We start from the raw sequence: 56,665 nt of genomic DNA, 5'->3' as shown, positions 1-56,665 counted from the left end.
TCTCTGGGACTGGGCCTTTGCCGGCGGCTCGTGGCTTGCCGCCTTCGCGCAGGGCGTGGCCCTTGGCGCGCTTGTGCAGGGCATTCCCGTCGCCAACCGCGCCTATGCCGGCGGCTGGTGGGACTGGCTGACGCCCTTCAGCCTGACAACCGGCCTCGCGCTCGTGATCGGCTATGCGCTGCTGGGCGCAACGTGGATGATCTGGAAAACGGAAGGCTACGTTCAGAGGCGCGCCTATCAGATCGCTTATGTGTCTGCGCCGCTCACGCTGGCCTTCATCGGCGTGGTCAGTCTCTGGACACCCTTTCTCAATAACATCTACAAAAGCCGTTGGCTGGTCTGGCCGCAGTTTGCATTGGTGGTGCCGGTGCCGCTGTTCGTGCTGCTTGCTGCCTACAGCCTGTTCCGCGGCCTGAAAAAACGGCGGGAGCTCAGCCCGTTCCTGGCCTCGCTGTCTTTGTTCGTGCTCAGCTATATCGGTCTGGGCATCAGCTTCTATCCGCATATCGTGCCCAATTCCGTCACCATCTGGCAGGCGGCGGGTCCCGACAACAGCCTCAGGTTCCTGCTCGTCGGCGCAGTGGTGCTAGTGCCGATGGTGCTGGCCTACACCGCCTATGCCTATTGGGTTTTCCGCGGCAAGGTCAATACGGCGGGGGGCTATCATTGACCGACAAAACCGCGCCGCTGCGCAGCCGTCTTGGCTGGTTCGTACTGATCTGGCTCGCCAGCGTCGCGGCTCTGGCCTCGGTCGCCATGCTGTTGCGGCTGCTGCTGAAATAACGCAGGACAGCCCGCTTCACCCCTGCCGCCGGAACCGGAGTTCGGGCACCCGCTTGTCCAGAAAAGCGTCAATGCCCTCGCATGTATCCGCTTCCATCATGTTGCGGGCCATGACATCGCCCGCAAATTCATAGGCTTCTGCCAGCGGCATCTGCCGCTGCTGCCAGAACATGGCCTTGCCATAGCGCACGGCGACCGGATCCTTGCTCAGAATGGTTTCCACCTTGGCGGCCAGCGCTTCGTCGAGCCGCTCGTCGGACACTGCGGCATTGATCAGGCCGCGCGCCGCCGCCGTCTCGGCATCGATGAAATCGCCGGTCACCAGCATGTCGAAAGCGTGCTTCGGCAGCACATTGCGCGAAAGAGCAACTGCGGGCGTTGAGCAAAAAAGTCCCAGATTGATGCCCGAGACCGCAAAACGCGCCGAACGCGCCGCAATGGCCAGATCGCAGGTGGCGACAAGCTGGCAGCCCGCCGCAGTGGCGAGCCCCTGCACGCGCGCAATCACCGGCACAGGCAGCCGCGCTATGCTCTGCATCACCTGTCCGCAACGCGAGAACAGCGCGCGATAATAGCCGACATCGGCGTGGGCGCGCATTTCCCTCAAATCATGCCCCGCACAGAAGGCCTTGCCATTGGCCGACAAGACAACGCAGCGCACCGCATCATCTGCGGCAATCCGGTCGAGCGCCGCCTGCATGGCCTCCAGCACGGCCTCCGACAGCGTATTGAATTTTTCGGGCCTGTTAAGCCTGATCTCAACCACGCCGTCCGCGCCCCAATCGACGAGGACGGGCATAGGCTCTGCCGCTGGTATCATGGTTCTGCCCCGCCTGCTTCTCACAGTCTCATGCTAGTGCATGAACGGTCCACAAGGCAATGCGGCAGCTGAGGCGGGAAGCGCGCCTTCAATCTTCCAATGGACTCTGCCCGCTTTCATACAGCAGGCGGTGCACAAGAGGCTCAGTTGCCGCGCAGCCAGTTCTGCCAGACCAGCAAAGCGAACAGCGCCGTCCCCGCGAATACGCCGATGGAGCCAATCGCCACCACCGCATGATTGATGCCGCTGATGGTCAGATAGACGCCGAGCATGAGGATCGGCGCGAAAATCGCATAGATCCAGAACTGATATTTCGCCAGCCGGCTCTCACCCAGCGACGGGATGACCCGATAGGCAAGCCCGAAAACCGTATGCAGCACGAACCCAACCAGATTGATATGGGCATGCAGCGGCGCGTAGGTAAAATCCTGCGTTATGCCCATGCCGATGCCCACTGCCATGCCGATGAGAATATAAATGGATCCGAGCAATAAATAGGTGGATGAAATCAAACGCATAAAAACCCCCACGACGAAAAGGCCATCCGGGTGAACAGCTCTGCATATCATTGGCAAGATTCCGATTCTGCGTCAAACCGCCGCGGCGCAGACCAGCAGGCACTGTACAAGCCGGCGGCCAATCCCTTGGCCCTAAACGGCAATTCGCACCACGCTCTCATCTGCTCATATGATGACAACATGATTCAAAGCCGGTTCTGGCGCGCGCTTGCTGCGAATCAAGCCGCTCCGCTGCGAACAGAACCCGATATGCCGAACAATCGCCCGGAGTGAAAGCGTCCGATTTTTGCGCCGCGGGCGCCATTCACCGCGTGACATTGCGCCCTGTGCCGGGCTAGTTTGCGCCAAATCACAGGGGAGATTGCGATCATGACACGGCAAGTGAACTGGGGCGTCATTTCAACGGCAAATATCGGCTGGGCCAAGGTCATTCCCGCCATGCAGAAGGCGGCGCATGTGAAAATTCTCGGCGTCGGCTCGCGCGATGTCGCCAAGGCCAATGAAATGGCGCAGGATCTTGGCATCGAGCGCACCTATGGCTCCTACGAGGCGCTGCTGGCCGATCCCGATATAGAAGCAGTCTATAATCCGCTGCCCAATCATCTGCATGTGCCGCTGTCCATTGCGGCGCTGGAGGCCGGCAAGCACGTGCTGTGCGAAAAGCCGGTTGCCCTCACCGCCGAGGAAGCCGGCCGCCTCGCCGCCGCCGCAAAAAAGGCCGGCAAGCTTGTTGCCGAGGCCTTCATGGTACGCCACCATCCGCAATGGCAGCGGGCGCGCGGACTGGTGCAAGGCGGAGCCATCGGCGATGTCAAGGCCATCCAGACCTTCTTTTCCTATTTCAACGACGATCCAGCCAATGTGCGCAATCAGGCGGATATCGGCGGCGGCGGGCTTTACGATATCGGCTGCTATGCGCTCACCACCGCGCGCTATATTTTCGGCGCGGACCCTGAGCGCGTGATCGGCGTTGCCGAAAACGACCCGCAATTTGCCACTGACCGGCTCACAAGCGGCCTTGCCGACTTCGGCCATGGGCGCCATCTCACCTTCACGATCTCGACCCAGCTTGTGCCTTACCAGCGTGTGCAGATCTGCGGCACCAAGGGCCGCATCGAGGTGCAGATTCCTTTCAATGCGCCTGCCGGCGGCGAAACGCGCATATTCATCGACGACGGCAACGATCTCGCCGGCTCCGGCATCCGTGCCGAAGTGATCCCTGCCTGCGACCAGTATACCCTGCAGGGCGAAGCCTTTTCCCGCGCTGTGCTGGGCGAGACGCATCTTGAATATGGCATGGAGGACGCTGTGCAGAACATGCGCATCATCGATGCCCTGTTCCGTTCGATGCGGTCTAACCACTGGGAAAAGCCTTGATGCAAAGCCATCGCTACGCGCGGCTGCTCACCATAGCCGGGTCGGATTCGGGCGGCGGTGCGGGCATTCAGGCCGATCTGAAAACCTTCTCCGCGCTCGGCTGCTATGGCATGAGCGCCATTACGGCGGTCACGGCGCAGAACACGCTGGGCGTCACCGCGATCCACGGCCTGCCGCCCGATGTGGTCGGCGCGCAGATCGATGCCGTGTTCAGCGATATCGGCGTCGATGCTGTGAAGATCGGCATGTTGCATGCGCCTGATCTGGTACGCATGGTTGCGGCAAAACTGCGCCACTGGCAGCCGAAAGTCATCATACTCGACCCCGTGATGGTGGCGACCAGCGGCGCACGGCTGATCGAACCCGAAACCGTCGCCGTTCTTATCCGGGAACTGTTTCCACTCGCCGACCTCGTCACGCCCAATCTGGATGAACTTGGCCTGTTGCATGGCGCAAATGTCGCCGATGTAACCCAGATGGAGGAAGCGGCGCGCGGCCTGCTGGCCTTGGGCTGCAAGGCGGTGCTGGCCAAGGGCGGCCATCTGAGCGGCCCTGTGCTGACAGACCTGTTCATCAATGCCGAAGCGGCCATCGCCATGCAGAGCCCGCGCATCGCCTCGCATAATCTTCATGGGACGGGCTGCACGCTCTCATCGGCCATAGCCGCCTATTGCGGGCTGGGCCACACGCTGAAAGACGCGATCGTCCGGGCGCGCACCTTCATCGCACAGGCCATCGCAGCGGGTGCGGACGTGCGCACCGGCCACGGCCACGGCCCGCTCAACCACGGCTTCGCGCCGCAGACGATGCATAAATTCTCTATCCCGAGCGATTGAGCTGCGCTCTGCATGAGCCCGCCTGCGCGACCGTGCAAAGCGGCCGCGCGGGACACGCATTCAGGCTGCGCGCGGCTGGCCCTTTTCCAGAACCACATAAAGCGCAAAGGCCGCGATCAGCGAAGGCAATGTCGCGCCCCAGTCAGGCAGAAACCGCAAGAAGCCCTGATAGACGCCAAACCCCGCAACCCAGGCGATTATGGCCGGCCAGACGAGCAGAGGCACGCGCGCCAGATCCGTGGGGCGGCGGAAATGCGCCAGCACGACCGCAAATAGCGGCACGAAAACCGAGCTGATCAGATAGAGAAAATCGGTATATTTGCTCAGAAAGTCCGAGAAATTGGCGATGGGAAGATAAAGCGCCAGAGCCGTGCCAAGCAGCGCCAGCGCCGGGCCAAGACCCCGCACCGGCAGCGGCGTTGCCAGACCATGCCCCGAGACGGCCGCCGAATAGAGATCGGAATAGCCATTGTCCATCTCATCCACCAGAATGAGCGCCAGCGCGCCAGCGCCAACCGGCAGGAGCGTGATCGCCGCCATCATCTCCGCGCCGGGATTGAGCGCCGCGAGCAGAACGCCAAGCGCAAAGCACCAGCCATTGGCCAGTCCGTAGCCCAGCGCCGTGCCGGCAAAGGCGCGCCCCGGCGCCCGGGCAAAGCGCGTATAATCCGAGACCAGCGGCGCCCATGAAACCGGCATGGCGATCACGAGGTCAATGGCCGCGGCAAAGCTCATCGAGCCATCGCCGGGCTTGAACACATTGTCCCATCCGGCAGAAAAACCGGCACGCAATGTCTGAACGGTCAGCCAGGCCAGAGCCAGAACCATCAGGCTCACGCCGATGCCGCGAATGAACTTGCGCACGAAGCCCGTCATCGCCAGCGCCAGCAAGCCGGCCAGCACCAGCCCTACAATGATCGTCAGCGCCGCCGCCGGAATCTGAACGCCGCCCGCGCCCAGCACGGCATGAAGGCCGTCACGCATGACAATAATTTCAAACAGCGCCCAGCCGATGAGCTGCAAAATATTGAGCATGATCGGCAGAAACGCCAGAGACCGGCCCAGTGTCGGGCGGATAAGCCCTGCACTGGAGAGCCCCGTTGCCGCGCCGAGGCGCCCGATCGCGCCAAGAAAAGCCGCACCCAGCACCGAACCGACGATGATCGCGGCAAAAGCCTGCGGCGCGCTCAGGCCCGGCAGCAGCGACGCCCCCGCCAGCATGACCAGCAGGCCGACACCAAGCGAGCCCCAGAGACTGGCATAGTCGAAAAGATCGAGCACGCGCTGCGCCTGCGGCACAGGATTAAGCGATTGATTGCGTTCAGACATGTCTACCCCCATTTATGGGGACATGACGAACGGATTCAGCGTCATAATGTGGGCGCTTCCCTCCGCTGGCATGACCCAGATCAGGTTCTGCGGGTCGAGGACTTGCATCCTCTCTCAGCCGGCACACCGGCACCCCGAGCTATCGGTACAGATTTCACCACGGATTTATCTTGTCAAGATCGAAAGCTTTTCCACATTATGGAAAAGGGAGTGGCGCGATATTCTTGAGACTGCCGCGCCGACATTGTATCAACGCCCCAAGAATGACGATTTAAGTCAAGAACAACAATTAAAGGAGTGACCTATGGCCAGCATGGTGCAGTTGGGCGGTTTGAGCGTCCATCAAGAGCTCAAAACCTTCATCGAAGCGGAAGCCCTGCCCGGCACAGGCATTTCACCCCAGCAATTCTGGAGCGGCCTGGATGCTTTCATCAACAAGCTTGCACCAAAAAATCGGGCGCTATTGGCAAAACGCGACGAGTTACAGGCAAAAATCGACGCCTTTGAGCGTGAAAACCGCGGCAAGCCGCGTGATCCGGCTAAAATCCGCGAATTCCTGACCTCAATCGGCTATCTCGTGCCGGAAGGGCCGGATTTTTCGGTCGAGACCACAAATGTCGACGATGAAATCGCCGTGGTGGGCGGCCCGCAGCTGGTTGTGCCGGTGATGAATGCCCGCTATGCGCTCAATGCCGCAAATGCCCGCTGGGGCTCCCTCTATGATGCGCTCTACGGCACAGACGCCATTCCGGGCGAGCACAAGCCGGGCTACGACGCCGAACGCGGGGCCAAAGTCATCGCATGGGCGCGCAATTTTCTCGATTCCATCGCGCCGCTGACATCGGGTTCCCATGCCGATGCAACGCTCTATGCAATTGAGGGTGACGCGCTTGTCGTGCAGCAGGGTGCCGCCCGCGCCGCACTGAAAAATCCGGCCCTGTTCGCCGGATGGCTCGGCGCGAAGGAGACGCCCTCCTCCGTGCTGCTGCGCCACAACGGCCTGCATGTGGAGATCGTCGTCAACGCCGCTTCGCCCATCGGTAAGACCGACAAGGCCGGCGTGGCCGATGTGCGGCTTGAGGCTGCCCTGACCGCCATCATGGATGGCGAGGATTCGGTGGCCGCCGTCGATGCCGCCGACAAGGTGGTGGTCTATCGCCACTGGCTGGGCCTGATGAAGGGCGACCTCAAGGATACGTTTGAAAAGGGCGGCAAGACCCTGACCCGTACCCTCAACCCCGACCGCACCTTCGAGGCGCCCGGCGGCAGGCTCACCGTCAAGGGCCGCGCGCTGATGCTCAACCGCAATGTCGGACATCTGATGACGACGCCCGCCGCCTATGACAATCAGGGCCATGAAGTGCCGGAGGGTCTGCTCGATGCCTTTATCTCTTCCGCCATCGCCATTCATGATCTGAAAAAATCCGCAGGGTCGTTGCTGCGCAATTCGGTGAAAGGCTCGATCTATATCGTCAAGCCGAAGATGCACGGGCCGGACGAGGTGGCCTTCGCCTGCGAGGCCTTCTCGGAGGTCGAAGCGGCTCTGGGCCTGCCCGCCAACACGATCAAGATCGGCATCATGGACGAGGAGCGCCGCACCTCGGCCAACCTCAAGGAATGTATCCGCGCCGCCAAAAGCCGCGTGTTCTTCATCAATACCGGCTTTCTCGACCGCACCGGCGATGAAATCCACACCGCGATGGAGGCCGGCCCCGTGGTGCGCAAAGCCGCGATCAAAGGCACGGAATGGATCAAGACATACGAGGAGCGCAATGTCGCCATCGGTCTTGCCTGCGGCCTGAAGGGCAAGGCGCAGATCGGCAAGGGCATGTGGGCCATGCCCGATCTCATGGCCGCAATGCTCGAACAGAAGGGCGCCCATCTCGACGCAGGCGCCAATACATCCTGGGTGCCCTCACCCACCGCCGCGACCTTGCATGTCACGCATTACCACAAGACCGACGTCACCGCGCGCCAGAACGAGCTTTCGGGGCGGCCGGTACCCCCGCTCGACTCCCTGCTGGTGCTGCCGCTTGCGCGCGACATCAACTGGACACCGGAAGACATCCGGCAGGAGCTTGACAACAATGCCCAGGGTATCCTCGGCTATGTCGTGCGCTGGATCGATCAGGGCGTCGGCTGCTCGAAAGTGCCGGACATTTACGACGTGGCGCTGATGGAAGACCGGGCCACCTGCCGCATTTCCAGCCAGCACATGGCCAACTGGCTGCACCACGGCGTTGTCAGCAAGGACGAAGCCATGGAGGCGATGAAGCGCATGGCCAAGGTCGTCGACCGGCAGAACGCGGGCGATCCGCTCTACCAGCCAATGGCCCCGGCCTATGACGGCATTGCCTTTCAGGCTGCCTGCGATCTGGTGTTCAAGGGGCGCGAGCAGCCATCGGGCTATACGGAGCCGGTGCTGCACAAGCGCCGCCTCGAGAAAAAGGCGGCGGGCTGAGAGCTTCTTTCGTCATTGCGAGCGCAGCGCAGCAATCCAGTGCTCTGGATTGCCGCGTTGGCTGCGCCTTCTCGCAATGACGGAGCGGCTCATTCGCAAGATTAATGCCGCGCAAATCTCACACGATTCCCGCGCTGGTGCCGCTGACGGCGGGACGCTCCTGCCCCTTGCGGTGCCGATACCCCGACAGGCGATACACGCCGACCGGGTCGATCGCGCCGCCCGAATTCTGCCGGGCACGGGCCAGAATGGGCGAAACATCCGTGAGATAAGCCTTTTTCAGTTCAAGATGGGCGCCAAGCGCATCATTGGCTTCCTGCGCCGCCGCCAGCGCCACGCGGTCCACCAGCAGAGCCTGCGCATAGGCCCGCTGCACCTCGATAGCCGATTGCATCAGGCTCTCGATCGGGTCGGTGACATTATGCGATTGATCGAGCATATAGGCCGGATTAAAACCCTTGGCGTGATGATGCGCCGCATCGACCAGTTCGTTGAAGACCAGAAACAGCCGGAAGGGCTCGACGGAACCCGCATCGAGATCGTCATCGCCATATTTTGAATCGTTGAAATGGAAACCGGCCAGTTTCTCGAAGCGCACCAACCTCGCGACGATCTGCTCAATATTGACATTAGGTGCATGATGGCCAAGATCGACAAGGCATTTGGCCTTGGGTCCAAGTTCCTGCGCCGCCAGAAAGCTGGAACCCCAATCCGAGATCACCGTCGAATAGAAGGCCGGTTCGAACATCTTATGCTCAAGAAACACCTGCCAGTCGGCGGGCAGGCCGGCATAAACCTCATGCATGGCGGCCAGATAGCGGTCGAAAGCCTTTGTCAGGCTGGACTGACCGGCAAAATTCGAGCCGTCGCCCACCCAGACGGTGAGCGCTTTCGAGCCAAGCTGCTGGCCAAGCCGGATACATTCGAGATTATGCGCCACGGCCTGCGCCCGCACGGCGGCATCTGCGTTGGACAGCGAACCGAATTTGTAGGAATGCGGCTGTCCCGGCTGATCCTGAAAGGTGTTCGAATTGACAGCATCGAAACCCAGCCCCTTGGCTGCGGCCTTTTCCTTAAGTTCGGCGACATCCTCAACCTTGTCCCATGGAAAATGCAGCGATATGGCGGGCGTGGCGCGCGTCAGTTGCTGGATGGTGCCGCAATCATCGAGCTTGTCGAAGATGTGGCGCGGCTCGCCCAGCCCCGGAAAGCGGGCGAACCGGGTGCCGCCCGTACCCACGCCCCACGAGGGAATGGCAACGCCGAAGGCCGTCACCTTGGCCGCGATGTCGTCCACATCTATGGAACGGCGCTCCAGCTGCCGGGACAACGCCGCATAATCTTCGTCAAGATGCGACTGCGCTTTGGAATTCTGTTCGGCGATAAAGCCGTTATCGATCAGATAGGTCATGTGAACACCTTTAAAAGAAGGGCGCGCGCCCCTCACCCTAACCCTCTCCCCGCATGCGGAGAGAGGGAACTCCTTCTCCCTTTGGGAGACGGGCGGGATGAAAGATCACCGCGTGAAAGACTGGGCATTGCCCGCATCGACATTGAGGATATTTCCGGTGGATTTGGCCGACAGGTCGGAGGCGAAGAAATAAATGCCCTCGGCAATATCCTCCGGAAAGACCGAAAGCTTCAGCATGGAGCGCTGACGATAGACCTCTTCAAGATTATCCTCCGAAACCTTGTTGGAGGCCGCGCGCTGCTGGCGCCACTCGCCCTGCCAGATCTTTGAACCGCGCAGCACCGCATCCGGATTGACCGTATTGACGCGAATGCCATGCGCCGCGCCTTCCAGCGCCAGGCAGCGGGCAAGATGAATTTCGGCCGCCTTGGCCGCACAATAGGCCGAGGCGCCGGCAGATGCCGCCAGTCCGTTCTTCGAGGCGACAAACACCACATTGCCGCCGGCCTTCTGGCGCTGGAACAGCCGGAACGCCTCGCGCGAGACAAGGAAATAGCCGGTGGCGAGAATGTCGATATTCTTCTGCCACAGCGCGAGGCTCGTATCTTCCACCGGCGAGGCCGACGCTATTCCGGCGTTGGAGACGACAATATCAAGCCCGCCGAAAGCGAGCACTGCCTCATGGAAGGAGCGGGCGACAGCATCCTCGCTGGTGACGTCCAGCAGCGTGCCGCGCACATTATCCCTGCCGAATTTCTTGCCGAAGCCCTGCACGGCATTTTCAAGCGAGGCGCCATCAATATCGGCCAGCACCACGCAGGCTCCTTCGGAAAGCAGGCGCGCGGCTGTCGCCTGACCGATGCCGCCCGCGCCGCCGGTGATATAGGCCACGCGCCCGGCGAGGGATTTCGGCCTTGGCATGCGCTGCAGTTTCGCCTCTTCGAGCAGCCAATATTCGATGTCGAAAGCTTCCTGCTCCGGCAGGCCGACATAGCTTGAAACGCCGGACGCGCCGCGCATCACATTGATCGCGTTGATATAGAATTCGGATGCGATACGCGCCGTCGCCTTATCCTTGGCAAAAGAGATCATTCCAACGCCGGGAACAAGATAAATCACGGCATTGGGGTCGCGCATGGCCGGGGAATTGGAGTGCTTGCACCGCCCATAATAGGCGGCATAGCCAGCCGCATAATCAGCAATGAGCGCATCGAGCTGGTCGAGCACGGCATCAATATTGCCCGCAGCCGGATCAAAGGGAACCACCAGCGGGCAGATTTTGGTGCGCAGGAAATGATCCGGGCAGGAGGTGCCAAGCGGGGCAAGAGCGGCCAACGCATTGGAATTGACAAATTCCAGCACTTCCGGCGCATCGGTGAAATGACCGACCTTGCGCTCATGCGCCGAGATGCGTCCGCGGATGGCAGGAAGCAGCCGGCCGGCAACAGCGGCGCGGGCCTCGGCGCTCAGCGAGGACACTTTCGCGCCGCCGAAGGAGGGCTTTTTCTCGTTGGCAGCCAGCCAGTCTGCCGCCTTCTGGATGATGCGCAACGTCATCTCGTAGCAGGCCTTGGACGTCGACGCCCATGTGAACAGGCCGTGGCCGCCCAGAACGACGCCAACATATTCAGGATGCGCCGACGCCATTTCACCGAGTTTCAGGCCAAGATCGAACCCCGGACGCTGCCAGGGCAAAAAACCCATTTCGCCGCCGAAGATTTCACGCGTCAGCTGCTCGGCGTTTTTCGAGGCGGCAATGGCAATCACGGCATCGGCATGGACATGATCAACATGCTTGTGCGGAACAAAACCATGCAGGGCCGTGTCGATGGAGGTGGCGCGCGGATTGAGATTGAAGGTGCAATGATTAAACAGCCCGACCATCTCGTCCTCATGGGCCAGCCCGCGATAGAGCCCCTTCAGACTGTTGAGCTTGTCCATGTAAAGAGTGGAAAAGCCATCGAGCTTCATCGAGCCGATGTCGCCGCCCGAGCCCTTGACCCAGAGCACCTCGGTCATGGCCTTGGTGAGCGGGTCAGCCATCATGATTTTGGCGGATGTATTGCCACCGCCGAAATTGGTAATACGCAGATCGCTGCCGAGCAGGTTGGAGCGGTAGAGCAGCAATTCTGGCTCATCAAGCGTTGCCGCGACGGAATCTTGCCACAGATTGGGAATTTGCTGATCAGACATTGCGCATTCACTCCTTTAAGACGCTGTGACCATAAGAGCGCAAATAATCATCGTCAATCAATTTCAATCATATTGCATCGCAATATTTTGCTGCAACGCGATATTTCGCTCAATTCAATAATCATGATTGACAGCCATGATCTATTTTGACTAATTTTGATCAATAGGGAGCAAGACATGCACGAACGGGAAAGATGGCAGATCATCCAGTCCCTGCTTCACGAGCGCGGCCTCGTGCAGGTGATTGACGTGTGCGAGGCCACGGGCGCATCGCCCGCCTCGGTGCGCCGGGATTTCGCCAAGCTCGCCGATCAGGGCCTTGGCCGCCGCATTCACGGCGGGCTGGAGGCCATTCGCAACCCGGCCAATATCAATGGCGATCAGGCCGCGCTGACCACACGCTCATTCGAGTCGAGTCAGGGGCAGAATCTCGCGGCCAAGCGCGCCATAGCCCAGGCCGCCGTCGATCTGTGCGAGGACGGCGAGGCCATTATCATCAACGGCGGCACCACCACCTATCAGATGGGTGCGTTCCTGCGCCCCCGCAGGCTGAAGATCCTCACCAATTCCTATCCGCTGGCAGAGATGCTCATTCACGAGAGCCAGTGCCGTGTCGCCCTGCCCGGCGGCGAAGTCTACCGCGAGCAGAAGCTCATCGTCTCGCCCTTCGACGACGATGCCATACAGCATTATTCGGCCAGCCGGATGTTCATGAGCGCCATTTCCGTCGGCCCGCTGGGGCTGGTTGAGGGCGACCCGCTGATCGCCCGCGCCGAAGCCAAGATGCTCAAGCGCGCCGACAAGCTCTATGTGCTGGCGGACGGCTCCAAATTCGAGCCGCGCGGCTCGCTGGTGGTCTGCCCGCTTTCGCGCATTGATACGCTGATCACCGACCCGTCGGCACCGCCGGAGGCGCTGGACATGCTGCGCGCCGCCGGCGTGCGGGTGATCGTCTGTCAGATCAAGGATTTCGTAGGCGCCTCATCCGCGGCATGAAGCGCGGCGAGGATCATAACGAGAAAAGCCCGCAATCCTGCGGGTTGATAAAAGGGAGAGAAAAATGATTTCACGTCGTACAGTTCTGCAATTGATGGGCGGCACCGCCCTTGCGGCGGGCACCGCCTCGCCGCTCATGGCCGCCGACAAGGTCCGCATCGCCCTTGTCGTCAAGGCGCTTGGCATCGGCTTCTTCGACGCCGTGCGCGACGGCGGTCTTGAAGCCGCCAAGGAACTCGGCAATGTCGAGGTGATCTACACCGGCCCGACAAAGACCACCGCCGAAGAGCAGATCGCCGTCATCGATTCGCTGATCGCGCAGAAGGTCGATGCCATCGCCATCTCCGCCAATGATCAGGACGCGCTGGTGCCGGTGTGCAAGAAGGCCATGCAGCGCGGCATCAAGGTGATTTCCTTTGACTCCGGCGTTGCAGCGGGCGGCCGCATCATGCATCTCAACCCGTCCAACAATGCCTTGATCGGCGCAAAATGCGTGCAGATGATGGCCAAGACCCTGCATAACGAAGGCGAAGTCGCCATTCTTTCGGCCACCTCCACCGCCACGAACCAGAATATCTGGATCGAGGAAATGAAGAAGGAATGGGCCAAGCCCGAATATGCCAAGATGAAGCTCGTCACCACGGTCTATGGCGACGACATGGCCGACAAGTCCTACCGCGAGACTCAGGGCCTCCTCAAGGCCTATCCCAACCTCAAGGGCATCATCGCGCCGACCTCGGTGGGCATTGTCGCGGCTGCCAAGGCTGTGGCTGACGCCGGCCTCACCGGCAAGGTCTATGTCACCGGCCTCGGCCTGCCGTCCGAAATGAAGGGCGCCGTCCTGGCGGGCGTCACCGACACTTTCGCCATCTGGAACCCGATTGACCTCGGATATTCCGCCATCACCATCGCGGCGGAGCTTGTTTCCGGCAAGGCCACCGGCGCACCGGGCTCGACCATCCATGTCGGCCGCATGGGCGATATCAAGATCGGCGAAGACGGCTCCGCCGCCATGGCCGATCCCTACACGTTCGACAAGTCGAATATCGAGAAATTCGCCAAGATCTTCTGATCCGGTGATCAGAGGCGCGCGGCACCACGCCGCCTGAACCGTCATGGCCGGGCCTCGCCCGGCCATCCAGAACTCCCTGCAGAACCGCTTGCGCGGTAACAGAGCCTCCTCCCCTTGCCCGCGCATCGCCGTGCCGGACGCGGCGGCGTGTTCTGCAGGCTTTTTCGATATTGAGCGCGATGACCAGAACCAATTCAGAATCTGCCATTCTCAGGCTTGAACATGTCTCCAAGCGCTTTCCCGGCGTACGCGCGCTGCATGATGTGCATCTGGCCCTGCACCCCGGCAAGGTGACCGCCCTGCTGGGCGAGAACGGCGCGGGCAAATCCACTCTGGTGAAAATCCTGACCGGAATTTATCAGCCCGACGAGGGCGGGATTGAAGTAGACGGCAGGAACGTCGCCTTTTCCGGCCCCACCGACGCCTGGGCCGCCGGCATCACCGCCATTCATCAGGAAACGGTGATGTTCGATGAACTGAGCGTCACGGAAAACATTTTCATGGGCCATATGCCCAGCCGGCAGGGGCGCATTGAATGGGCGAAAATGCATGAACAGGCCGCCGCGCTGCTGGCGCGGCTCGATGCCGATTTTTCGCCCCTGACACCGCTCAAGCAGCTCAGCGTGGCGCAGAAACACCTTGTCGAAATTGCCAGAGCGCTGTCGCATGATGCGCGCATCATCATCATGGATGAGCCGACTGCGGCGCTCTCCAACCGCGAAATCGAGGACCTGTTCAAGATTGTCGGGCAACTGAAGCGTCAGGGGCGCGCGATCTTGTTCATTTCACATAAGTTCGAGGAAATCTTCTCCATTGCCGACGACTGGATCTGTCTGCGCGACGGCGAATGGGTCGGCGAGGGCGAGATTGCCGCCGTCACCCAGGCCGAACTGGTCAAGCTGATGGTAGGCCGCTCGATCGAACAGGTCTTCCCTAAGCGCGAGGTCGCAATCGGCAATATTGTGCTGGAGGTCGAGGACCTCTCCAACGCCACCGAGTTCGACGGCGCCAGCTTCACCCTGCGCGCGGGGGAGATACTCGGCTTTTACGGGCTGGTGGGCGCCGGGCGCTCGGAACTGATGCAAGCCCTGTTCGGCCTCAGCCCTGTCACCCGCGGGAACATCAGGATCAACGGCAAGCCTGTGGCCATCGCCTCGCCGGCAGAGGCAATAGCGGCCGGCATCGCCTATGTGCCGGAAGACCGGCAGGTGCAGGGCACGTTCCAGCCCTTCGGCCTGCGCGAGAACATCACGCTGGCGAGTCTTGCCCAGCACGCGGCGCATGGCATCATCTCCTACGCGGCCGAAATGGCCACGACGCGCAAGCTCGGCCAGCGCCTTTCCGTCAAGGCTGCGAGTTGGGAGCAGCGTCTCGGCGAGCTTTCGGGCGGCAATCAGCAGAAGGTGGTCATCGCCAAATGGCTGGCAACTGAGCCGCACATCCTCATTCTCGACGAGCCCACCAAGGGCATCGACATCGGCTCCAAGGCCGCCGTGCATGAATTCATGGGCGAACTGGCCGCGCAGGGCCTTGCCATCATTCTCGTCTCTTCGGAACTGCCGGAAGTTATGGGCATGTCCGACTCGATTCAGGTCATGCATGCCGGACGCTTCGTGCAGCGGTTCACACGGGCCGAAGCCACGCCGGAAGCCATTGTGAGCGCCGCGAGCGGCCTCCACTCCCACGAAAAAGCGGGTTCCCATGTCCTTGTCTAGTTTCTCCGCCCGCCGTGAATGGTTGCTTGCAGCCATTATTATCGGCCTTGTCCTGCTTATCGGTCTGCGCGCTCCGGTGTTCGTCACGCCGTCAAGCCTCATCAACGTGCTGACCGACACCAGTTTCCTGTTCATGCTCACATTGGCGCAGATGGCCGTGATCCTGACGCGCGGCATCGATCTCTCGGTCGCCGCCAATCTGGCGCTGACGGGAATGATCGTCGCGCTCACCTCACGGGCCATGCCCGGTTTGCCGCTTGTCGGCATCTTTGCTCTGGCCATTGCCATCGGTGCGCTGCTCGGCGCGATCAACGGCGGCCTGATCGCACTGGTCGGCATCCCGCCTATCGTCGTCACGCTGGGTACGCTGGCCGTTTTCCGCGGCGTGATTTTCCTTATCGCGGGGGGCGCCTGGCTCACCTCAAAGGACATGAATGCCACCTTCCTTGGCTTTCCGCGCGCCACCCTGCTCGGCATTCCGAGCCTGATCTGGGTTGCGCTGATCGTGGCGCTGGCCATGGCCTGGCTCTTCAACCAGACCCAGACAGGCCGCGGACTCTATGCGCTGGGCGGCAACCCCGTCGCTGCGCGATACTGCGGCATATCCATGCCGCGCCTGCAATTTCTGGTCTATACGCTGGCAGGCGCCGTTTCCGGGCTCAACGGCTATCTCTGGGTATCGCGCTACGGCATCGCCTATACCGACATCGCGCAGGGCTATGAGCTCACCATCATCGCCGCATGCGTCATCGGCGGCGTATCGATTGCCGGCGGCATCGGTTCGGTCACCGGAGCGCTGCTCGGCGCCCTGTTTCTCGGCGTCATTGTCAATGCCCTGCCGGTCATCAACGTCTCGCCCTTCTGGCAGATGCTGATCTCGGGGGCTGTGATTCTCGCCGCCGTGATTGTGAACGCCCGTTCGGAACGGCGCGTGGGCAAGCTGATCCTGCAGGATGCCAGAGTAAAAACCATCGGGAGCCAAGCATGAGCCAGAGCCAGCGTTATCTCGTTCTCGACAGGCCGGTACCGAGCCTTTCCGCCTTCCTGCTGCGCTGGGAGACGATTCTGGTGGGGCTGCTCATTCTGGTGATAGCCGTCAACGCCACGATTTCCCCCTATTTTCTGGACGTCTATAATCTCTCCGATGCAACCTTCAACTTCTCGGAGAAGGCCATTCTGGCGCTGGCCATGGCGCTGCTGATCATCGCCCGCGAGATAGACCTCTCCATCGCGGCCATTATCGCCGTCTGCTCGCTGGTGATGGGCCTGATGGCCAAAGCCGGTTTCGGCCCGCTGCCGCTGATGCTGGCGAGCCTTGCCGTCGGCGCAGCCTGCGGCGCGCTCAATGGCGCCTTGGTAACAGGGTTCAGCCTGCCGTCCATCGTGGTCACCATCGGCACGATGTCGCTGTTCCGCGGCCTGGCACAGGTGGTGCTGGGCGATCAGGCGCTCAACCATTATCCGGCCAGTTTCTCGGCCATCGGCCAGGGCTATGTCATGGACAAGGTGCCGATTCCGATCTCGTTTGTCGTATTTCTGGTACTGGCGGCCATTTATGGTTTCGTACTGCACCGCACCGTGCTGGGCCGGCGCATTTTCGCCATTGGCCACAACCCGATGGCGGCGCGTTTCTCCGGCATCAAGGTCGATGCCATACGTTTCTGGCTGTTTGTAACCATCGGCCTCATGGCGGGCCTCGCCGCAATTCTGCTCACCGGGCGCATCGGATCGACCCGCCCCAATATTGCCATGGGCTGGGAACTTGAGGTCGTCACCATGGTGATACTCGGCGGCGTATCCATCGCCGGCGGCTCGGGTACCATTATGGGCGTGGTTCTGGCGGTGCTGGTGCTGGGCCTGACCACATTCGGCCTGTCGCTTGTCAATGTTCCGGGCATCGTCATCAGCATCCTTATCGGCCTGCTGCTGATCGTCGCCATTTCCGCGCCGATCGTCGCCCGCAAACTTGCGAGGAACTGAACATGCAGGATACACAAAAAGAGCGCTATGCCTTCAGGATGTTTCTCAATCCGGGCGCAGAGGCGGAATACAAGCGCCGCCATGATGCAATCTGGCCTGAACTCGTGACCTTGCTCAGGCAAGCGGGCATCTCCAATTATTCGATCCATCTCGACAGCGAGACCAATATCCTTTTTGCCTATCTGGAGCGGCCGGCACATCACGGCATGGATGATCTGCCCAACCATCCCGTCATGCGCCGCTGGTGGGATATGATGAAGGATCTGATGCAAACCGGTCCCGACGGCGCGCCGCGGGCCGAGCCGCTGCGCGAACTCTTCTTCATGGCCTGATAATGAGAACCGTCGGCGTGATCGACATTGGCAAGACCAATGTCAAACTGGTTCTCTTCGATGAACGCGGCCATGTGCTGTGGCAGAAGTCGGCGCCAAACCGCCCGGTCGTCGCGGCCCCCTACCCGTATGCCGATGTGGAAACGATCTGGTCGTTCATTGTCGCGGCGCTGAAGGAAGGCAATGCGATCCACCCGATCGACGTTATCGTGCCGACCAGCCATGGCGCGACAGGCGCCCTGATCGATGCGCAGGGGCTGGTTCTGCCGGTCATGGACTATGAGTTTTCCCGCCTGCACGAGATTGACCCGCTCTACGAGCCGATGCGGCCCGACTTTGACCGCAGCTATTCGCCGAGCCTGCCGACGGGGCTCAATCTCGGGCGGCAGATGGCATGGCTGGCCTGGCACCATAAGGACGAATTTGCCAGGGCCACCGCATTTCTCACCTATCCGCAATATTGGCTCTGGCGCCTCACCGGCGCGCTCGCCTCGGACATCACCTCGATAGGCTGCCATACCGATCTGTGGCTGCCCGGCGAAGGCAAACCCTCGGCACTCGCGGATGCGCTGGGCCTCTCGCGCCTGATGCCGCCGTTCCGGCCCGGCTGGGCAGCCTGTGGCACATTGCGCCTCGAAATTCTCCGTGAGACCGGTATTGGCGCGCATGTCCCCGTCCTATGCGGCATTCATGATTCGAATGCGGCGCTGCTGCCCTATCTGGCCAGCGGCAAGGCGCCTTTCACCGTATTGTCCACCGGCACTTGGGTCGTGATCATGGCCGTGGGGCATTCGCTGAAAAGCCTGCGCGCCGAAGACGACATGATGGCCAACATCGACGTCAACGGCCACCCCACGGCCTGCGCCCGCTTCATGGGTGGGCGTGAGTTTGCCCGGATCAGCGGCGATTGCACGGCGGAGCCTTCTGAATCGGCGGTTGCGGCACTGATCGAAAAAAGCGTATTCGCGCTGCCCTCGTTCAGCCCGCATGGCGGCCCCTATGCCAGCCTTGAGGGGCGTATCGCCGGAGACATTGCACCCGATGAGCGCACAAGCCTTGCAACGCTCTACTGCGCGCTGATGAGCGACCATATCCTGACACGGCTTGGCATCGCGCAGGGCGATATCATCATCGACGGCAGTTTTGCGCGCAACAGCCTGTTCTGCGCCCTTCTGGCGCAACTGCGGCCCGGTCAGCATGTCCTCTGCGCGCCCGATCAGGCGGGCTCGGCCAGAGGCGCGGCGCTGCTGGCGACCTGGCCCAACCCTGCTTTTGTGCCGGATCTGATGATCCCTCAGGCCACGGCGCTGCACAACTTGGATGGATATCGCGCAGTCTGGCTGGAACAAGTGACCAGCGGGCATCTCAAAACATGAAGAGAGAAAATCATTCTCTGAAGTTGAATCTATTGTAGATTGCTGTCAGGCATCAGCAAATCAAAGCCAATTTCAGCAAGGTCATTTCATGAATTCCCCGGAGCCCGGAGACAATCGTTTCGCGCCGGCGTCAGGCATAGACGAGATCCTCAAAATACATCGCAGCGGCAAAATCGCAGAAGCCGAACAAGGCTATCAAAACCTTGCACGGCTCTATCCGGCCGATGGCAATATTGTCGGTCTGCTGGCCATGATCGCGTTCCAGAAAGGCGATCGGACGCAGGCAAAGCTGTTATGGCGGCAGTCGCTCGGCATGGAAAGCCAGGTCCCGGCCCGCTACCGCGATCTCAACAACCTGCTGGCGACACTGATCGAGGAGGAAGCCCACGCGGAAGCTGCCGCGCTGGTGCCATCCGATTTACCGCCCTGGCCGCAGAACCGGCGGCCCGATGCGCGCGAGCGCACCAGCCTGCTCTCTCTGGCCGCCTCGCTGACCCGACTCCGGCAATTGGAACTGGCGCGCGCCATTCTTGAATCAGCACTCGGGCATTTTGACGGGGATGATGAAGCTCTGTTCATGCTCGGCCAGTTGCGCCTGCGCCTCGAGGATTGGGCCGGCGCGCGCGACGTGCTCACACGCCTGACGCAACCGGATGATCCCAAAATCATCGGTGCGCGTCTCGACTGCGCTGTCAAACTTGGATTGATAGAGGAAGCGCAAGACCTGAAGTCCGCCTTAATCAGACTCTGGCCGCTCTACTCCGGGCAGCGGCATCAAAATCAGGCCGGCACAGTCCTGATTCTCAATCATTCAACCATGATGCGCGGCCATGCCAGCCCGCTCGATCTCTACAATGTCGGCAATTATCCCAGCCAGATCATGGAACGCCTCGCGGAGGATTTTCACATGACGGCAATATTCGCCGACGAAGAAGCCGGACGGGCGGCAGCGCGGGCGCAGGGACGACCAATGGTCATCCTCAATAATATCGTCAGCGGCGAAATCATCTCGATGGAAGGGCCGGATTTTCTGTCCGGGCTGACCGGCTTTGCGGAAAGTTTCGGCGCGCGCATCCTCAACGCTCCAGCAAAAGCCGCCATGACGACCCGCCAGCAAATGGCTGCGCGGCTAGAGGGAATCCCGGGACTTGTTATCCCGAAAATAGCCCGCATCCGCGTACAAAAGCCGCGGCTTGAGGAGCTTGTCAGCCATATCGAGCAAAATTTTGGGTATCCGGTGATAATTCGCACCACGCACGAACAGCTCGGCAGCGGCGTGGCGCGCATTGATTCGCGCCCGGCGCTCATCGCTGAGTTCGAAACGCGCGCCGGCCAGGAATTATATGTTATTCGCTTCTATGACAGTCGGCCGGCCTTTGACTTGTATCGCAAGATCCGCGTCGCCATTGTTGGCGATGAAATCATCCCAATCCGTGTCGATTTCAGCCCGTTCTGGATGGTTCACGGCCGCGTCTGGCCGCACAGGCAGCAATTCTATCGAGAAAATCGTCATCTTCTGGCCGAAGAGCAGCGGATCGTCGCCAATTTCGAGACCACTTTCGGCGCAGATATCGTGAAGCGCCTTCACGAAATCCGCAGTCGGGTTCCCCTCGATATTTTCGGCATCGACTTTGATATCATGGCCGACGGCCGGATAATTTTCTTCGAGGCCAATGCCTCCATGTTCCTGCTCACACATCTTGGTCCGGAATGTGCAGATCTGGTACACCCAAAACATGCAGAGGAGCATCTGCTGGACAATATCCGGGCCATAATGCGTGGCTGAAACTATATCGTACCGCGCCGACGGGACAACTTCCGGAACAACCATGTGTGGAAAATGGTGGGCGCGAGAGGGATCGAACCTCTGACCACACCCATGTCAAGGGTGTGCTCTACCGCTGAGCTACGCGCCCGAACCTGTCGCCCTCAAATCTTGAAGATCAACCGGCAGTGGCGGGGATATAGCCCGCAATGCCGTGAGACGCAAGGTGGATTCGAGAATATTTTACGCAACCAGCAAGCGGTTCACTTCCAGCACCAGATCCTTCAGATGGAACGGTTTTGAGAGAACCTTCGCCTCCTTCGGCGCATTGCTGTCCGGATTCAGCGCCACTGCGGCAAAGCCGGTGATGAACATGACCTTGATGTCAGGATCAAGCTCGGTGGCGCGGCGCGCCAGTTCGATGCCGTCCATCTCCGGCATGACAATATCGGTCAGCAGAAGCTCGAAAGGCTCTTCGCGCAGGCGATTATAGGCCGAAAGACCATTATCGAACGATGCAACTTCGTAGCCGGCATTCTGCAACGCCTTGACCAGAAAGCGGCGCATGTCGTTGTCGTCTTCGGCAAGCAGGATCTTGGTATTCATTTAAGCGCTATGCTCACTGGGTTCACGGGTTGGCTTCAACATTTAGTTGTGGGCCCTGAGGGTAAATATCTGGTGAAAATGGATCTGCGCTTTGCTCAAACTTCACAAACCTGTGGATTGGTTTGTAGACGGCGATCTCTGTGTTTGGCATGATACTGACATGGATATCCCCGAATTTCAATCAGGACCTGCCTTCGAACTGCTGCGGCCAGACCGGCAAACCGCGCCTCTGGTGCTGAATTCGCCGCATTCGGGCCGTGTTTACCCCGCCCTGTTCCTGCAACAGGCAAAACTCGATGCATTCGCCCTGCGGCGGTCCGAGGATGCCTATGTCGACGAACTTTTCGCTTTTGGCCCGGCGTTGGGCCTGCCGCTGCTCAAGGCCAATTTTCCGCGCGCCTTCCTTGATGTGAACCGCGAGCCCTACGAACTCGACCCGGCCATGTTCGACGCGCCGCTGCCGATGCCCGTGCACGGCCGCTCGATGCGCGTCGCCGGCGGGCTCGGCACAATTCCGCGTGTCGTGGGCGAGGGGCAGGCCATCTACGCGCAGCGCCTGCCGGCAAGCGAAGCGGAACGGCGCATTGACGGGCTTTACAAGCCCTACCACCGCGAACTCGCCGACATTCTGGACGACACGCACCGCGCCTTTGGCGAAGTTGTGCTGATCGACTGCCATTCCATGCCGGCCCATCCGTTCATAGCGGCAAATCCCGGCCACAAGCGCGCCGATATCGTGCTGGGAGACCGTTTCGGCACATCCTGCGCCCTTTCCATTGTCACGCAGATGGAAAAAAGCCTGCGCGAAGCGGGCCTGATCGTGCAGCGCAACAAGCCCTATGCCGGCGGCTATATCACCGAACATTACGGCCAGCCGGGCAATAATTGCCACGCTCTGCAGATCGAGATCAATCGCGACCTCTATATGAATGAGGCCACGCTGGAGAAGCACGGCCGGTTCGGGGAGATCAGCGGCATTCTTGCCCGCGCCATGGCAGATCTGATCGAGGCCTTGCGCAAGGATCGCCGCCCGTACGACTGGGCGGCGGAGTGACGCCAACGGCGAAATATGGCGGCCAGGCAAAAAAAAGAGCCACCTGTTTTGCAACAGGCGGCCCAAGTCTAGGGAGGAAACGCCCAAGGAGGGCATGCGCAGCAGCTCTCGCCGCCGCACCGCAACAATATGCTTGTGCACCGCACAAAAATCAACAAGATTCTTGACCATCTGAACAGCTGCGTCAGCTTGTCGCACGGGCGGCTGCCGCAAAAATAAAGCATAAGAAGCGCAATCAGGCCGCCCCGTCACGAGTACCCAGTATGAATAATAATGATTTCAAAAACTTGATGATCGAGCTCGCGCAGATATCCGCAGATGTCATCCTGCCGCATTTCCGCGCCAACCCTACCGCGGACGATAAATCAAACGGCGACGCTGTCTTCGACCCGGTAACCGACGCCGACCGCAACGCCGAACTGGCCATGCGCGCGCGAATCAAGCAGGCCTATCCCGATCATGGATTTATCGGCGAGGAATTCGGCGCAGAGGCCGCGAATGCCGAATACGTCTGGGTGCTGGACCCGATCGACGGCACCAAGAGCTTCATTTCCGGCTCGCCGCTCTGGGGAACCCTTGTCGGCCTGCTGCACAAGGGCCGTCCGGTCATGGGTATGATGAACCAGCCCTTCACCCGCGAAACCTTTCTCGGCGACGGCAGGTCGGCAAGCTGGACAGGCCCCGGCGGCCAGATGCTGCCCATGCGCGTGCGCGCCTGCGCCGGGCTGGACAAGGCCACGTTGCTGACCACCAGCCCGCTGCTGATCCCCGCCGGTCTGCGCCCGCGTTATCTGGCCGTCGAATCGCAGGTTCGCCTGCCGCGCTATGGCGGAGACTGCTATGCCTATTGCCAGCTTGCCATGGGACATGCCGATCTTGTCATCGAAGCCGGCCTCAAGCCGCACGACGTTGTTGCGCTCATTCCGATCATCGAGGGTGCGGGCGGCATCATCACCACCTGGGAAGGCGACGATGCCGCGCAAGGCGGCGCCATCATCGCCGCCGGGGATGCGCGTGTGCACGAGCAAGCGCTCAAACTGCTGTCAAAAGGCTGAATTGCTCGTCCTTTGGTCGCAGCGACCAAAGTTTGACCGGGAAACACCTTGTTTCCAGGCACTTCCCTGACGCATAATGGGCATATAAGCCTGCAAAATCATGTTCCAGATACTGAAGGAAACGCCATGTCTGAAAAACTCTATCCAGTGACTGCCGAATGGAAAGCCAGAGCCCATGTCGATGAGGCCAGATATAACGACATGTATGCGGCCTCCATCGATAATCCGGATGCCTTCTGGGGTGAGCACGGCAAGCGCATCCACTGGTTCAAGCCCTATACCAAGGTCAAGGACACGTCCTATGACACGCACAATGTCTCGATCAACTGGTATGAGGACGGCCTGACCAACGTCGCCTACAATTGCATTGATCGTCATCTCGACAAGCGCGCCAACCAGACTGCCATCATCTGGGAAGGCGACGATCCGTCCGAGTCGAAACACATCACCTACAAGGAATTGCACGAACAGGTTTCGCGCTTCGCTAATGTGCTCAAGCATTACGGCGTGAAGGCCGGAGACCGCGTCACCATCTACCTGCCGATGATCCCCGAAGCGGCCTATGCGATGCTGGCCTGCGCCCGCATCGGCGCCATTCATTCGGTCGTGTTCGGCGGCTTTTCGCCCGATTCGCTCGCAGGGCGCATCGAAGGCGCGCAGTCGGCCGTGGTCATCACGGCGGATGAGGGGTTGCGCGGCGGGCGGCGGGTGCCGCTCAAGGTCAATGCCGATGCCGCCGCCGAAAAGGCGGGCTGCGTCAAGCATATGATCGTCGTCAGACGCACCGGCGGCGATGTGGAGATGAAGCCGGGCCGCGATGTGTGGTATCACAATGCCATGGAGCATGTTGACGCCGATTGCCCCTGCGAGGCCATGGAAGCCGAGGCGCCTCTGTTCATCCTCTACACTTCAGGCTCGACCGGAGCACCAAAAGGCGTCGTGCACACAACCGGCGGCTATCTCGTTTATGCCGCCATGACGCATCAATATGTCTTCGATTATCACGAGGGCGACATTTACTGGTGCACGGCCGATGTCGGCTGGGTCACCGGCCATTCTTATATCGTCTATGGCCCGCTGGCCAATGGCGCCACCACCCTGATGTTCGAAGGCGTGCCGAATTACCCGACGGTTTCGCGGTTCTGGGAAGTGGTGGACAAGCACAAGGTCAATATTTTCTACACCGCGCCCACCGCCATACGCTCGCTGATGAGCGCCGGCGAGGAGCCGGTGAAGAAAACCTCCCGCGCCTCTCTGCGCCTGCTTGGCTCGGTGGGCGAGCCGATCAACCCTGAAGCCTGGGAATGGTATCACCGTGTTGTCGGCGACCACCGCTGCCCGATCGTCGACACCTGGTGGCAGACGGAAACCGGCGGCATTCTGATCACGCCGCTGCCCGGCGCCATTGGCCAGAAACCGGGCTCGGCCACCCTGCCCTTCTTTGGCGTGAAGCCGGAAGTGGTCGACTCGGCGGGCAACGTGCTTGAGGGCGCCTGCGAGGGCAATCTCGTCATTGCCGATTCCTGGCCCGGCCAGATGCGCACGGTCTTCGGCGATCACGAACGCTTCGTACAGACCTATTTTTCCACCTATCCGGGCAAATATTTCACCGGCGACGGCTGCCGCCGCGATGCCGACGGCTATTACTGGATCACCGGCCGCGTCGACGACGTGATCAACGTTTCCGGCCATCGCATGGGCACGGCAGAAGTGGAAAGCGCGCTTGTGGCGCATGAAAAAGTGTCTGAGGCCGCAGTGGTGGGCTATCCGCACGACATCAAGGGTCAGGGTATCTATGCTTATGTCACGCTGATGCAGGGTGTCGAGCCGACCGATGCGCTGCGCAAGGAACTGGTTAACTGGGTGCGCAAGGAAATCGGCCCGATCGCCTCGCCGGATCTGATCCAGTTCTCGCCCGGCCTGCCGAAGACGCGTTCGGGCAAGATCATGCGCCGCATCCTGCGCAAGATCGCCGAAAATGAATTTGGCGCATTGGGCGACACATCGACATTGGCCGACCCCGGCGTCGTCAATGACCTGATCGACAACCGGCAGAACCGCAAATAACCATCCGGAGCGGCTGGCCGCTCCGTTTTCCTTTTATTCACCTTAAGTTTTGACCCTCGCTTCACCCTGTTGCAGGATTTAACTGTCACAGCGCGCAAGCGGGGGCATTCACTAACGGCTGATTTACCAGCCCCTGCAATGGTGGGTCCACAGCTAACCGGACCCTGGCATGACCTCGCAGCAATCGACATTTCAGCTCAGCCGCCCAAGGCGCACCCACCGGCCTGATCTCATGATCATTCTGGCGGCGGCAATTGGCGTGATATTGCTGGGCGTGGCGATGATCGGCCCGGTCAGCCTGCTCTGATCAGAAATCGCAGGCGATGCCCTTGTTTTCCCAGTCGCCGTAACGCACCGGTTCCGGCCCCTCGCGTCCGTTGACTTCCCTGGGGCGCGGCACGGCCTCCGCTTTGGCGGCGTCGCGGCGGGCCTGCGCTTCCGCAAGGGCGCGTCTGGCCGCCTCGGAAAGAATTTTCGGCGGCGGGCTCTGGCTTTCTTCGCTCATTTGGGTCCATCCTGTGCAGGCCGGGCGCGCCAGCCTTGCTCTCATTATGCCTCTATGTCTCTATCAGATAAATCCGATTCGTTTTAACTCAAGAGAGTGACCGCTTATTTGAAGCCTCCGCATTCACGATCCGCGCAACCAAGGTCCCCGCAGCCAAGGTCGCAGCAGCCGCCCCGGCCCAGACGCCCGGAGCCGCCCGCGCGTCCGCCAGAGCATCCGGGCCTTGCGGCGCGCCTGCTGGCCCAGCAGGCTCTGATCGCTGTCATCGACAATCATGCCGCCCTGAATGACTGGTTCGAAGGCCCCACCGTCGAAACCATGACCTTCGCAATGGAGGCACGGGATATCGCGCTCGCGCGCAGCATCGTGCTGGTGACATTGCGCCATCTCGGCTTTCTGCGCAAAATCATCGGCAGATTTCTTGATAAAGGCCTGCCGCGCAAGTCCGGCCCGCTTGAGCATATCCTCACCAGCGCCGCAGCGCAGATTCTTTACATGGACGTGCCTGATCATGCGGCCGTCGACCTCGCGGTGCGCCTGTGCCGCCTTGACCGCAACGCAGCCGCCTTCGCCGGTCTGGCCAATGCCGTGCTGCGTAATGTTATCCGCGGCAGGGCAGGCTTCCCTGCCCTCAACCCCGTGGAAAATCTGCCCGAATGGCTGGCGAAAAGCTGGGGCAGGGCCTATGGCCGCGACAAAGTCGCTGCTATCGCAGCGGCTTTCCTGCACGAACCGACGCTCGATCTCACTGTCAAATCCGATTCCGCCGGCTGGGCAAGGCGGCTCGGCGGCCTTGTTCTGCCCAACGGGTCAGTGCGTCTCACCGAGCATGTGGCCATTCCTGATCTCGAAGGCTATTCCAGCGGCGAATTCTGGGTGCAGGATGCTGCGGCCAGCCTGCCCGCCCGGCTCATCGGCGCGCGGGCGGGCGAGCGCATCGCCGATTTCTGCGCCGCGCCCGGCGGCAAGACGGCGCAGCTTGCCCTGACCGGCGCGCATGTTTTCGCCTTTGACCGCTCGGCGCACCGGCTGAAGCGCGTTCAGGAAAATCTGGCCCGGCTGAAGCTGAATGCCGAGCTCAAGGCGCTGGACATTCTGGATCTCCCGGCCGATACGGCGCCTTTCGACGCCATTCTTCTTGATGCGCCCTGCTCGGCCACCGGCACCCTGCGCCGCCACCCCGATGTGGTCTGGGCAAAGCAGCCGGAAGACATTGTCAGCCTTGCCGCTCTGCAACGCCGGCTGCTGGACAAGGCATGCACGCTGCTCAGACCGGGCGGAAGGCTGGTTTATTGCGTCTGTTCGCTTGAGCCTGAAGAGGGCGAGGCCCAGATCGCCGCGCTTCTGGAGCGCAATGCGCATATGACGCGTGAGCCCGTTGCGCCCGCGGAATTGTTCGCCGAGAGGCCGGAATACAGCGCGCTCGTCACCTCCTCGGGCGAACTGCGCACCCTGCCCTGCGATTTTCCGTCGGATAATCCGAGATTGTTGGGATTAGATGGTTTTTATGCGGCCCGACTCGTTTACAAAAGTTGATATATTTTTCACCATGATCTCGTTTTAGCCCGGCATCCGGCCCCCGCTGAAATCTGGAACGGTTGTTTTGACTTTTGACGCGATGGGATTTGAAACGGCAATGATACGCTTGCTGGCGGGCGAAGCCTGCCGGAGTGTCTGGCGTATTCTGTCGACACCCCTGCGTTGGGGCAAAGCCGCTCTCATCGCCAATCCGCAGAGCCTTTCCTATGCGCCGCAGGACATCCGCACCGCCGACCCGACCATAGCCGACGATGTGTACGCCGGTTATTTTTCTTTCGCGGGCAAGATGGTCAAGGTTGACGACCGTTCGCCGTTCGAATGGCCCGCGCCCTCGCCGGAATGGAGCCAGGAACTGCATGGCTTCGGCTGGCTGCGCCATATGCGCGCCGCAGATACGGCGCTGGCGCGCATGAATGCCCACGCCCTGATCGAAGAATGGCTCAATCTTGCTCCGCGGCTCTCCGACCCTTCGATCTGGCAGCCGGAGGTGGCGGCGCGGCGTCTGATGATCTGGCTGAGCCAGTCGCCGCTTATCCTCGAACAGGTGGATCTCAAATTCTATAACCGCTTCATGCGGGCGCTGGGGCGCCATATGCGCTATCTTGCGCGCTGCCTCGACAATGGCCTGAGCGGCCTTGCCCGCCTGCAGGCTCTGATCGCCATAACCGAGACGGCGCTCTGTGCCGAAGGGCTCACCCGCCTGCGCCGCACCTATGTGCGCAAGCTGATGCGCGAACTCAACCTGCAGATCTTGCGCGACGGCGGGCATATAAGCCGAAATCCGGCGGTGCTGATCGAACTGATGCTTGACCTTCTGCCCCTGCGCCAGTTGTTCATCGTGCGCGGCATGAACCCGCCGGATGCGCTGCAAAATGCCATGGACCGAATTTTGCCGATGCTGCGGATGTTCCGCCACAGCAACGGCACGATGGCGCTGTTTCACGGCATGGGCGCCCATCCGCCCGATCTCCTCGCCACGCTCTTCGCCTATGAAGATATGGAAGTGGAGCCGGTTCTGAATGCCGATCTCTCCGGCTATCAGCGCCGCGAAGCGGGCCCTTCGGTTCTGATCATGGATACCGGCCTGCCGCCGCCACGGCCTGTTTCGGCGCAGGCCCACGCTTCGGCGCTGTCCTTCGAGTTTTCCAGCGGCGGCGCCAGACTCATCAGCAATTGCGGCGCGGCACAGACGTTTCAATCGAAATTCCTGCTCGCTAGCCGGCTGACCGCCGCGCATTCCACACTTGTTTACGCCAATGCGTCTTCGGCAAAATTTCTTCCTGAACCTTTGTCACGCCATTTTGGCCCGCTGATGCTCACCGGCCCGGGGAAAATCGAACTCACAACGCCGGACAGCCTGACGATCATTGCCAGCCATGATGGCTATCGCGACCGCAATATCGTGCACCGCCGCACGCTGGCCCTGAGCGCAGACGGCCTCAATCTGGACGGTGTGGATGAAATTCTGCCGTTGAAAGGCAATGCGCCGCCCGCCACGTCCAGCCTGCGGTTTCACCTCGAACCGCTCACTGAAGTGCAGCGCTTCGAGGATGCCCGATCGCTCCAGCTGACCACCGCAGACGGGCAGACATGGCTCTTCACCGTCGAAGATGAGCAGGCGGAGATCGAGGAAAGCATATATTTTGCCGATCCGGCCGGCATTCGCCGCAGCCTGCAGATCGCCGTTCACAGCACGGCGTCGTGTATTGTCTGGCGTTTGCATCGGCTTGACGGCACGGCGGACGCATAAAGCTTTTGGCAGCCCGCAAAATTGTGCTATTGCAGCGCAAAATTCGCTATCCCCCTCCGCTAACGGAAAGTCCCTGATGACAGCTCGCCTCGCCCCCGTCAAACGCGCCCTTGTTTCTGTGTCCGACAAGACAGGACTCATCCCCTTCTGCCAGAAACTGAATGCGCTGGGCGTCGAAATCATTTCCACGGGCGGAACACACAAGGCGCTGGTCGAAGCCGGCATTCCGGCGATTGACGTCTCCGATGTCACCGGCTTTCCGGAAATGATGGACGGACGGGTCAAGACGCTGCACCCCAAGGTGCACGGCGGCCTGCTCGCCATCCGCGAGAACCCGGAACATGAAGCCGCCATGCTGGCCCATGACATTGCCGCCATCGATCTTCTCGTGGTGAACCTCTATCCGTTTGAAGCCACGATCAGGCGCGGCGCTTCCTACGAGGATTGCATCGAGAATATCGACATCGGCGGCCCGGCCATGATCCGCGCAGCCTCAAAAAACCATCAGGATGTCGCCGTCATCGTTGAGCCGGAAGACTACAGCGCCCTGATCGGCGAACTCGAGGCGCATGGCGGCGCCACCACGCTGAAATTGCGCAAGAAGCTGGCGCAGAAGGCCTATGCCCGCACCGCTGCCTATGACGCGGCCATTTCCAACTGGATGGCGGAACAGATCGGCGAGACCGCGCCCGCCTACCGCGCCTTTGGCGGACATTTGTCCGAAATCATGCGCTACGGCGAAAACCCGCACCAGCATGCGGCCTTCTACAAGACTTCAGAGACACGGCAGGGCGTAGCCAATGCGCGGCAGGTGCAGGGCAAGCCCCTGTCCTTCAACAACCTGAACGACACCGACGCCGCCTTCGAGCTTGTAGCCGAATTCGACCCGAAAATCGCCCCGGCTGTCGCCATTATCAAGCACGCCAACCCCTGCGGCGTCGCCACCGGCAACAGCCTTGCCGGTGCCTATCGCGATGCGCTGGCCTGCGACCCAACCTCGGCCTTTGGCGGTATTATCGCGCTCAACCAGCCGCTCGATGAGGAAGCTGCAGCCGAAATCGTCAAGATCTTCACGGAAGTGATCATCGCGCCGGGGGCCACGCAAGCCGCGATTGATCTCGTCGCTGCCAAGAAAAACCTGCGCCTGCTGCTCACCGACGGCCTGCCCGATCCGCGTGCGCCGGGACTGAATGTGCGCACCCTCGCCGGCGGTCTGCTGGTCCAATCGAAAGACAATGTCAGCGTTGACGACATGGATCTGAAAGTGGTGACCAAGCGCTCCCCCACAGCAGCCGAACTTGCCGATATGCGCTTCGCTTTCCGCGTGGCCAAACATGTGAAATCAAATGCCATTGTCTATGCCCGGGCCGGAGCTACGGTCGGCATTGGCGCAGGCCAGATGAGCCGCGTCGATTCTTCGCGCATCGCCGCACACAAAGCCGCCGAAGCCGCCAAGGCGCTCGGCCTGAAACAGAGCCTTGCGGTCGGCTCTGTCGTGGCGTCGGACGCGTTCTTCCCCTTTGCCGACGGCTTGCTGGCCGCTGCCGAGGCCGGCGCCACGGCCATCATCCAGCCCGGCGGCTCCATGCGCGACGATGAGGTGATCAAGGCCGCCGATGACGCCGGGCTTGCCATGGTCTTCACCGGCCACCGCCACTTCCGGCACTGAGGGGCAAACATCATGTAATGACTTTGTCATTACATGATGTTATCATGAGCAAAACAAGGATTTTGCTCATGACGGCCAGGGCCTCAAAACGCGATGCGCTGAACCTTCGCATTCAACCCAAAGACCGCGATCTGATTGACCGCGCAGCCTTGCTGCGTGGCAAGACCCGAACTGATTTTATTCTGGATGCTGCACGTCAATCGGCTGAAGACACTTTGACTGCGCAAGCGGTTCTGCTGGTCAGCCCCCAAGCTCATGCAGATTTTCTGGCTCGCCTCGACTCAGCCCCACAGCCCAACGCGCGTCTGAAAAAATCCATGCAGATGAAAGCGCCTTGGGATGGTGTTTAAACCCGATGCGCCCGCGCCACTCGCGGCACATCATCTCACCCAAGATTTTAGCTCCGGCACGACTTCGCTGGATGAATGGCTGAAGCAGCGCGCGCTAAAAAACCATATGGATGGGGCTTCACGCACTTTTGTTATATGTAACGGGCATAACATTATTGGTTATTATGCGCTGGCCTCGGGCAGTATTCACAGCATTTCGGCAACGGGCCGCCTGCGCCGCAATATGCCTGATCCAATTCCTGTGGTCGTGCTGGCACGGCTGGCGGTTGATACGCGCTTTCAAAAGAATGGTCTTGGCCGCGCTTTATTTCGAGATGCTGCTTTTCGTGTAATGAATGCCGCAGACATTATCGGCATCCGCGGCATGATTGTTCACGCCATTTCACAGGAAGCCAAAGCGTTTTACCTTGCGCTTGGCTTCGACCCTTCACCACTGGACGAAATGACGCTGATGGTGACACTGGCTGATCTGAGAGCGGCGGTATAAGCGTAGCATTGCCCCGTGTGAAGCATGGGGAAGCCTCGGTGCTTTGCTCAGCCATCATGGCCGGACTTGATCCGGCCATCCTCGGAAATTTTCGTGCATAAGCGGGGCAAGCCCGCGTATGATGCTCCTCAGCCTTCAAGAGCCTCAGGGTGAGGGCGTGAGACCGCAGCGTGAGGCTAGTTTACGCCCCAGCCTCGATCACATCTTCCAGCGTCTTCAAACCTGCGCGCGGGGCATTCACCAGCACAGCCATATTGCCCGGCGCGTGCTGGTTCTTCCACATCTTTGTATGGGCCAGCGGAATCTGCGACCAGGGAAACACTTCCGACATGCAAGGGTCTATGCGCCTGTCGATGACGAATTTATTGGCTGCGGCCGCCTGTTTGAGGTGAGCGAAATGCGAGCCCTGAATGCGCTTCTGCCGCATCCAGACATAGCGCGCATCGAAGGTCAGGTTGAAGCCCGTCGTTCCGGCGCAGAAAACCACCATGCCGCCGCGCTTGACCACAAGGCAGGAGACCGGAAAGGTCTGCTCGCCGGGATGCTCGAATACGGTGTCGACATCTTTCTTGCCGGTGATGTCCCAGATGGCCTTGCCGAACTTGCGGGCCTCTTTGGTCCATTCCATATATTCGGGTGTGTTGACTTTGGGCATCTGGCCCCAGCAGTTGAAATCCTTGCGGTTGATCACGCCTTTTGCGCCGAGCGAGAGCACATAATCGCGCTTGGATTCATCCGAAATTATGCCGATGGCATTGGCGCCCGCCGCCGCGCAAAGCTGGATGCCAAACACGCCCAGACCGCCGGATGCTCCCCAGACCAGCACATTATCGCCCGGCTTCAGGCGGTGCGGGTCATGGCCGAACAACATGCGGTAGGCGGTGGCAAGGGTAAGCGTGTAGCAGGCGCTCTCCTCCCATGACAGATGCTTCGGGCGCTCCATCAGCTGGCGGTCCTGCACACGGCAGAACTGCGCGAACGAGCCGTCAGGCGTCTCATAGCCCCAGATGCGCTGCGAGGCCGAGAACATCGGATCGCCGCCGTTGCATTCCTCATCGTCGCCGTCATCCTGATTGCAATGAACGACCACCTCGTCGCCGACCTTCCAGCGCTTGACCTTGGAACCAACTGCCCAGACGATGCCTGAGGCATCCGATCCAGTGATGTGATAGGGCTGCTTATGGGCGTCGAGCACCGAGATCGGCTCGCCCAGAGCGGCCCAAACGCCGTTGTAATTGACGCCGGCAGCCATGACGAGCACGAGAACGTCGTGCGAATCCAGCGTCCATGTCGGCACGACCTCAAGCTGCATCGAGCTTTCGGGCGGGCCGTGGCGCTCTTTACGGATCACCCAGGCATGCATGTTTTTCGGAACATGACCGAGCGGCGGAATTTCGCCGATGTTGTAAAGGTCCTTCACGTCGCTCATATCCGTTTCCCCCTGAGGTAAGTTACGTCAAGATTAGCAGAGAGATTTCGCATTGCACCATTCGCCCTTCGAATAAGGCGGGAAATTCCGCTCCAAAAACGCATTTCCCGGCATTTCTCGACTTTATGACAGTAGCCAGAGCCAAAAGAGCCAGCTAACATTTGTGCTCTGCAGCATGAACCGGTCAATTTCCAAGCGCAAGGGGTTTTCATGACGAGCCAGACGCCGAAAGACAAACCCTGGATTTTCCGCACCTATGCCGGCCATTCGACGGCAGCCGAGTCGAACAAACTCTATCGCGGCAATCTGGCCAAGGGCCAGACCGGCCTGTCCATCGCCTTCGATCTGCCGACGCAGACGGGCTATGACTCGGATCACGTGCTGGCGCGCGGCGAGGTCGGCAAGGTCGGCGTGCCCATTTCGCACCTCGGCGACATGCGCAAGCTGTTCGAGGGCATTCCGCTCAGCCAGATGAACACATCCATGACCATCAACGCCACCGCGCCCTGGCTGCTGGCGCTCTATATTGCCGTTGCGGATGAGCAGGGCGCGCCACGCGCCGCGCTGCAGGGCACCACGCAGAACGATATCATCAAGGAATATCTCTCGCGCGGCACGTATGTCTTCGCGCCGGAGCCCTCGTTGCGCCTGACGCGCGATGTCATTCTCTTCACCACTTCGGAACTGCCGAAATGGAACCCGATGAATGTCTGTTCCTACCATCTGCAGGAAGCAGGCGCGACACCAAAACAGGAACTCTCTTTCGCGCTGGCCACGGCCATTGCCATACTGGACGAAGTGAAAGCCTCCGGCTCATTTTCGGCAGCGGATTTTGGCGAGATCGTCGGGCGCATCTCCTTTTTCGTCAATGCGGGCATGCGCTTCATTACTGAATTGTGCAAAATGCGGGCCTTCGCCGAACTCTGGGACGAAATCACCCTGAATCGCTATGGCGTCACAGATGAAAAATTCCGCCGCTTCCGCTACGGCGTGCAGGTCAATTCGCTGGGCCTGACCGAAAGCCAGCCGGAAAACAACGTCTATCGCATCCTGATCGAGATGCTGGCCGTGGTGCTTTCGAAAAACGCCCGCGCAAGAGCGGTGCAGCTTCCCGCATGGAACGAGGCCCTCGGCCTGCCGCGCCCCTTTGACCAGCAATGGTCGCTGCGCATGCAGCAGATCATGGCCTATGAGACCGACCTGCTCGAATATGGCGACATTTTTGACGGCTCTGCGGAAATCGCCGCCAAGGTCGAGGAACTGAAAACTCAGGCCCGCGCCGAACTGGCAAAAATCGCGGCCATGGGCGGCGCGGTGGCGGCAATTGATTCCGGCTATATGAAATCCGAGCTTGTCGCGGCCAATACGGAACGTCTGGAGCGCATCGAACGTGGCGATTCTATCGTCGTTGGCGTCAACAAATTCACGGAAGGCGAAGACTCGCCGCTCACCACGGGCACAGACAAGATCATGGTGGTGCCGCCGCATGTCGAAACCGAGCAGATCGCCAATCTTGAGGCATGGCGCGCCGCGCGCGATGCAAAAGCCGTGAGCGCCGCGCTGAAAGAGCTTCACGCTGCGGCGCGCGAGGGGCGCAACATCATGCCCGCATCCATCGCCGCTGCCAAGGCGGGTGTCACTACGGGCGAATGGGGCGCGGCCCTGCGCGAGGTCTGGGGCGAATATCGCGCGCCCACCGGCGTCAGCGGCGCGGCGCGGCAGGGCGATCACGGACTTGATCCGCTGCGCGCCGAAGTGGAGCGCATCGCACTGAAACTGGGACGGCGGCCCAAATTCATCGTCGGTAAGCCGGGGCTTGACGGACATTCAAACGGCGCGGAGCAGATCGCGGTGCGGGCCCGCGATATCGGCATGGATGTCACTTATGCGGGCATCCGCTTCACGCCGGCAGAGATTGTCGAAAGCGCCAGACAGGAACAGGCGCATTGCATCGGCCTCTCCATCCTCTCGGGTTCGCATGTGGCGCTGGTGCGCGACGTTCTGGCCCGCTTGAAGGCCGCCAATCTTTCAACCCGGCTCGTGGTGGGCGGCATAATCCCCGCAGAGGATGCAGACCTGCTCAGGGCTGAAGGGGTCGATGGCGTCTATACGCCGAAAGATTTCGAAATGAACCGGATCATGATGGATATAATCCGGATCATCGACCAGAACCCATGAGAAAACCGCAGTTCAGGCAATCCTGCCGTCAAGCTCGTCATAACGCTTGAGGCGATAAATCATCATGGAGACCGCCCAGCTCAGAATGAATACGCCGATGATCATATAGCCCAGCGTATTGAAATTATCGTTCAGCGCGCCGATCATGTCCCAGAACTGGCCTTTGAGTTCCAGCCGTTCCGCAATCAGGTTCAACGCCTCGATCCCGCCGATCAGCATCGCGACGAGCACCGAAACTGCAGTGATTGTCATGTTGTAATAAAGCTTGCGCACCGGCTTGTTGAAGGCCCAGCCATAGGCGCCGATCATCAGCACGCCGTCGGTTGTATCGAGCAGCGACATGCCGGCCGTGAACAAAGCCGGAAAGACCATTATCGCCCAGATGGACAGGCCATCGGCCGCCTGCGAGGCAGACATGCCGAACAGCGCCACCTCGGTGGCCGTGTCAAAACCAAGCCCGAACAAAAAACCCACCGGAAACATCTGCCAGCTCGACTTCACAAGCCCGAATACAGGCCGGAAAATCCGGGCCAGAAAACCGCGATTGTTCAGCAGGATGTCAAGATCGTCCTCGACGAAGTCCTCGCCGCGTTTAACGGCCTGAAACGTACGGTAAACCGACAGAAATACCACGACATTAACCAAAGCCAGCGCAAACAGAAACAAGGCCGACGCGCTGGTGCTGATCACGGAGCCCACCGACTTCATCGACGAAAATTCACTGGAAATGCGGGATGCGGCAAAGGCCACGGCGATCGACATCAGCACAACAACGGCTGAATGGCCGAGCGAGAAGAAAAAGCCCGCCCCCAGAGGCCGCTTTCCAGCCTGCATCAGCTTGCGCGTGACATTGTCAATGGCAGCGATGTGATCTGCATCGACAGCATGACGCAGGCCAAGCGTATAGGCCAGCAGGGCCGATCCCAGCAAGAGCGGGTGGCCGCGCAACGCCAGGAAGGCCCATATCCAGACAAAAATATTGGCGCCGATAAGCCCGGCATAAACCCAGACAAGATCACGGAACAATCCCGTTCCGCTTTGATCCCGCAAGCGGGCAATGAAACCACCCATGACACCCTCGCATGGCAAGATTACGATCCAGCGCGGGCGTCAGCGCCCTGCTGCCGATGGCAGGTCTCCTGGCTCATGGATCAGCGCCTTGGCGTCCTTCCCGGCTGAAACAGCCAGTGGATCTGTTGCCGCGGCTCCCCATTCACAGTTGCGGGGGCAGCGCAGGTTTCGGAAATTCCTCACCTGCTTCCCTGTTAGGCCCGTTAAGGCACCATCGGGCCGACAATGGGTGAGCAGCACCGGGCTGTCAATTGCAATATTCAGGCAGCGTCACGCACATGCCGCACGCGCGCGGCAGTATCCATGCAAATTATAACAATTCCAGACAGGAAAATAACATTTTGCCGCGGAGATTTCCTGGTTTAAGCCCAAGTGGAATATTTCAATTTGCAGGATGGCATGATTTCTCTCTCTTCCCGCGCCGCCCGGCTCACCGGCTGGCAGCGTTTTGCTCTGGTTGCCGGCCCGGGCCTCGTCGTCATGCTGGCCGACACCGACGCCGGCAGCATCATCACGGCGGCGCAGAGCGGCGCGCAATGGGGCTACAAACTGCTTGGCCTGCAATTCATTCTGATACCGATCCTCTATATTATTCAGGAACTCACGGTGCGTCTCGGCCTTGTCACCGGCAAGGGCCATGCGGATCTCATCCGCCAGCACTTCGGCCCGTTCTGGGCGTGGTTTTCGGTGGGAACACTGGTTTTGTCCTGCATTGGCGCGCTGCTGAGTGAATTATCCGGCCTCTCGGGCGTCGGCACGCTGCTGAATGTGCCGGCACCCATAACGATGACTCTCGTCGTCGGCGCATTGCTGATCATGATCTACACCCACCATTACATGACGGTGGAGCGCATCGCCATCGGCATCGGCGCCTTCGAGCTGGTGTTTCTGTTCGTGGCCTGGCTGGCACAGCCCAATCTTGGAGAAATGGCGCAGGACGCGGTAAGCATTCCCTTTGCCAACGGCAAATATCTCTATCTGGTTTCGGCCAACATCGGCGCCGTGATCATGCCCTGGATGATCTTTTTTCAGCAATCGTCGCTCGTAGAAAAGAAACTGACCGTATCGGATCTGCGTGCCGCGCGCCTCGATACAATCTTTGGCGCAGTGGTCACGCAGCTGATCATGGCGGCCGTGCTGCTCGCCACGGCTGCAACGCTCGGCAAGAATGGCGGCGATCAGGCGCTGGATACGGTCGGCCAGATCAGCGATGCGCTGACGCCCTATCTCGGCCAGTTCGGCGGCAAGATGCTGTTCGGCCTCGGCATGACCGGAGCGGCGATGGTCGCGACCATTGTCGTCACGCTGACAGCCGCCCGCACGCTCGGCGAGGTCATGGGCGTGCGCCATACGCTTGAACATGAACCGCGCGAAGCGCCCTGGTTTTACGGCATCTACACGGCAACGCTCATTGCCGGAGCGCTGATCGTGCTCTCCGGCGTCAATCTGGTGACTTTGAGCGTTGGCGTCCAGGTTATGAATGCTCTGCTGCTGCCTGTTGTGCTGGGCTTTCTGTATCTGCTGGCCCGCCGTCTGCCGGAGCCTTACCGCCTTCGCGGCCCCTATGCCATCATTGCCGGCGGCATCATTGCCGCAACCACCCTTCTCGGAGTCTATTCGGGCCTGGCCGGCCTTCTCTCCTGAACTCCGCACACCCGGACAGGGAAATATCAATTTTTCACGAAATATCCTTTCGCGGATAACAGAGAAAAACGCCGATATTTCCCGCAAAAGCACGCGGCATCTCGCTTTACCAAAGGCCAAACGGGTGCTCTATTGGCCGCAGCGCTCCGACTTTAGACTAATAAAGCGCATTGTGGGGAGAACGCCATGGATTTGAGTAAAGTATCTTCATCCCTCTATAATGAGGATCTGGCCCCGGCCGAAGAGCGGAACTGGGGGCCATTCAGCATTTTCAACGTCTGGACCTCCGACGTTCACAGCCTCTGGGGCTATTATCTGGCCGCAAGCCTTTTCCTGCTCTGCGGCAGCTTCATCAATTTCATCATTGCCATAGGTCTTGGCTCGCTTGTCATCTATTTCCTGATGACTCTGGTCGGCAATGCGGGTGTGCGCACCGGCGTACCTTATCCGGTGCTGGCGCGCGCCTCCTTCGGCATCTGGGGCGCAAATATTCCGGCGCTCGTGCGCGCCGTCGTCGCCTGTTTCTGGTATGGCGCGCAGACCAGCGCGGCATCGGGCGCCATCGTCGCCCTGCTCATCCGCTCGGACGGCTTGCGCAACTTTCATGAAACAACGCATGTTCTCGGCCATTCCGGGCTGGAAGTGATCTGTTTCGTCGTGGTCTGGGCAGCCCAGCTTCTGATCATCCAGCGCGGCATGGAAACCGTGCGCAAGTTTCAGGACTGGGCCGGCCCTGCCGTCTGGTTCATGATGCTGGTGCTGGCCATCGGGCTTGTGGTCAAGGCCGGCGGGTTGTCCTTCTCTCATGCCATCCCCGCTGATGTGCTGATTGAAAAGACCAAGGATGCCGGTGTGCCGGGTGTGCCGGGCTCTTTCGCATCGCTGGCTGCGGTCGCTGCAACCTGGATTACTTATTTCGCGGCGCTCTATCTCAATTTCTGCGACTTTTCGCGCTATGCGCCAGATGAAAAAGCGGTCCGAACCGGCAATATCTGGGGCCTGCCTGTCAATCTGATCCTGTTCTCGCTGGTGGCGGGCGTCACCACGATCGCAGCCTTTCAGGTCTATGGCGAGGTGCTGCTGCACCCTGACCAGATCTCGGCCAAATTCGACAGCTGGTTCCTGGCTCTGCTGGCCGCCATCACCTTTGCCGTTGCTACGCTCGGCATCAATGTCGTAGCGAATTTTGTCTCGCCTGCGTTCGATTTCGCCAATGTTTTTCCAAAATACATCACGTTCAAACGCGGCGGCTATATTGCAGCGCTGATCGCACTCATCCTTTATCCGGCAGCGCCGTGGGAGGGGAATGCAGCCTCGTTCGTCGGCCTGATCGGCGCGACGATGGGGCCGATCTTTGGCGTGATGATGGTTGATTATTACCTTATCGCCAAGGGCCGGGTGAATGTGCCAGCGCTCTATCAGGAAAACGGCGAATACCGCTACAGCGACGGCTGGAACTGGAACGCGATCATAGCGGCCGCCATAGGCGCTCTGTTCTCCAGCATCCTGCCGAATTTCACGCATCTCCTGCCCGATTGGTGGGGGGTATACGGTTGGTTCTTCGGCGTCGGTATCGCCGGGATCATCTATTTTGTCCTGCGCTCAATGGGTGCCGGAAAATAGCTACACGCAATATCACGACATGCGCCGGGCGAAGCTGGCGCATGTCCGCGTGCCGGTTCAATCTGACCGTGCCTTCGATCATCCTCTGATCCAGCGCATGAATCGAGCGCTGGAAAGCGACTTATGGGCGGCAGAAGAATCGGGTTCTGGTACGGGGGCAAGATCGCGGCGCATCCAGCCATTTGCATCAGGACTATTCGGCCGTGTTGCGCACCTCGCATACGCACAGGGTGCGCAAGCAGTTGCAGGGCGTAGTTGGAACGCTATGTTTTTTGGTGTGAGTTACGTCAATACTGGCAGATGGCGTTGAGAGCTACCGGGCGCAATCTTTCGGCCTATGCGCCTGGCGCGGTGAGCTTTGAGCGGACAGCGCAGCTTGCAGCAGGCAAACGGGCGGCTTCATACAAAAAACGCCGCACCAGCAAAGGCGCAGCGTTTTAAAACTTGGTTGCGGGGGCAGGCAACCAATTCAAATTGCTCCTCTCCACCGCCGTTTTGTCAATTTAATAAAGCATAAAGTTCAGCTGCGTTTACAACGAAGAACCGGCATGATCGGCTCACGGCCTCGGAGGCAATTAATTTTTCATGTGTGAAAGGCGGTACCAGTGGGACATTTCTGATCAACTCTGATTGCGTGATTGGAGGATGGATCGACAGATAGAAGACCCACACGGATCGATCCTTATGAGAATGCCGGCTGAGCTATAAGCTCAGATGCGCCTGATCCTCCAATCGATGAGGCAGCCTTCAGTTCCAAATTATCTGACGTCGGACATGCCTTGCTTATGGCTTTTCCCATTCAAGTGCATTGGCCGGATCCGCAGTGGCGTAGAGGCGCGCTTTTTTGGTTGGCTACCCCACGTGAGCCAGTCAGCCAGCTATTTTAACGGACCATCTGCCGCGAACTGGTAATATGATTTAGCAGGTCGAGTGCAACGGCATACGCTAGACGTATGCCGCCACACTTTTGAATTGGGCGCGATCATTCATCCCAGATGATATCGGGATCAGTTTGCTTTTTGAAGGGCCCATCGCCCGTAAGCATCACGCCATTTTTCTTGGCATATCGCTTCCACAGACCGATCATAACCTTCAGTCGTGCAGGCTCCTTCTGGGCAAGATCATGCAACTCGGACGGGTCCTTTTTAACGTTGAACAGCTGCCACTTGCCTGAGCCGCCTGCTCCCTTCAGCAAATTGATCACCTTCCAATCGCCTTGACGGACTGCGCGATTACCGAAAAGCTCCCACGCAACCCAGTCTTGCTGGGTGCGCACACTTGTCACTTTTCCGGCAAGAAGCGGCACCATCGATTTGCCTTCAATCGGCGCCAGTTTGCTGCCAGCTGTTGCGGATGGATGTGATACGCCGGCCTCTTCCAGCAAGGTTGGCACCACGTCAGTCACGTGGAGCAGCGCGCCGCTCGTGTCACCGCTGTGTTGCACGCCGGGACCTGCAACGATCATGGGAACCCGAATTCCACCCTCAGTCAAATAGGCTTTGAAGAAACTGAACGGTGTTGATCCGACCTGTGCCCAGGCTGGTCCGTAGTCGCATATTGCCAGCTTTCGACCGCAATTCTCTGGCTTCGTATCCCAGTTCGCGAGGAGCCAAGCCTTCATCTTCGGGTCAATTTTTTCAGCCAGATCGAGCAAGGCAGTGGGTTCTGGGCCATTGTCAGACATGAACACAATAAGGGTATTGTCGAGTTGGCCGATGGATTTGAGATGATCGATCACGCGGCCGATGTGATAGTCCATGTTCGACAGCATCGCCGCATAGATTTCCATCTGCAACGCAGACTTCTTCTGTTCTTCCTTCGACAGCGTGGCCCATGCCGGAATGCTCGGCAGACGCGGGAAGGGCACAACGTCCTTGCCGATAAGCCCCATCTCCTTCATTTTCTTGACGCGGTTAGCACGTACAGCATCATAACCGATGTCGTATTGGCCGTGATATTTATCACGCCAGTCGTCCGGCACAGCGAAGGGGCTGTGCACGGCCTGGAAGGAGAGGTAGGCGAAGAATGGCTTGCCGTCATCCTTCTGCTCGTCCACCGACTTCATGATGAAATCGCTGAATGCAGCAGCCGAAAAGTGATCGTCAGGCAGTTTATCGAGCGGCTTGCCATTGAGGGTGAACAGCAATTTCGGGTGCGCGGGATTGGGATAGCCCATGTCAGACCAGTTGCTGCCACCACCTTGCATCAGCGTAAAATCACGCTCGAACCCCTTGGCCGCAGGCCACTGTTCAGGCTTCTCGCCGAGATGCCATTTGCCGGCCATATAAGTGTGATAGCCAGAATCGTGCAGCAAAGTAGCGATGGTTACAACGCGATCATTGAGGTAACCTTCATAACCTGGTTGACCTTTCTGCTTTGGCCCGAGCATTTCAGCCATGTTGCCAAGCCCGGCGACGTGATTGTCGGCCCCGGTCAAAAGCATCGAACGCGTCGGTGAACAGGTGGGGGTGGCGTAAAAGTCCGTCAATCTCAGCCCGCGCTGCGCCAGTGCGTCAAGGTTGGGTGTCTTGATCTCGCCGCCAAAACTGGTGATGTCCGAATAGCCCATGTCGTCGGCAACAATCAAAAGGATGTTGGGTTTTGGGCCGGCGTGGGCTTGCTGAATTGTCAGGAATTGCAGCGATGCGAGGATTGAACTGAACATCAAAAACTTGATGGTTCCCGCCATATGCTTCGCGGAAGAAGCCCAAACTTTGAAAAATCTTTCAATCATCGTCTAGCCCTTCAATTTACCTGAGATTGAAGCATTGCAGCTTCCGTGGCCGACTGTGCTCTCCAAGCAATTAATAGTAAGACGGCATGCAGTGCGTTGTCTATACGCCAATTTGGACAGCACAAAATTTGCTAACGCTCTCGATTTTAACATTGCAACTGTTAACCATGCGCTCCGGCCTGAGGCTATTAATTTTCGCTTCAGATTGACCGATTTATTCGCTCAGCGCTGATCCGTTTTGACTTAATTAAATCACTGAAATTTATCAAAAAATTTCTACATAAAGCGGATCACCACTAAATGGAAAAACGGGTCACTCTGAGAAGAAAATCAACAGGCTCATGAAATCCAGAGGTTCATGTAGGCGGCACTCGACACTCGGCTTAGTTCTGAGTGAAAATCAACACCCAGCCGCTCTCGCCGCGCGCCAGACACGTATCCACAAACGCTGCCTGATGCGCGCGATGAAACGCACCAATGCCGAGATGGACAATGCCGGGCACGATCGCGTTGCGGTCATAGCCCGGAACTGCGACGGCCGGAGGCAGTGTGTTAAGCGTCGCTCCGGTCAACCTCTGCCTCATCACAGCCGCCCCCGGTCGAGACGATAGGCCGCGACTGCGGACGCGGCCAAAATGTGCAGCTGCTCAATTTCCGACCGCGATCTGATCGCCGTTCGTAACAGATCGACCGTTGAATCGTATGATGCGGCGAGCAGGCACACGGGCCAGTCAGAGCCAAACAGGCAACGGTCAGCTCCAAATATGTCGATCGCAGCATCAATATAAGGCGTCATCTGCGCGGGCCGCCAATTGCCCCAATCCGCTTCCGTCACCATGCCAGAAAGTTTGCACCAGACGTGACGCCGGAGCTGGCGAAACGGCTCCATCGCCTTTCGCCAGGGCTCGAACCGACCAGCGGCAATCTCCGGCTTGGCCAGATGATCGATGACGAACCGCATGTGCGGGAAGTCCTCGACGGTTTTCAGTGCTGCCTTTATTTCACGGGGACGGATGAGCAGATCATAGACAAGTCCCCTTGCGCCGACTTCGGCCAACCCGGCGCGAACATCGGGGCGAAGCAACCATTCAGCATCGGCTTCGTCATGAACCTGATGACGGACGCCGACCAGCCACTTTCCTTCGGGGCTTGCCAGTAGCGCGTCAAGGCATGCGCCGACATTGAACGAGGTCAGGTCCACCCAGCCGACCACGCCAGCGACGAAATCAGTCCGGTCGGCGATTTTGAGAAACTCCGCCGTCTCCTCGACGCTCGACCATGTTTGCACGAGGATGGTTCTGGAAACGCCTGCGCGCTGCAGTTCAGGGCGCAGATGCTCTGGAGTAAAAATTCTCCGGATCGGCGCATGCGCGTCTGTCATCCAGGAGTAATCACCATGATCGGGGTTCCAAACATGGTGATGCGCGTCGATAATCAATTGAGAAGTCACTGTTTATCCTGATCCGGCTAATCGAGATGAAAGACGTCGTCCATGAACGCCCACCATTCTCCGTCGCGGCGCGTCTCAAATGGCTTCTGGCATGGCTCCGTCAATTGCCACCATTGCCGGGTCAACTCGTCGGCGGCTATGCGCCGGGCGGCCCCGGCATAATCGTCGCCATGATATTCGAACGTACCAAACAGCAGATTTTCGGGCTCTTTCAGAAAAATCGTAAAATTGCGGATGCCATTGTCGGTCAGCGTTTTCAGCACGCCCGGCCACACAGCCTCATGCAACTTTTTGTAAAGGTCGACCTTGTCAGAATGCAGGCTGATCACCATGCCATAACGTTTCATGATTGCCTCAATCGAAATGCAGCCCGCCATTCATGTCGATAACCTCGCCTGTGATGAAGCCGGCTAACGGAGAAGCCAGAAAATCAACCGCATGGGCCACTTCTTCCGGCTGGCAAAAGCGCTGCACCGGAATCTGGGAAAGCTGGTGCCGTCTTTGCTCTTCCGACAATTGGTCGGATATCATCGGCGACATCACATAGGCAGGCGCTATCGCATTCGCAGTCACGCCTTCGCCCGCGGCCTCCCGGGCGATTGAAAAAGTGAGCCCGATCAACGCGCTTTTCGACACAGAATAAGCCGTCCCTGCGGTAAGCCCGCCCGATTTGGCCGCATAGGACGATACGTTGATGATACGGCCCCATTTCGCGGCACGCATCGCCGGCAGAAAAGCCTGAGAGAGAACAAAGGCCGCCTCGACGTTGACGGCATGCACTTTGCGCCATTCATCGAGCGTGGTGGCATTCATCTTGTTATTCGACAAAATGCCAGCATTATTGACCAGGATGTCGACACGCCCGAAGCGCCCGCCGATCTCGTCCGCAGCCCGCTTCACTTCGTCGTGGTCGGACAAATCGAGCCGCACGCAGGTCAGACGGCTGTCGGATTTGAGTTCGGCCGGCGCGTCGGCCTTGTCCATCAGGATGACATGCAAGCCCTGCGACATCAGACTTCTTACAATGGCCATCCCGATCGCGCCAAGAGCGCCCGTGACAACGGCAACCTTCCCGGCGAGATCGACATTGTGTACGGCGATCATGGCATAGGTCTTTCTTGATTGAAATTCAGGGAAAGCCGCCGGACAAGCCGGCGGCCTGATCTTCTCAGAGCGCTCAAATCTTGGGAGGATTCTGGAAGGCTTTGATCGAAGCGTCACCCTTGGTGAGAATTTTGACGCCCGTATCGATCGGCGATGTCGGCACCTGGCCGAAGCCCGGATTCGTCAGACTGTCAAACTGGGTCTTGTGGGCGGCCGACCACAATTGCCAGAAAGCCTGAACACCCATCATGTAAGGATTCTGTGCAACAGTTCCGAAATATTCGCCGCCCTGCACGCCCTGAAGGATCGGCGCGTCGATGGCCCAGGCCAGCACGTTGACCTTGTCGTCTCCCTTGTCTCGCCCAACATTGCGCGTTGCCGCAAGTGCTCCGGTGCCTGGATTGCCATGCGCGCACAGGATAACATTGATTTCAGGATGTGATTGCAGCATTGCCGTATTGACCGGCTCGGCCTTCTGGAGATCCCCTTCGTCATTTACGGTTGCGACAATCTTCGCGCCGGGAGCGACAGAGGCAAGACCGGCCTTAAAGCCGTCCACGCGGTGAATGATCGAATCAAGACCCGGTATCATCGAAATGCCAATCCTGGCCTTGTCTCCGATCTTTTCGCCAATCGCCTTGCCCGCGGCAAAGCCGGCATTGTAATTGTCGGTTCCGACAAACAGCATCCGTTTCGATTTCGGCGAATCGGAATCGAAAGTCAGAACCGGAATCCCGGCTTTCATGCTTCCGTCGATCGAGGCGACCATGGTGTCGGCATCACCCGCCGTCACCGCAATGCCCTTCACTTTCTTGGCGACGAGCTGATCGATGGCGCGAGCCTCCGCGGAAGCATCCCAGTCGGCCGGCCCCTGAAGCTCGGTTGTGGCCCCCACAGTTTTGGCGGCGTCCTGGAACCCGGCATAGGCCCAGTTGAAGAATTCAGATCCCTTGAGGAACACCACCATGCCGTAATGTTCCTTGGAGTCTTCCGCCCTCGCCCCCGAGACGCCGGCCGCTGTCGCCAGCGAGGCGGACATTACCGCTGCAGTTAATATTTTTTTCAATAAATTCATTGCCTTACTCCCTTATTTTATAATGTTTTAGTTCAATATTGTCCATCTTGCTTTGCTTGAGCGCGAGCATTGCGCGCGCGTTGCGCAGCGAGATGAACCTGCTCAGGAGAACCGCCACCAGGAGCATCAGGCCATTGGCCACGTCGTACCAGAACGGATTGACCGCAGAGGTGACGAACGCATTGTGAATGACCGCCAGAAAGATGACCCCGAGCACGGTTCCCCCAATTGTCCCGCTGCCGCCATTGATATTGGCTCCGCCTATTGCGACGGCAGCGATGGCCTTGAGTTCGGCCAGATTCCCATGTCCCCAATGAGCCGCGCCATATTTGGCCGCGGCCATGATGCCGGCGCAGCCCGCGAGGAATGAGGACAGCATGTAGATGACGATTTTGACTTTCGCGACGTCGACGCCCGAAAGCGCCGCGGCCCGTTCACCGCCACCGATGAAATATAACTGACGAAAGAAACGGTGATGCGCGAGGAGGTAGCCAAGGACCAGAGCGGCACATACGAAGAAAATGATGGGTACGTTGACGCCCAGCACCCTGCCCTGACCGAGAAACAGATATTCACCTGAAAAACCCGAGATCGATCTGCCATTGGTGATGGCAAGATTGAACCCGCGCAGCGTCAATAGCGTGCCCATCGTAATGATCAGCGGATGCACGCGGAACAGAACGGTCAGCACCCCGTTGGCGGCCCCGATCACGCAGCAGGCAGCCAGAGTTAACAGGATGGATGGGATTATCGGCAGCCCCGCGCTGATCATCAGTTTAGCGGCAATAATTTCCGCAAAAGCAAAGACAGAGGCAACCGAAAGATCAATTCCGCCCATCAGGATAACGAAGGTCATACCGAGCGCCATGATGCCCTCGAACACCAAGTTCATGGCCATGACCTCGATATTGGCGGATGTCAGGATGTTGCCAAACCCGATCTGCACGCCGAACAGCACTGCCGCCGTCACCAGCGTCAGTCCGACATACTGGATGAACGCGATATTACGGACAGCGTTGCGTACCATTAAGTTCATCGAATCCTCTCAGCCTATGACTGCGTGCTTCATCACCATTTCTTGAGTGACGTCGCCTTTACGATTATCGATTTCGGCTGATATGCCGCCGTTGCGGAAAACGAGAATCCGGTCGCTCATGCCGATGACCTCGGGCATTTCGGATGAAATGACGATTACGCCCAAACCGGATTCGGCCAGTTCCCTGATGCGCGCATGAATGAGCGATTTCGCGCCAACGTCGACGCCCCGGGTTGGTTCGTCAATGATAAGAAGTTCGGGGCTGGCGTCGAGCGCCTTCGCCAACAGAACTTTTTGCTGGTTGCCACCCGAAAGGGTGACGACAGGCACGGTATCGTCCGTCGGCCGGATGTCGAGGCGCGTAATGTATTCCTTCGCGCGCTGACGCAGCGCCGACAAACTGAAAAAGCTGCCCGCGGCCGAATATTGGTCGATCGTCGCGGCTCCGACGTTTCTTGCTATATCGAATGAAAGAAACAGCCCGCTTCCCTTGCGGTCTTCCGAGAGATAAACAATGCCCCGCCGCATGGCCTCACCCGGATCTTTGATCTCTATCTCCTCCCCGCCTAGCCAGAATTGGCCAGATGTGCGGCGGTCGGCGTTGATCAGCGCGCGCATCGACTCGGTGCGTCCGGCACCGACCAGACCTGCGATGCCGACAATCTCGCCGCGCCGGACATCAAAACTGATCGGACGGACTGACCCAAAGCGCGAGAGATGCCGGCAGGAAAACACGATATCGCCGATCCGGCTGGCGCGCGGCGGATAGAGATCCTCAATATGCCGTCCGACCATTCTGCGAATGATTTCGTCCGAGGAAACGGTAGCTATGTCATCGGTCGATATATGCTGTCCGTCCCGCAGGACTGTGATCCGGTCTGCTATCTCGAAAAGTTCCGATAGCTTGTGCGAAATGAAAATGAGACCAATTCCTCTGCTCTTCAGATCGCGCATCACATGGAAGAATTCGATTGTTTCCTTCTCCGAAAGCGACGATGTCGGTTCGTCCATTATGATCAGCTGCGCCTCAAGCGAAATGGCCTTGGCCAGTTCGACAATCTGCTGCATGCCGACGCTAAGCGTGCCAACCAGCGCGCCGGGATCTATATCAATGCCGATACGCTGAAATATTTGCGCCGCATCGCGGTTCATGGCCGCCCAATCGTTAAAACCAAGGCGGTTACGCTTTTCGCGGCGCAGAAAAATATTCTCCGCCACGGTGGCGTTCGGTGCGAGGCTCAATTCCTGATGCATCAGACTGATGCCGGTTTCCATCGCCTCAAGCGGATGAGAAAATTGCACCGGCTTGCCATTGAAACGGATTGAGCCTTCGTCAGCTTGATGAATTCCTGCGATGATGTTGACCAAGGTCGATTTGCCTGCGCCGTTCTCGCCGATCAGCGCGTGAATTTCTCCCGGCCGCACGTCAAAATTGACCGACCGCAGCACTTTGTTGGCGTGAAAGCTTTTCGAAAGATTCTGAATGTGCAGGAGGGAACTCATCGCCGGCTCCTATATGTGCGCGCAGCATCGAAGCCTACGGCAGCGATGAGAACGATGCCGATCGTCGCTTGCTGCCAGTTTGGATCTCCGTTCAGCAGCACAAAGCCGTTGCCGATCAAGGCCAGCATGAGAACGCCCTGCAGCGTGCCGAAAATGCTGCCGACGCCGCCGACCATGCTCGCGCCACCGACAACCGCAGCGGCAAGGGCGCGCAGTTCGGCGCCAATGCCATAATTGGCGTAGCCGATCTTGTTGGCAGAGGTCAGCAGTACGGCGGTCATCCATACGATAAGAGCCGAGATCAGATAAACGACGACCGTCAGGCGCGGCACATTTATGCCCGAAAGGCGCGCCGCCTCGGGATTTTCTCCGACATAGAAAATCTTGATCAGCGGCGTCCAATTGGCGAGCAGCACGCCGCAAACCAGCACAGCCGCCAAAGTGAGGCAAAGCGTCAGCGGCAGGCCATAATGAGCCGAGCCGAAACCAAAGCTGAATTCGAATCGGCCCATCTGGCTGAACCAAGGCGCCGCATTCGGGAAGCTGATATATTGGCCGGTCGTCAGCACGATTGCTATTCCGCGCGCGACCGACATCATGCCCAGCGTGACTAAAAACGGCAGAATGCCGCCCCAAGCTATCAGCAGGCCATTGACAAGACCGCAAGCAAGCGCGGCGCCCAGACCGAAAAGCAGCGCAATCGGCACCGGATATTGATCACGCAGCGCCAGCGCGATGACAACCGACGTCAGTGCCAGCACGGATCCAACGGACAGATCGAGGCCGCGGGCGATAAGGACGACGGTCATCGCCACTGCGATCAGGAGATCGTAGGACATAAGCGACAGCACCGCCTTGAGGTTCGTCCAGGTGGGGAAAGCATCCGGACGCAGCGTCGCGAGAACCATAAAAATTCCAGCGTTGATCAGAACCAGCAGAAATCCGCGAGACCGGAGAATCGCAAGCTTGCGCTGTGCGCCTATTGCACTCCCGACAGCGGATGCGGCTTGCCTGGCCATCAACCCAACCTCCCTGAACATTCTGATGACGATCAATTTGGAGCGTGCCGTCTATTAAAAAACCAATATACTGGTATTTTTAACTTGTCAAATGCCCTTCCGGGAGAAACCTGCCGCTCCTGAAAAATGCAAAATATTGCCTAAAGCGGGAAAATCCGATAAAGCAGGGCAAGAAGGATAGAAGATGCCCCGACCAAAAAAGATTCATACGTCAGAATCAATCAATCTTGAAACCAAAATACCGGTTATTCCACCTGGATTTGTCGAAAAGATTGATCCGTCGCAGCCAAAGTCAAGTCAGGTCTATGACGTGCTGCGGCGCGCCATCATCATGCATGCCCTTCAGCCAGGCAGCATCATAAACGAGCGGATGCTATGCGAACAATTTTCTATTTCGCGGACGCCCCTGCGCGAAGCGTTGCTTCGTCTCAATGCCGAACAGCTTGTGACGGTTATCCCCAACAGCGGAACCTATGTGTCAAAGATTGACCTGCAGACCGTCTTTGACGGGCAACTCATACGCGATGCACTCGAGATGAAGGTAGTGCGTCTGGCTGCGGTTCGGATGACGTCGCTGTTCGAACGCCAGCTTGACTTCAACATGCACCAGCAACGCATTCTTGCAGCCGAAGCTGACTACAACGGATTCTATGAATTGGATGAGGCATTTCACAGCATGATTTGTGAATTCGCCTCGTCATCTCGCGTGTGGAAGGTGATCAATGAAGCCAAGGCGCAATTGGATCGCATTCGCCGTCTTGCATTTCCCGCTCCGCATCACCTCGAAATCGTGCTGGCAGAGCACCAGACAATCGTCGACGGCCTCAAAACGAGGGATCCGGATGCGGCGGCAGCTGGCATGAAGGTACATCTTGACCGGGTATTCTTGACGATACGCCGCCTCATTACGGAAAAGCGCGAGTATTTCGCCGCCGACGCCAGCGACATGCTGGAAAACTACACAAGATCGACCAGCACGAGTTTATGAGCGCGCTTACCGATCCCCTATTGCCCATCCTCGTTCCAAATTCCCGATGGCGCATCCAGCCCGCTAACGTGATTTAAGCCCGAAAACTCCACCATCGGGCGGTCCAGAGAAGGGTCTCGGATCAAAAACCCCGGATAAATCCAGCTCCTGCTGGCCTAAAATTGGGGTACACGTCAAATTCAAGGTGGCAATCCACACATTGATTTCCCCCGGATCAAAGCACTGCCTTCAGGAATGCGGCTGTTTCGGCTTTCTGGGGATGATCGAGAACCTGCTCGGGCAGCCCGATCTCGTGAATTTTTCCCTGATGAAAAAATGCAATCCGGTCCGATACCTCACGCGCAAACCGCATTTCATGGGTGACGATCACCATGGTCATACCTTCCGACGACAGAAGCTGTAACGTATCGAGAACCTCGCCGACCAATTGCGGGTCAAGCGCGGATGTCACCTCGTCAAAGAGCATGTAATCAGGCGACATCGCCAGCGCGCGGGCAATGGCCATGCGCTGCTGCTGACCACCGGAAAGTTTCGAGGGATAGACTTTGAGCTTATCGCCCAATCCCACATGTTGCAGGCGTTCGACAGCGATAGCCTCACTTTCAGCACGCGTCTTTCCCAGAACATGATGCAGTGCCAACATCACATTTTCCAGCACTGTCAGGTGTGGAAAAGCGTTCCATTGCTGGAACACGATCCCGATTTTCTGTCGCAGCTTGTTTATGTTTGTGCTTTTTGCGTGAACTTCGACGCCATCAATAAGAATTTTCCCGCCCTGAATGCTCTCGAGGCCATTTATGCATGTCAAAAGAGTCGACTTGCCGGAGCCCGAGCCACCGATGATCGAAACAACTTCGCCCTTTTCAACAGTCATCGTCACGCCCTTGAGGACTTCAAGCGCTCCGAACGACTTATAGACCTGCTCAACCTGAATCATGGCTCTTTCTCATTCACTTTCATGCCAGCGTTTTTCAAGGCGTTTGCCGAGGCGGGAAATGGGAAAACTCATCAGAAAATAGATCAGCCCCACAATCGAAAGCACAAAAAGCGGTTCCTGAATGCGCGTCACGATGGTTTGCGAGGAGCGAAGCAACTCAATAATCCCGATCCAGAGAACAAGCGACGTGTCCTTCATGACCCCGAGAATGAGGCCGATCCAACTCGGCAATGCGACGCGGATTGCCATGGGAAATACGATAAGCCGCAGATCCTGGAGATAGGTCATGCCAAGAGACCGGGCCGCCCGGCGCGTTGTCGGCGTAACGGAAAGAACGCCGCTCCGTACTATTTCCGTGCAATAGGCGGCGGAATAAGCTGCCAGAACGACACTGCCAACCGTAAATGCCGACCATTTCAGGCCAATGATCGACTTGAACGAATTTGCCAGCACAAACTGTATCAGCAGCGGAATTGACCGGAAGATGTCAAGAAAAGTGCCAATAAGCAGATTGAGCCACCAAGGCGCCGTCGACCTTACTACACCCAGCAGGATGCCGATGATCGTGCCGCCCAGCATCGCCCAGAATGTAAGGGACAGCGTTACGCCGGCGCCCTTCAGCATGAACAGCAGATCATTGAAGGAGAAGGATGTCTGAAACATGCCGCTCCTCCCTCAATACCGAAACGAGCGCCAGGCGATAAGACGCGCTGACAGGGTGAAGAGCTTGGCTATCGCATAGTAAATCACCGCCGCCAGCGAAAACAGCTCGAAGGTCCTGAACGATTTTACATTCAGTTCCTGCGTCACGCCGGTGAGGTCATTGTCGAGCCCGACCACAACGCCCAGAGACGTCATCAGAATGGCCCAGACCATCTGGTTGGTCATCGGATGAAAAACGATGCGAAACATTTGCGGCAGGATGATCAGCCGGAACGTTTTGACTGGCCCCATCCCCAGCGAACGGCCCGCAAGCTTTTGCGTGGCCGGAACAGCGCGCAGTCCCCCGCGAAAAGTCTCGGCCAGATAACCCGCATTGTTGAAGCTTATGCCGGCGAGCAGAGCCGGCAGGGAGTCAAGGTGGATACCCAGCGAACCAAGCCCGAAATAGGCCATGTATATCTGAAAGAGCGCCGGAGTATTTCTCGCAATCTCAACCCAGCTTGTGGACAGAAATCGGAGTAACCTGAATTTTGATCCGCTGGCGACGGCCAGAAAAATCGCGATTACCACGCCAAATATCATCGATAATACGGCGACTTCGACAGTCACCAATGAGCCCCACAACATGGCCGGGAGCGCACGAAAGGCAGGATACCAATGAAAGGTATAGTGCACGGATCATCTCTCCGCCGATAAATGAAGGCTCCCCGTCAAAACGACGGGGAGCAGAAATCCGCATTAACGATAAACGCCCGGCACCATCAGATCAGGCGGGTCACCGGCGGCAATCCACTTGTTATACAGTTCCCTGTAGCGTCCCGTCCGAACCTGCTGGTTGATGAACAGGTTAAGATAATTCAGCAATCCCTGCTCATTCCGGAGCCCTATCAGCGATACATAGTCAATATCGTAAGGAGCCTCGCCCTTTACGACCAGACCTTTGTATTTTGCGTCCTTGACGATGGCGTAAGCCACTGTCGACGTGACAGCCGTTGCGTCAATCTGCCCCTGGCTGATTGCCAGAAACACGTCAGCCTGTGTTTGGTATGATCTGAATAACCCGTTCGGATCATTCCACTTTTTTACGTCCTTCTCAAGAGCGATGGCTTCATAGGTTCCGCTGGTCGAGCCAACTTTGTGCCCCTTCAGACTGTCGTATTTATCGATATTGAGATTGTCGCGGGTCACGATAACAAATTTAAACGCGAAATACGGTATGGTAAAGCCGATTGTCTTTGCGCGCTCAAGAGTGTCTGACGTCGAGGCCACGCCCACATCGGCACGGTCGGAGACAAGCGCCGGTATTCGATCCGGAAACGGCGTTTCCACAAATTCCGGCTTGACGCCGAGAGCCTTGGCCAGGTCGGCACAATAATCCACGTCGAACCCAACCGGCTTATTATTGGCATCCCGTGAGCCCATGGGCGGAAAATCAAGAACGACCGCACATCTCAGTTTTCCTGAGGCGATAATATCGTCGAGCTTATCCGCCTTTGCTGGAACGACAGCCGCAGAAATTAACGCTGCGGTCGCGATGATCACCGAAAATCTCATTGACTGCTCTCCTCTGCGAATAGGGAATTTTTAAAACCCCCAAGCACCCCCGATTGATGCTGGTTTGTATATTTTATACAATTTGCATCCGAGTCAACAGCCAAACAGCAAAAATGAGATCGGTTCCAAAACGCAAGCACGAGATTTTTTAATGACTTAGTGGCGAGCGAGTCCAATTGCGTTCCGGGGAAGGGCGCAGGAATTTCTGCAACATACAACAAAGTTCTGGACGACAATTTTCGTATATTTTATACAATTTATATCGGGGCGCGCTCCGGAGAATGACATCCATGTAAACGGCGGCGTGAACAGGCCTAAAAATTCAACATCGGAAAGCCACTCCGCAACAGGTATTCATGACAAAGCGAATGATACCACCGCAAACCAGAGCAACGGCGGCTGCGAATGAACTCCGGCGAAGAATTCTCGAAGGCGTGTATTCCGGCGGCACGCAACTGAAGCAGGCCGTGCTGGCTGAAGAATTCGGCATCAGCCGGATACCGTTTCGCGAGGCTTTGATCCAGTTGGAAGCTGAAGGCCTCGTGCAGTTGGAGGCGCACAAGGGTGCGATCGTCTCGGAAGTATCTGCCGATGACATTGAGGAGCTTTTCGAACTCAGGTCCTTGATCGAACCCAGACTTCTTGAAAAATCGGCGCCGGATCTGAACGCAGAAGACTTTGCCGAATTAAAAAAAATTCTCACCGAATATAGCGATGAACTGCTGAATTGCCATATCAGCCGATGGGGTGAACTGAATACTGAATTGCACTGCATTTTATATCGTCATGCCAACAGCCCAAAAATGTATTCAATGGCGCAACAATTGCTGAAAAGCACGGACCGCTTCACCCGTATGCAACTTTTCTACACAGACGGGCGGGCAAGAGCCCAGAACGAACATTATGAAATCGTCAGACTGTGCGAGGCCGGCGAGTTCAAAGCGGCCTCGCGTTTATTGCGCCTGCACATCATCAATGCCGGCAATACGCTGGTAAAACTTCTCCGTAAACGCGATAACATCCAAACAACCGGTGCATCATGAAAATAAAATCAATTTCGGTTTACAAGACAGACCTGCCCCTCAAGGAAGGGCGGTATAACTGGTCAAACAATAATTCCATTGCCGTTTTCGATGCCACAGTCGTGGCAGTGGAGACGGATGACGGCATCGTCGGCTACGGAGAATGCACGCCCTTGGGCGCCTCCTATCTTCCCGCCTATGCCGAAGGCGTGCGAACCGGAATCAAGGAGATCGCCAGGCCGCTTCTCGGCATGGATCCGCGCGATCTATCGGTGCTGAACAGGGTCATGGACGAGACTTTGCGCGGACATCCCTATGTTAAATCCGCCATAGATGTCGCGTGCTGGGACATACTGGGGCAAGCCTCCAGCCAACCCATCTGGCGGTTGCTGGGCGGGCAATCCCAGAAAAGCCTGAAACTATACCGGGCAATATCGCAGGAAGAGCCTAGCATCATGGCGAAAAAGATCGCCGGATATAAGGCGGAGGGCTACACCAAATTCCAGTTGAAAGTGGGCGGCAATGCCGATCAGGATATCCGGAGAATTCATGAATGCCGGGAAATTCTGGACGCCAGCGATCTGCTTGTTGCCGATGCAAATACCGGCTGGACAATGCATGAGGCCATGCGCGTGGTTTCTGCCGTCAAGAATCTGGATGTCTATATCGAGCAGCCATGCCCCACCTATGAGGAATGCCTGTCCATCCGCCAGAAAACGGCACTCCCTTTTATTCTCGACGAGAACATCGATAGCCTTCAGGCCTTGCTGCGCGGGCTCCAGGATCGCGCATTCGACGGCATAAACCTCAAAATCTCCAAAATCGGCGGCTTGACCAAGGCTCGCCTCATTCGTGATCTGTGCGTTGCGACGGGCGTTGTCATGACAATTGAGGATACGTGGGGCGGTGACTTTGTCACAGCGGCGATTGCCCATCTGGCACAATCGACGCCTGAGGAGTTTCTGCTGTCCACAACCGACTTCAACAGCTATGGAACGCGCAAAATCGCCGAAGGCGCGCCTGCCCGCGTCAACGGCCTAATGTCTGCGAGCAACAGTCCCGGTCTGGGCTGCACACCCATTTTTACGGAACTCGGCGAGCCAGTTTTTAAAGTCCAAGCCTGATGCGACATAAACGCCTTGGCTCAGCCTGCGGTTTGTGGCTAAATTTGCGGGCGAGCTTTATGGACAAGCGTAGTTTAAGATGATTAAGCGACTTGCTGGCACCTACGCTTTGAGCAATCACGCAGCATATGCTGCCATTACGCATCGGAACAGCCCGCTTCCCGGCTTGTTTGAGCGTGGCAAAAATGCTTTTCCGAATGCTGAGTTTAAAGGCGGAAGCCGCCGAATTTGGGTTTGAGATTCCTGCTGTGCGCGGCGGTCAATGGGTCGAAAGCAGCAACGAACGCGGCAATTTAAAAGGTCAAATATACGCGCAAAAACAAAAAACCGCCAAGTCATTGACTTGGCGGCTTAATTCTGGTTGCGGGGGCAGGATTTGAACCTGCGGCCTTCAGGTTATGAGCCTGACGAGCTACCGGGCTGCTCCACCCCGCGTTAAAAACCACTCTTTGCAGTAGCTCTTCA

At 58.6% G+C, this 56,665-nt stretch carries 51 protein-coding genes, 2 tRNA genes and 2 riboswitches (1 of these 55 cut by a window edge); of the genes, 29 read left to right on the top strand and 24 right to left on the bottom strand.

Going from position 1 to position 56,665, the window contains the following annotated elements:
• A protein-coding gene (gene cydB / locus AC0N03_RS15235; RefSeq protein WP_474289735.1) for a cytochrome d ubiquinol oxidase subunit II crosses the window boundary here: on the top strand, positions 1-670 show its 3' portion. 335 nt of this gene lie to the left of the window's left edge; 670 of the gene's 1,005 nt are visible here — the last part of the coding sequence; the start codon falls outside the window, past its left edge; it ends in the stop codon at positions 668-670.
• Complete coding sequence (locus AC0N03_RS15230; RefSeq protein ID WP_474289733.1) at positions 667-783, top strand: DUF2474 family protein; 117 nt, start codon at positions 667-669, stop codon at positions 781-783. Before cydB ends, AC0N03_RS15230 begins: the two co-directional genes overlap by 4 nt.
• A 16-nt stretch (positions 784-799) precedes the next feature.
• On the opposite strand, the gene AC0N03_RS15225 is transcribed toward AC0N03_RS15230, so the two are convergent.
• On the bottom strand, positions 800-1,603 hold the full coding sequence (locus AC0N03_RS15225) for an enoyl-CoA hydratase (protein WP_474289731.1): 804 nt from the start codon (positions 1,601-1,603) through the stop codon (positions 800-802).
• A 143-nt stretch (positions 1,604-1,746) separates the two neighbouring features.
• Positions 1,747-2,121: a hypothetical protein gene (locus tag AC0N03_RS15220; RefSeq protein ID WP_474289729.1), complete on the bottom strand. Its 375-nt coding sequence runs from the start codon at positions 2,119-2,121 to the stop codon at positions 1,747-1,749.
• A 369-nt stretch (positions 2,122-2,490) separates the two neighbouring features.
• Between AC0N03_RS15220 and AC0N03_RS15215 the strand changes: the two genes are divergently transcribed.
• Together AC0N03_RS15215 and thiD are read left to right on the top strand one after the other, a co-directional pair.
• Positions 2,491-3,498 carry a Gfo/Idh/MocA family protein gene (locus AC0N03_RS15215; RefSeq protein WP_474289727.1) on the top strand — a complete coding sequence of 336 codons (1,008 nt, stop codon included), beginning with the start codon at positions 2,491-2,493 and terminating at the stop codon, positions 3,496-3,498.
• Entirely contained in the window at positions 3,498-4,334 is an 837-nt protein-coding gene (thiD, locus tag AC0N03_RS15210; protein WP_474289725.1) for a bifunctional hydroxymethylpyrimidine kinase/phosphomethylpyrimidine kinase, read from the top strand. Before AC0N03_RS15215 ends, thiD begins: the two co-directional genes overlap by 1 nt.
• 60 nt (positions 4,335-4,394) lie before the next feature.
• On the opposite strand, the gene AC0N03_RS15205 is transcribed toward thiD, so the two are convergent.
• Positions 4,395-5,663, bottom strand: a complete 1,269-nt coding sequence (locus tag AC0N03_RS15205; RefSeq protein WP_474289723.1) for a purine-cytosine permease family protein — start codon at positions 5,661-5,663, stop codon at positions 4,395-4,397.
• Positions 5,664-5,703: 40 nt separating this feature from the next.
• A riboswitch (TPP riboswitch) is annotated at positions 5,704-5,810 on the bottom strand.
• Between the two features lie 157 nt (positions 5,811-5,967).
• Here AC0N03_RS15205 and AC0N03_RS15200 point away from each other — a divergent pair.
• Positions 5,968-8,124, top strand: a complete 2,157-nt coding sequence (locus AC0N03_RS15200; RefSeq protein WP_474289721.1) for a malate synthase G — start codon at positions 5,968-5,970, stop codon at positions 8,122-8,124.
• Positions 8,125-8,242: 118 nt separating this feature from the next.
• Here AC0N03_RS15200 and rhaI read toward each other — a convergent pair whose 3' ends face one another.
• Positions 8,243-9,535, bottom strand: coding sequence for an L-rhamnose catabolism isomerase (rhaI, locus tag AC0N03_RS15195; RefSeq protein ID WP_474289718.1), 1,293 nt, complete (start codon positions 9,533-9,535; stop codon positions 8,243-8,245).
• 105 nt (positions 9,536-9,640) lie between these two features.
• A complete protein-coding gene (locus AC0N03_RS15190; RefSeq protein WP_474289716.1) occupies positions 9,641-11,728 on the bottom strand; it encodes a bifunctional rhamnulose-1-phosphate aldolase/short-chain dehydrogenase in 2,088 nt (695 codons plus the stop codon).
• A 177-nt stretch (positions 11,729-11,905) separates the two neighbouring features.
• Here AC0N03_RS15190 and AC0N03_RS15185 point away from each other — a divergent pair, with 177 nt between their 5' ends.
• From AC0N03_RS15185 to AC0N03_RS15150, 8 genes are all read left to right on the top strand, one after another.
• On the top strand, positions 11,906-12,724 hold the full coding sequence (locus AC0N03_RS15185) for a DeoR/GlpR family DNA-binding transcription regulator (protein WP_474289714.1): 819 nt from the start codon (positions 11,906-11,908) through the stop codon (positions 12,722-12,724).
• Positions 12,725-12,788: 64 nt separating this feature from the next.
• Positions 12,789-13,796 (top strand): rhamnose ABC transporter substrate-binding protein, encoded by a 1,008-nt coding sequence (gene rhaS, locus AC0N03_RS15180; RefSeq protein ID WP_474289712.1) that lies wholly within the window; start codon positions 12,789-12,791, stop codon positions 13,794-13,796.
• A gap of 179 nt (positions 13,797-13,975) precedes the next feature.
• Positions 13,976-15,511 carry a sugar ABC transporter ATP-binding protein gene (locus tag AC0N03_RS15175; RefSeq protein ID WP_474289710.1) on the top strand — a complete coding sequence of 512 codons (1,536 nt, stop codon included), beginning with the start codon at positions 13,976-13,978 and terminating at the stop codon, positions 15,509-15,511.
• Positions 15,504-16,499 carry an ABC transporter permease gene (locus tag AC0N03_RS15170; RefSeq protein ID WP_474289745.1) on the top strand — a complete coding sequence of 332 codons (996 nt, stop codon included), beginning with the start codon at positions 15,504-15,506 and terminating at the stop codon, positions 16,497-16,499. The genes AC0N03_RS15175 and AC0N03_RS15170 overlap by 8 nt, the downstream gene beginning before the upstream one ends.
• Positions 16,496-17,491: an ABC transporter permease gene (locus AC0N03_RS15165; RefSeq protein ID WP_474289708.1), complete on the top strand. Its 996-nt coding sequence runs from the start codon at positions 16,496-16,498 to the stop codon at positions 17,489-17,491. The genes AC0N03_RS15170 and AC0N03_RS15165 overlap by 4 nt, the downstream gene beginning before the upstream one ends.
• A 2-nt stretch (positions 17,492-17,493) precedes the next feature.
• On the top strand, positions 17,494-17,823 hold the full coding sequence (gene rhaM / locus AC0N03_RS15160; RefSeq protein WP_474289706.1) for an L-rhamnose mutarotase: 330 nt from the start codon (positions 17,494-17,496) through the stop codon (positions 17,821-17,823).
• 2 nt (positions 17,824-17,825) lie between these two features.
• Positions 17,826-19,199: an FGGY-family carbohydrate kinase gene (locus tag AC0N03_RS15155; RefSeq protein ID WP_474289704.1), complete on the top strand. Its 1,374-nt coding sequence runs from the start codon at positions 17,826-17,828 to the stop codon at positions 19,197-19,199.
• An 88-nt stretch (positions 19,200-19,287) separates the two neighbouring features.
• Positions 19,288-20,985 carry a hypothetical protein gene (locus tag AC0N03_RS15150; protein ID WP_474289702.1) on the top strand — a complete coding sequence of 566 codons (1,698 nt, stop codon included), beginning with the start codon at positions 19,288-19,290 and terminating at the stop codon, positions 20,983-20,985.
• 55 nt (positions 20,986-21,040) lie between these two features.
• Here AC0N03_RS15150 and AC0N03_RS15145 read toward each other — a convergent pair.
• Both AC0N03_RS15145 and cpdR read right to left on the bottom strand, forming a co-directional pair.
• Positions 21,041-21,115 (bottom strand) — tRNA-Val (locus AC0N03_RS15145).
• A 92-nt stretch (positions 21,116-21,207) separates the two neighbouring features.
• Positions 21,208-21,570 carry a cell cycle two-component system response regulator CpdR gene (gene cpdR / locus AC0N03_RS15140; RefSeq protein WP_474289700.1) on the bottom strand — a complete coding sequence of 121 codons (363 nt, stop codon included), beginning with the start codon at positions 21,568-21,570 and terminating at the stop codon, positions 21,208-21,210.
• 160 nt (positions 21,571-21,730) lie between these two features.
• Here cpdR and AC0N03_RS15135 point away from each other — a divergent pair, with 160 nt between their 5' ends.
• The 4 genes from AC0N03_RS15135 to AC0N03_RS15120 all read left to right on the top strand — a co-directional run bounded on the left by AC0N03_RS15135 (position 21,731) and on the right by AC0N03_RS15120 (position 26,053).
• On the top strand, positions 21,731-22,624 hold the full coding sequence (locus tag AC0N03_RS15135) for an N-formylglutamate amidohydrolase (RefSeq protein WP_474289698.1): 894 nt from the start codon (positions 21,731-21,733) through the stop codon (positions 22,622-22,624).
• A 263-nt stretch (positions 22,625-22,887) separates the two neighbouring features.
• A complete protein-coding gene (gene hisN, locus AC0N03_RS15130; protein ID WP_474289696.1) occupies positions 22,888-23,679 on the top strand; it encodes a histidinol-phosphatase in 792 nt (263 codons plus the stop codon).
• A gap of 126 nt (positions 23,680-23,805) precedes the next feature.
• Positions 23,806-25,746: an acetate--CoA ligase gene (gene acs, locus AC0N03_RS15125; RefSeq protein WP_474289694.1), complete on the top strand. Its 1,941-nt coding sequence runs from the start codon at positions 23,806-23,808 to the stop codon at positions 25,744-25,746.
• Positions 25,747-25,915: 169 nt separating this feature from the next.
• The gene (locus AC0N03_RS15120; RefSeq protein WP_474289692.1) at positions 25,916-26,053 is read left to right on the top strand and encodes a hypothetical protein; all 138 of its coding nucleotides are present in this window, start codon (positions 25,916-25,918) and stop codon (positions 26,051-26,053) included.
• Here the strand turns inward: AC0N03_RS15120 and AC0N03_RS15115 are convergent, their stop codons facing one another.
• Positions 26,054-26,251 (bottom strand): DUF1674 domain-containing protein, encoded by a 198-nt coding sequence (locus AC0N03_RS15115; RefSeq protein WP_474289690.1) that lies wholly within the window; start codon positions 26,249-26,251, stop codon positions 26,054-26,056.
• Positions 26,252-26,347: 96 nt separating this feature from the next.
• On the opposite strand from AC0N03_RS15115, the gene AC0N03_RS15110 reads away from it, so the two are divergent.
• The 5 genes from AC0N03_RS15110 to AC0N03_RS15090 all read left to right on the top strand — a co-directional run bounded on the left by AC0N03_RS15110 (position 26,348) and on the right by AC0N03_RS15090 (position 32,046).
• Positions 26,348-27,787: an RsmB/NOP family class I SAM-dependent RNA methyltransferase gene (locus AC0N03_RS15110; protein ID WP_474289688.1), complete on the top strand. Its 1,440-nt coding sequence runs from the start codon at positions 26,348-26,350 to the stop codon at positions 27,785-27,787.
• A gap of 100 nt (positions 27,788-27,887) precedes the next feature.
• Positions 27,888-29,540 (top strand): heparinase II/III family protein, encoded by a 1,653-nt coding sequence (locus AC0N03_RS15105; protein ID WP_474289686.1) that lies wholly within the window; start codon positions 27,888-27,890, stop codon positions 29,538-29,540.
• A gap of 76 nt (positions 29,541-29,616) precedes the next feature.
• A complete protein-coding gene (gene purH, locus AC0N03_RS15100) occupies positions 29,617-31,209 on the top strand; it encodes a bifunctional phosphoribosylaminoimidazolecarboxamide formyltransferase/IMP cyclohydrolase (RefSeq protein ID WP_474289684.1) in 1,593 nt (530 codons plus the stop codon).
• Positions 31,210-31,277: 68 nt separating this feature from the next.
• Complete coding sequence (locus tag AC0N03_RS15095) at positions 31,278-31,559, top strand: type II toxin-antitoxin system TacA family antitoxin (protein ID WP_474289682.1); 282 nt, start codon at positions 31,278-31,280, stop codon at positions 31,557-31,559.
• The gene (locus tag AC0N03_RS15090; protein ID WP_474289680.1) at positions 31,549-32,046 is read left to right on the top strand and encodes a GNAT family N-acetyltransferase; all 498 of its coding nucleotides are present in this window, start codon (positions 31,549-31,551) and stop codon (positions 32,044-32,046) included. Before AC0N03_RS15095 ends, AC0N03_RS15090 begins: the two co-directional genes overlap by 11 nt.
• 181 nt (positions 32,047-32,227) lie before the next feature.
• Here AC0N03_RS15090 and ccrA read toward each other — a convergent pair whose 3' ends face one another.
• Positions 32,228-33,475 carry a crotonyl-CoA carboxylase/reductase gene (gene ccrA, locus AC0N03_RS15085; protein ID WP_474289678.1) on the bottom strand — a complete coding sequence of 416 codons (1,248 nt, stop codon included), beginning with the start codon at positions 33,473-33,475 and terminating at the stop codon, positions 32,228-32,230.
• A gap of 210 nt (positions 33,476-33,685) precedes the next feature.
• Here ccrA and AC0N03_RS15080 point away from each other — a divergent pair, with 210 nt between their 5' ends.
• Complete coding sequence (locus AC0N03_RS15080; RefSeq protein ID WP_474289676.1) at positions 33,686-35,653, top strand: methylmalonyl-CoA mutase family protein; 1,968 nt, start codon at positions 33,686-33,688, stop codon at positions 35,651-35,653.
• A 12-nt stretch (positions 35,654-35,665) separates the two neighbouring features.
• Here the strand turns inward: AC0N03_RS15080 and AC0N03_RS15075 are convergent, their stop codons facing one another.
• Positions 35,666-36,724, bottom strand: coding sequence for a HoxN/HupN/NixA family nickel/cobalt transporter (locus AC0N03_RS15075; protein WP_474289674.1), 1,059 nt, complete (start codon positions 36,722-36,724; stop codon positions 35,666-35,668).
• 41 nt (positions 36,725-36,765) lie between these two features.
• Positions 36,766-36,955, bottom strand: a riboswitch (cobalamin riboswitch).
• Between the two features lie 168 nt (positions 36,956-37,123).
• Here AC0N03_RS15075 and AC0N03_RS15070 point away from each other — a divergent pair.
• The gene (locus AC0N03_RS15070; RefSeq protein WP_474289672.1) at positions 37,124-38,368 is read left to right on the top strand and encodes an NRAMP family divalent metal transporter; all 1,245 of its coding nucleotides are present in this window, start codon (positions 37,124-37,126) and stop codon (positions 38,366-38,368) included.
• A gap of 186 nt (positions 38,369-38,554) precedes the next feature.
• Positions 38,555-39,991, top strand: coding sequence for an NCS1 family nucleobase:cation symporter-1 (locus tag AC0N03_RS15065; RefSeq protein WP_474289670.1), 1,437 nt, complete (start codon positions 38,555-38,557; stop codon positions 39,989-39,991).
• A 982-nt stretch (positions 39,992-40,973) separates the two neighbouring features.
• Here AC0N03_RS15065 and AC0N03_RS15060 read toward each other — a convergent pair.
• From AC0N03_RS15060 to AC0N03_RS15020, 9 genes are all read right to left on the bottom strand, one after another.
• On the bottom strand, positions 40,974-42,725 hold the full coding sequence (locus tag AC0N03_RS15060) for an arylsulfatase (protein ID WP_474289668.1): 1,752 nt from the start codon (positions 42,723-42,725) through the stop codon (positions 40,974-40,976).
• A gap of 383 nt (positions 42,726-43,108) precedes the next feature.
• Positions 43,109-43,309 carry a hypothetical protein gene (locus AC0N03_RS15055; protein ID WP_474289667.1) on the bottom strand — a complete coding sequence of 67 codons (201 nt, stop codon included), beginning with the start codon at positions 43,307-43,309 and terminating at the stop codon, positions 43,109-43,111.
• The gene (locus tag AC0N03_RS15050; RefSeq protein ID WP_474289665.1) at positions 43,309-44,175 is read right to left on the bottom strand and encodes an amidohydrolase family protein; all 867 of its coding nucleotides are present in this window, start codon (positions 44,173-44,175) and stop codon (positions 43,309-43,311) included. Before AC0N03_RS15050 ends, AC0N03_RS15055 begins: the two co-directional genes overlap by 1 nt.
• 17 nt (positions 44,176-44,192) lie before the next feature.
• A complete protein-coding gene (locus AC0N03_RS15045; protein WP_474289663.1) occupies positions 44,193-44,522 on the bottom strand; it encodes an L-rhamnose mutarotase in 330 nt (109 codons plus the stop codon).
• A gap of 7 nt (positions 44,523-44,529) precedes the next feature.
• Positions 44,530-45,279, bottom strand: coding sequence for an SDR family NAD(P)-dependent oxidoreductase (locus AC0N03_RS15040; RefSeq protein WP_474289661.1), 750 nt, complete (start codon positions 45,277-45,279; stop codon positions 44,530-44,532).
• Positions 45,280-45,352: 73 nt separating this feature from the next.
• Complete coding sequence (locus AC0N03_RS15035; RefSeq protein WP_474289659.1) at positions 45,353-46,354, bottom strand: substrate-binding domain-containing protein; 1,002 nt, start codon at positions 46,352-46,354, stop codon at positions 45,353-45,355.
• Positions 46,355-46,358: 4 nt separating this feature from the next.
• On the bottom strand, positions 46,359-47,390 hold the full coding sequence (locus AC0N03_RS15030; RefSeq protein ID WP_474289657.1) for an ABC transporter permease: 1,032 nt from the start codon (positions 47,388-47,390) through the stop codon (positions 46,359-46,361).
• Between the two features lie 9 nt (positions 47,391-47,399).
• Positions 47,400-48,893 carry a sugar ABC transporter ATP-binding protein gene (locus AC0N03_RS15025; protein ID WP_474289655.1) on the bottom strand — a complete coding sequence of 498 codons (1,494 nt, stop codon included), beginning with the start codon at positions 48,891-48,893 and terminating at the stop codon, positions 47,400-47,402.
• The gene (locus tag AC0N03_RS15020) at positions 48,890-49,912 is read right to left on the bottom strand and encodes an ABC transporter permease (protein ID WP_474289654.1); all 1,023 of its coding nucleotides are present in this window, start codon (positions 49,910-49,912) and stop codon (positions 48,890-48,892) included. The genes AC0N03_RS15025 and AC0N03_RS15020 overlap by 4 nt, the downstream gene beginning before the upstream one ends.
• A 184-nt stretch (positions 49,913-50,096) precedes the next feature.
• Here AC0N03_RS15020 and AC0N03_RS15015 point away from each other — a divergent pair, with 184 nt between their 5' ends.
• Complete coding sequence (locus AC0N03_RS15015; protein ID WP_474289652.1) at positions 50,097-50,900, top strand: GntR family transcriptional regulator; 804 nt, start codon at positions 50,097-50,099, stop codon at positions 50,898-50,900.
• Positions 50,901-51,114: 214 nt separating this feature from the next.
• Here AC0N03_RS15015 and AC0N03_RS15010 read toward each other — a convergent pair whose 3' ends face one another.
• From AC0N03_RS15010 to AC0N03_RS14995, 4 genes are all read right to left on the bottom strand, one after another.
• A complete protein-coding gene (locus AC0N03_RS15010) occupies positions 51,115-51,837 on the bottom strand; it encodes an amino acid ABC transporter ATP-binding protein (RefSeq protein ID WP_474289651.1) in 723 nt (240 codons plus the stop codon).
• Positions 51,838-51,846: 9 nt separating this feature from the next.
• Positions 51,847-52,500, bottom strand: coding sequence for an amino acid ABC transporter permease (locus AC0N03_RS15005; protein WP_474289649.1), 654 nt, complete (start codon positions 52,498-52,500; stop codon positions 51,847-51,849).
• A gap of 12 nt (positions 52,501-52,512) precedes the next feature.
• A complete protein-coding gene (locus AC0N03_RS15000) occupies positions 52,513-53,127 on the bottom strand; it encodes an amino acid ABC transporter permease (RefSeq protein ID WP_474289743.1) in 615 nt (204 codons plus the stop codon).
• 111 nt (positions 53,128-53,238) lie between these two features.
• Positions 53,239-54,054 (bottom strand): ABC transporter substrate-binding protein, encoded by an 816-nt coding sequence (locus AC0N03_RS14995; RefSeq protein ID WP_474289647.1) that lies wholly within the window; start codon positions 54,052-54,054, stop codon positions 53,239-53,241.
• Positions 54,055-54,410: 356 nt separating this feature from the next.
• On the opposite strand from AC0N03_RS14995, the gene AC0N03_RS14990 reads away from it, so the two are divergent.
• The 3 genes from AC0N03_RS14990 to AC0N03_RS14980 all read left to right on the top strand — a co-directional run bounded on the left by AC0N03_RS14990 (position 54,411) and on the right by AC0N03_RS14980 (position 56,580).
• Positions 54,411-55,097 (top strand): GntR family transcriptional regulator, encoded by a 687-nt coding sequence (locus AC0N03_RS14990; RefSeq protein WP_474289645.1) that lies wholly within the window; start codon positions 54,411-54,413, stop codon positions 55,095-55,097.
• Positions 55,094-56,200, top strand: coding sequence for a cis-3-hydroxy-L-proline dehydratase (locus AC0N03_RS14985; RefSeq protein WP_474289644.1), 1,107 nt, complete (start codon positions 55,094-55,096; stop codon positions 56,198-56,200). The genes AC0N03_RS14990 and AC0N03_RS14985 overlap by 4 nt, the downstream gene beginning before the upstream one ends.
• Positions 56,201-56,328: 128 nt before the next feature.
• Positions 56,329-56,580: a hypothetical protein gene (locus AC0N03_RS14980; RefSeq protein WP_474289642.1), complete on the top strand. Its 252-nt coding sequence runs from the start codon at positions 56,329-56,331 to the stop codon at positions 56,578-56,580.
• Here AC0N03_RS14980 and AC0N03_RS14975 read toward each other — a convergent pair.
• Positions 56,559-56,635 (bottom strand) — tRNA-Met (locus tag AC0N03_RS14975). The genes AC0N03_RS14980 and AC0N03_RS14975 overlap by 22 nt on opposite strands.
• Positions 56,636-56,665 lie beyond the last annotated feature (30 nt).

The sequence above is a fragment of the Methylocystis sp. sgz306128 genome, from assembly GCF_056032725.1.
This window is presented reverse-complemented; position numbering and strand designations above follow the sequence as displayed.

Excerpts from the sequence above, each read along its gene's own strand:
- AC0N03_RS15070 (WP_474289672.1), top strand. The coding sequence starts at position 37,124 with ATGATTTCTCTCTCTTCCCGCGCCGCCCGGCTCACCGGCTGGCAGCGT.
- AC0N03_RS15155 (WP_474289704.1), top strand. The coding sequence starts at position 17,826 with ATGAGAACCGTCGGCGTGATCGACATTGGCAAGACCAATGTCAAACTG.
- AC0N03_RS15090 (WP_474289680.1), top strand. The coding sequence starts at position 31,549 with ATGGTGTTTAAACCCGATGCGCCCGCGCCACTCGCGGCACATCATCTC.
- AC0N03_RS14980 (WP_474289642.1), top strand. The coding sequence starts at position 56,329 with ATGCTGCCATTACGCATCGGAACAGCCCGCTTCCCGGCTTGTTTGAGC.
- AC0N03_RS15065 (WP_474289670.1), top strand. The coding sequence starts at position 38,555 with ATGGATTTGAGTAAAGTATCTTCATCCCTCTATAATGAGGATCTGGCC.
- rhaM (WP_474289706.1), top strand. The coding sequence starts at position 17,494 with ATGCAGGATACACAAAAAGAGCGCTATGCCTTCAGGATGTTTCTCAAT.
- AC0N03_RS14985 (WP_474289644.1), top strand. The coding sequence starts at position 55,094 with ATGAAAATAAAATCAATTTCGGTTTACAAGACAGACCTGCCCCTCAAG.
- AC0N03_RS15080 (WP_474289676.1), top strand. The coding sequence starts at position 33,686 with ATGACGAGCCAGACGCCGAAAGACAAACCCTGGATTTTCCGCACCTAT.
- AC0N03_RS14995 (WP_474289647.1), bottom strand. The coding sequence starts at position 54,054 with ATGAGATTTTCGGTGATCATCGCGACCGCAGCGTTAATTTCTGCGGCT.
- AC0N03_RS15115 (WP_474289690.1), bottom strand. The coding sequence starts at position 26,251 with ATGAGCGAAGAAAGCCAGAGCCCGCCGCCGAAAATTCTTTCCGAGGCG.
- thiD (WP_474289725.1), top strand. The coding sequence starts at position 3,498 with ATGCAAAGCCATCGCTACGCGCGGCTGCTCACCATAGCCGGGTCGGAT.
- acs (WP_474289694.1), top strand. The coding sequence starts at position 23,806 with ATGTCTGAAAAACTCTATCCAGTGACTGCCGAATGGAAAGCCAGAGCC.
- AC0N03_RS15020 (WP_474289654.1), bottom strand. The coding sequence starts at position 49,912 with ATGGCCAGGCAAGCCGCATCCGCTGTCGGGAGTGCAATAGGCGCACAG.
- hisN (WP_474289696.1), top strand. The coding sequence starts at position 22,888 with ATGAATAATAATGATTTCAAAAACTTGATGATCGAGCTCGCGCAGATA.
- AC0N03_RS14990 (WP_474289645.1), top strand. The coding sequence starts at position 54,411 with ATGACAAAGCGAATGATACCACCGCAAACCAGAGCAACGGCGGCTGCG.
- AC0N03_RS15075 (WP_474289674.1), bottom strand. The coding sequence starts at position 36,724 with ATGGGTGGTTTCATTGCCCGCTTGCGGGATCAAAGCGGAACGGGATTG.
- AC0N03_RS15225 (WP_474289731.1), bottom strand. The coding sequence starts at position 1,603 with ATGATACCAGCGGCAGAGCCTATGCCCGTCCTCGTCGATTGGGGCGCG.
- AC0N03_RS15205 (WP_474289723.1), bottom strand. The coding sequence starts at position 5,663 with ATGTCTGAACGCAATCAATCGCTTAATCCTGTGCCGCAGGCGCAGCGC.
- AC0N03_RS15105 (WP_474289686.1), top strand. The coding sequence starts at position 27,888 with ATGATACGCTTGCTGGCGGGCGAAGCCTGCCGGAGTGTCTGGCGTATT.
- AC0N03_RS15015 (WP_474289652.1), top strand. The coding sequence starts at position 50,097 with ATGCCCCGACCAAAAAAGATTCATACGTCAGAATCAATCAATCTTGAA.
- AC0N03_RS15000 (WP_474289743.1), bottom strand. The coding sequence starts at position 53,127 with ATGTTGTGGGGCTCATTGGTGACTGTCGAAGTCGCCGTATTATCGATG.
- AC0N03_RS15165 (WP_474289708.1), top strand. The coding sequence starts at position 16,496 with ATGAGCCAGAGCCAGCGTTATCTCGTTCTCGACAGGCCGGTACCGAGC.
- AC0N03_RS15045 (WP_474289663.1), bottom strand. The coding sequence starts at position 44,522 with ATGAAACGTTATGGCATGGTGATCAGCCTGCATTCTGACAAGGTCGAC.
- AC0N03_RS15025 (WP_474289655.1), bottom strand. The coding sequence starts at position 48,893 with ATGAGTTCCCTCCTGCACATTCAGAATCTTTCGAAAAGCTTTCACGCC.
- AC0N03_RS15060 (WP_474289668.1), bottom strand. The coding sequence starts at position 42,725 with ATGATTGAAAGATTTTTCAAAGTTTGGGCTTCTTCCGCGAAGCATATG.
- AC0N03_RS15220 (WP_474289729.1), bottom strand. The coding sequence starts at position 2,121 with ATGCGTTTGATTTCATCCACCTATTTATTGCTCGGATCCATTTATATT.
- AC0N03_RS15030 (WP_474289657.1), bottom strand. The coding sequence starts at position 47,390 with ATGAACTTAATGGTACGCAACGCTGTCCGTAATATCGCGTTCATCCAG.
- AC0N03_RS15200 (WP_474289721.1), top strand. The coding sequence starts at position 5,968 with ATGGCCAGCATGGTGCAGTTGGGCGGTTTGAGCGTCCATCAAGAGCTC.
- AC0N03_RS15175 (WP_474289710.1), top strand. The coding sequence starts at position 13,976 with ATGACCAGAACCAATTCAGAATCTGCCATTCTCAGGCTTGAACATGTC.
- AC0N03_RS15190 (WP_474289716.1), bottom strand. The coding sequence starts at position 11,728 with ATGTCTGATCAGCAAATTCCCAATCTGTGGCAAGATTCCGTCGCGGCA.
- cpdR (WP_474289700.1), bottom strand. The coding sequence starts at position 21,570 with ATGAATACCAAGATCCTGCTTGCCGAAGACGACAACGACATGCGCCGC.
- AC0N03_RS15095 (WP_474289682.1), top strand. The coding sequence starts at position 31,278 with ATGACGGCCAGGGCCTCAAAACGCGATGCGCTGAACCTTCGCATTCAA.
- rhaS (WP_474289712.1), top strand. The coding sequence starts at position 12,789 with ATGATTTCACGTCGTACAGTTCTGCAATTGATGGGCGGCACCGCCCTT.
- AC0N03_RS15035 (WP_474289659.1), bottom strand. The coding sequence starts at position 46,354 with ATGAATTTATTGAAAAAAATATTAACTGCAGCGGTAATGTCCGCCTCG.
- AC0N03_RS15055 (WP_474289667.1), bottom strand. The coding sequence starts at position 43,309 with ATGAGGCAGAGGTTGACCGGAGCGACGCTTAACACACTGCCTCCGGCC.
- AC0N03_RS15010 (WP_474289651.1), bottom strand. The coding sequence starts at position 51,837 with ATGATTCAGGTTGAGCAGGTCTATAAGTCGTTCGGAGCGCTTGAAGTC.
- AC0N03_RS15120 (WP_474289692.1), top strand. The coding sequence starts at position 25,916 with ATGACCTCGCAGCAATCGACATTTCAGCTCAGCCGCCCAAGGCGCACC.
- AC0N03_RS15185 (WP_474289714.1), top strand. The coding sequence starts at position 11,906 with ATGCACGAACGGGAAAGATGGCAGATCATCCAGTCCCTGCTTCACGAG.
- AC0N03_RS15150 (WP_474289702.1), top strand. The coding sequence starts at position 19,288 with ATGAATTCCCCGGAGCCCGGAGACAATCGTTTCGCGCCGGCGTCAGGC.
- purH (WP_474289684.1), top strand. The coding sequence starts at position 29,617 with ATGACAGCTCGCCTCGCCCCCGTCAAACGCGCCCTTGTTTCTGTGTCC.
- ccrA (WP_474289678.1), bottom strand. The coding sequence starts at position 33,475 with ATGAGCGACGTGAAGGACCTTTACAACATCGGCGAAATTCCGCCGCTC.
- rhaI (WP_474289718.1), bottom strand. The coding sequence starts at position 9,535 with ATGACCTATCTGATCGATAACGGCTTTATCGCCGAACAGAATTCCAAA.
- AC0N03_RS15215 (WP_474289727.1), top strand. The coding sequence starts at position 2,491 with ATGACACGGCAAGTGAACTGGGGCGTCATTTCAACGGCAAATATCGGC.
- AC0N03_RS15005 (WP_474289649.1), bottom strand. The coding sequence starts at position 52,500 with ATGTTTCAGACATCCTTCTCCTTCAATGATCTGCTGTTCATGCTGAAG.
- AC0N03_RS15040 (WP_474289661.1), bottom strand. The coding sequence starts at position 45,279 with ATGATCGCCGTACACAATGTCGATCTCGCCGGGAAGGTTGCCGTTGTC.
- AC0N03_RS15135 (WP_474289698.1), top strand. The coding sequence starts at position 21,731 with ATGGATATCCCCGAATTTCAATCAGGACCTGCCTTCGAACTGCTGCGG.